This is a genomic window from Pantoea sp. AN62, from assembly GCF_050432985.1.
Taxonomy (GTDB): domain Bacteria; phylum Pseudomonadota; class Gammaproteobacteria; order Enterobacterales; family Enterobacteriaceae; genus Pantoea; species Pantoea brenneri.
Genome location: NZ_JBNPYB010000001.1, coordinates 56,270 through 113,765 on the forward strand (window position 1 = coordinate 56,270; position 57,496 = coordinate 113,765).

The following is a 57,496-nucleotide window of genomic DNA, read 5'->3' on the forward strand; positions in this document are numbered from 1 at the left end:
CAATTTGACTCATTCAGATAGTAAGGAATTCCTATGCGTGTTCTGGTAGTGGAAGACAATGCTCTGCTGCGCCATCATCTCGCCGTGCAGTTACGTGATATGGGCCATCAGGTTGATGCCGCCGAAGACGCCAAAGAAGCCGACTATTTTCTTCGCGAGCACCTGCCGGACATCGCGCTGGTCGATTTAGGCCTGCCGGATGAAGATGGCATGTCACTGATCCGCCGCTGGCGCAGTGATGCCGTGCGTCAGCCGATTCTGGTGCTGACCGCCCGTGAAGGCTGGCAGGCAAAAGTGGAAGCGCTGGAAGCCGGTGCGGATGATTACGTCACCAAGCCGTTTCATATTGAAGAGGTGGCGGCACGGCTGCAGGCGCTGATGCGGCGCAATAGCGGCCACGCATCGCAGATCATCGATATGTCGCCGTTTCAGGTTGATTTGTCCCGTCGCGAACTGACGGTGAATGAGCAGCCGGTGAAGCTGACCGCCTTTGAATATACCATCGTCGAAACCCTGATTCGCAACGCCGGTAAAGTGGTGAGCAAGGATTCGCTGATGCTGCAACTCTATCCCGACGCAGAACTGCGTGAAAGCCACACCATCGACGTGCTGATGGGGCGTCTGCGCAAAAAGATTCTGGCGTTGCATCCCGCCGACGTCATCGCCACCGTGCGTGGCCAGGGTTACCGCTTTGATCTCTGACCATGTCCTGGTTTAGTCGTTATCGCCCGATTTCGCTGCGCGCCCGTTTTCTGCTGGCCTCCGCAGCGATTGTCCTGTTCCTCTCCCTCTCCTATGGCATGGTCGCGGTTATTGGCTATGTGGTGAGCTTCGATAAAAACACCTATCGGGTGATGCGGGGCGAAAGCAACCTGTTCTTTACGCTGGCGCAGTGGCATGACAATCAGCTCACCATTGCCCAGCCGGAACGGATGACGCTTAACTTCCCGACGCTGGTGTTCATTTACGACGAGCACGGCAAGCTGCTGTGGCAGCAACGCGACGTGCCGGAGATCCGCAAGAAAATCCACCGTGACTGGCTGATCAAACCGGATTTCTACGAGATTGATACCAGCAACGGCACCAGCCTGGCGGCGATGGGGGATAACCTCAGCGCGAAACGGCGACTGCATGCCTGGGATACCGACAGTGACGATACCTTCACCCACTCCGTTGCGGTTAACCGCTATGACGCTACCACCAATCTGCCAGCGCTGACCATTGTGGTGGTCGACTCGATCCCGCAGGAGTTACAGCATTCGGATGTGGTGTGGTCATGGTTCAGCTATGTGCTGGCGGCTAACCTGATCCTGATCGTGCCGCTGCTGTGGCTGGCGGCGCACTGGAGCCTGCGTCCGATTGGCGCACTCACTCAGCAGGTGCGGGAACTGGAGACCAGCCAGCGTGAAAAACTGGATGATAATCCGCCGCAGGAATTGCGCAGCCTGGTGCGCAACCTCAACCTGCTGCTGACGAACGAACGGCAGCGCTATACCCGTTATCGCACCACTCTGTCGGACCTGACGCACAGTCTCAAAACCCCGCTGGCGGTACTGCAAAGCACCCTGCGGTCGCTACGCAGCGGCAAAGAGTTGACGGTAGAAGAGGCTGAACCGGTGATGCTGGAGCAGATCAGCCGCATCTCGCAACAGGTCGGTTATTACCTGCATCGCGCCAGTATGCAGGCCGATCACAATCCGCTGCAGCGCGACCTGCATTCGGTCTCCGGTCTGCTCGACAGCCTGTGTTCGGCGCTGAACAAGGTTTATCAGCGTAAAGGGGTGGCAATCACCCTCGATATCTCCCCGGAACTCACTTTCGTCGGCGACCAGAACGATTTTATGGAAGTGATGGGTAACGTGCTGGATAACGCCTGTAAATATTGCCTCGAGTTTATTGAAGTCAGCGCTTATCAGAGCGAAAAAGCGCTGCATCTCTACATAGACGATGACGGTCCCGGTATTCCGGAGAGCAAACGCGATCTGGTGTTTGTCCGCGGTCAGCGCGCCGACACCCTGCGCCCCGGTCAGGGACTGGGGCTGGCGGTGGTGCTGGATATACTTGAGCAATATGCGGGTAAGGTTATCGCTTCAGGCAGCGCACTGGGTGGCACCCGGATGGAAGTAGTCTTTCAGCGCCAGGAAGTCGAACATCGCCGCGAGTAGAAAACCGTCCGGGCTGTTATACTTGCTGGCATTTACAGCCCTAAGCGGAACCCTTGTATGGACTATCAGCTCGATCTCAACTGGCCCGATTTTATTCAACGCTACTGGCAAAAACGCCCGGTGGTACTGAAGCGTGGCTTCAAAAACTTTGTCGATCCCCTTTCTCCGGATGAACTGGCCGGACTGGCGATGGAAAACGAGGTAGATAGCCGCCTGGTGAGCCATCAGGATGGCAAATGGCAGGTCAGTCACGGCCCGTTTGAGAGCTACGACCATCTGGGTGAGAATAACTGGTCGCTGCTGGTGCAGGCGGTTAATCACTGGCATGAACCTTCTGCCGCCCTGATGCGCCCTTTCCGCTTTTTGCCTGACTGGCGTATCGATGACCTGATGGTGTCGTTCGCGGTGCCGGGAGGCGGTGTCGGTCCGCATTTCGATCAGTATGACGTCTTCATTATTCAGGGCAGTGGCCGTCGCCGCTGGCGCGTCGGTGAAAAAGTGCCGATGAAGCAGCATTGCCCTCATCCGGATCTGCTGCAGGTGGAACCGTTCGATGCCATTATTGATGAAGAGATGGAGCCGGGCGATATCCTCTACATTCCGCCTGGATTCCCGCATGAAGGCTATTCGCTGGAAAATGCGCTGAACTATTCGGTGGGTTTCCGTGCGCCAAGCGGACGTGAACTGATCAGCGGCTTTGCCGATTACGCGCTGGCCAACGAGCTGGGCAGCCTGCGCTTTAGCGATCCGAACGTGCCGTCGCGCGAGTGCCCTTCACAGATCCTGCCGCAGGAGATTGAAGGCGTCCGTCAGGTGATGCTGGACGTGATCAACCAACCGGAACACTTTGCTCAGTGGTTTGGCGAGTTTATTTCTCAATCCCGTCATGAGCTGGATGTCGCGCCGCCAGAGCCGCCTTATCAGCCTGATGAGATTTATGACGCGCTGCAACAGGGTGATGCGCTGAGCCGGTTAGGTGGCCTGCGGGTCCTGACAATTGGCGATGCGGTCTACGTCAACGGTGAGCGGGTTGAATGTTCACATCCTGAAGTGATGGCCGTGCTGGCGCATCATTATCGCATCACGCTGGAAGATCTCGGGGATGCGCTGGACGATCCGGCGGTGCTGGCGCAGATTGCCGGTCTGGTGAATGCCGGATACTGGTATTTTGGCGAAGAATAACTGACCTGGAGGGCAGACGCATCCGCCGCCTGCCCTCCGCAAGCCAGTCTCCTCATCAGGCTCTCCGCCATTAGCGGCAGAGAGCCTGCTTCAGTAAAACCCCGTTCGCAACTTAACCTTTCTTCTGCGCCGCCAGTTCCGACAACCGCACAATCACCTCCACTGACTTCGCCATGATATTCAGCGAGGCAAATTCATGTTTGCCGTGATAGTTGTAGCCGCCGGTAAACAGGTTCGGACACGGCAAGCCTTTCCATGACAGCGCGGATCCGTCAGTACCGCCGCGAATCGGTTTGACCACCGGCTCAATAGCGCAGTCACGCATCGCCTGTAGCGCTAACTCAATGATATGCGGGAAAGGTTCCACCTTTTCACGCATGTTGCGATAGCTGTTGGTGATCTCTACGGTGACGGAACAATCTTTATGCAGGGTTTTGGTCATCTCCGTCGCAATCTGCTGTAGCGTCTGTTTGCGCTGCTCAAAACTGTCGGTATCAAAGTCGCGAATAATGTAGTGCAGCTCAGCGTGTTCAACCGTGCCTTTCATCTGGTGCAGATGATAGAAGCCCTCATAGCCTTCGGTGTACTGCGGCTTTTCATTGGCCGGCACGGCGGCATGGAACTGATTGGCCAGATCCAGCGCGTTAACCATCACCCCTTTTGCTGAGCCAGGATGCACATTATTGCCCACGATTTTGACCGTGGCGGAGGCGGCATTAAAGTTTTCATACTCAAACTCCCCCAGGTCGCTGCCGTCAACGGTGTAGGCCCAGTCAGCGGCAAAGCCTTCGACATCAAAATGCGAGGTGCCGCGCCCAATCTCTTCGTCGGGCGTAAAGGCGACGCGGATGGCACCATGCGGAATATCGCTGTCCGCCAGCCGCGCCATCGCCGTCATAATTTCGGCAATACCGGCCTTGTCGTCCGCCCCCAGCAGGGTTTTGCCATCGGTGGTAATCAGCGTGTGGCCGATCAGCTTGTGCAGCACCGGAAACATCACCGGCGAAAGGATCTCATCGCCATTGCCCAGCGCAATGTCACCGCCGCGGTAATTCTCAATAATCTGCGGATTAACATGTTTCGCGGTAAAGTCAGGCGAGGTATCCATATGGGAGATAAAACCAATCACCGGCGTTGGCCAGTCTACATTGGCCGGCAGCGTGCCCATGACGCAACAGTGATCGCTTAACGTGACGTCAACAAAACCCAACGCCAGCAGTTCTTCCTGCAGCTGACGCGCCAGCGTCCACTGCCCTTCACTGCTTGGCACCTGACGCGCCTGCGGTTTTGCCTGGGTTTCGACTGCGACGTAACTCAAAAAACGCTCAAGTAACTGTTCCATATCCCATCCTTTAAAAGTGCCGTCCGTTATTATTCACAGACCAGCCGGCGCAACGTTGCGTCAAATCATCAGCAGACAGGTTAGCGCTGTCGATCCCATTTGGGGAAGCGATCACGCCGAAAAAAAAGCCGGATTGTGAGATTGTTGCGGCAAGTCTCGCAATGTGTTGTTAACAATCCTGATTATCGCCTGCCCGGTGGGGTCAAAACATGGCATTGCCACATTTTTCAGGTATCATCCGCCCCTTCTTGCTGGCTGGCCGCAGTAGACGGCTATGCTGTAACCTGTTCGACCTTTGACAGACTGAGACTAAAATGACGCAAACACGCGCACAGCAGGCGCTGGTTACGCTTTCTGGCATCAGTAAAGCTTTCGATGGCAAAACCATCATTGATGATTTTAATCTGACCATTCACCACGGCGAATTTATTACCCTGCTCGGTCCGTCGGGCTGCGGCAAAACCACCATTCTGCGACTGATCGCCGGTCTGGAAGAGGCGGATCGCGGTCGCATCCTGCTGGACAATCAGGATATTACTGACACCGTGGCCGAACACCGCCACGTCAATACGGTGTTTCAGAGCTACGCGCTGTTCCCGCATATGACGGTATTTGAGAACGTCGCGTTTGGTCTGCGGATGCAAAAAACGCCGGCGGCACAAATCACTACCCGGGTTAATGATGCGCTGGCAATGGTCCAGCTGGAAAGCTTTGCCGATCGGCGTCCCCATCAGCTGTCGGGCGGACAGCAACAGCGCGTCGCTATCGCCCGCGCGGTCGTTAACCGGCCAAAAGTTCTGCTGCTGGACGAGTCACTCTCTGCGCTGGACTACAAGCTGCGTAAGCAGATGCAGAATGAGCTAAAAGCGCTACAGCGCAAGCTGGGTATTACCTTTGTTTTCGTCACCCACGATCAGGAAGAGGCGCTGACCATGTCCGATCGGATTGTGGTGATGCGCGACGGGAAAATTGTGCAGGATGGCACGCCACGTGAGATCTACGAAGAACCTGATAATCTGTTTGTCGCCCGCTTTATCGGTGAGATCAACGTCTTTGATGCCGAAGTGATCGCCAGCGACAGCGCACCATTAATACGCGCCAGAGTGGAAGGTCGTGAGTGTGATATCCACTGTGCTTTCCCGGTCCGGCCAGGCGATCGGCTGCACGTGATGCTGCGCCCGGAGGATTTGCGGGTGGAGGAGATTCATGGTGATAGCGCGGCTGACGGCCTGATCGGTTATGTCCGTGAGCGTAACTACAAAGGCATGACGCTGGAATCTACCGTAGAACTGGAGAACGGCAAGCTGGTAACGGTGAGCGAGTTCTTTAATGAAGACGATCCTGACTTTGACCACTCACTGAACCAGAAAATGGCGGTGAACTGGGTGCCCAGCTGGGAGGTGGTATTGCCGTATGAAGCTGATGCGTAATGGTTTCCAGAAAAGCGTCATTGCGCTGATAGTTGGCTGGCTGGCGCTGTTTGTCTTTCTGCCCAATCTGATGATTTTTATCACCAGCTTCCTGACACGTGACGATGCACACTTTGTCAGCGCGGTATTTACCCTTAGCAACTACACGCGCCTGCTTGATCCGCTGTATGCCGAAGTGCTGCTGCATTCGCTTAATATGGCGCTGATTGCCACCCTCTGCTGCCTGCTGCTGGGCTACCCGTTCGCCTGGTGCCTGACGATGTTACCGGCGCGACTGCGTCCGCTGATGCTGTTTCTGTTGATAGTTCCGTTCTGGACCAACTCACTGATCCGCATCTATGGGCTGAAAATATTCCTCAGTACCCGCGGCTGGCTGAATGATTTTCTGCTGTCGATCGGCCTGATCGATAAGCCGTTTCGTATTATCTATACCCCGGAAGCGGTGGTGCTCGGGCTGATCTACATTCTGCTGCCGTTTATGGTGCTGCCGCTTTACTCCAGTCTGGAGAAGCTGGATAAACCGCTGCTCGAAGCGGCGCGTGATTTGGGTGCCGGAAAAATACAGACCTTTTTCCGCATCATCCTGCCGCTCACCATGCCGGGAATTATCGCCGGATGCCTGCTGGTGTTGATCCCGGCGATGGGGCTGTTCTATGTGGCGGATTTGATGGGCGGCGCGAAAAACCTGCTGATTGGCAACGTGATCAAGAGTCAGTTCCTCAATATTCGTGACTGGCCGTTTGGTGCCGCCACCAGCATTGTGATGACGCTGTTAATGGGCCTGCTGCTGCTGATTTACTGGCGCGTTGCGCGGCTGCTGAATAACAAGGTGGATTTAGGATGATGACACGCCTGTTACGCGGCAGTTTTATGACGCTCATTTATGCCTGGTTCTATATTCCGATTGTGATTTTAATCGTGAATTCGTTCAACGCTTCCCGCTTTGGCATTAACTGGCAAGGGTTCACTACCCGGTGGTATCACCTGCTGCTGAACAACGACAGCCTGCTGCAGGCGGCGCAGCATTCGCTGATCATGGGCGTGCTGTCGGCCAGCTGTGCGACGCTGATAGGCTCGCTCACTGCGGTAGCGCTCTATCGCTATCGCTTTCGCGGCAAGCCTTTTGTCAGCGGCATGCTGTTTGTGGTGATGATGTCGCCAGATATTGTGATGGCGATTTCGCTGCTGGTGCTGTTTATGCTGCTGGGGATCTCGCTGGGATTCTGGTCGCTGCTGTTCTCCCACATCACCTTCTGTCTGCCGTTTGTGGTGATCACCGTTTACTCGCGGCTGAAAGGCTTTGATGTGCGGATGCTGGAAGCGGCAAAAGATCTGGGTGCCAGCGAGACCACAATTCTGCGCAAAATTATCGTGCCGCTGGCTATGCCAGCCGTCGCGGCCGGATGGTTGCTGAGCTTTACCCTGTCAATGGATGATGTGGTGGTCTCTTCGTTTGTGACCGGCCCCACCTTTGAAATATTGCCGCTGAAAATTTACTCAATGGTAAAAGTGGGCGTTTCGCCTGAAGTGAATGCGCTCGCCACGATTCTGATGTTGCTGTCGTTGCTGCTGGTGGCGGGCAGTCAGTGGTTACTGCGTGACAGAAATAAATAACCGAGGATTGATAATGAAAAAATGGTCTCACTGGCTGGCGGCTGGCGCGCTGGCACTGGGGATGCAGTCTGCTCAGGCGGACGACGGTAAAACGCTCTACTTCTATAACTGGACCGAGTATGTCCCGCCGGGTCTGCTGGAACAGTTCACCAAAGAGACCGGCATCAAGGTGATCTACTCGACTTATGAATCCAATGAGAGCATGTACGCCAAGCTCAAAACCTGGAAAGATGGCGCTTACGATCTGGTGGTGCCCTCAACCTATTTTGTCGCCAAAATGCGTAACGAAGGCATGTTGCAGAAGATCGACAAGAGCCAGTTGAGCAACTTCAGCAATCTGGATCCGAATCTGCTGAACAAGCCGTTCGATCCCAATAACGATTACTCCATTCCCTACATCTGGGGTGCGACCGCCATTGGCGTGAACAGTGACGAGATCGATCCAAAGAGCGTCACCCGTTGGGCCGATTTGTGGAAGCCTGAATATAAGCAGAGCCTGTTGCTGACCGACGATGCGCGGGAAGTGTTTCAGATGGCGCTGCGTAAGCTGGGTTACTCCGGAAACACCCGCGATCCGGCGCAGATCAAGGCTGCCTATCAGGAGCTGAAAAAGCTGATGCCCAACGTGCTGGCGTTCAACTCCGATAATCCGGGCAACCCGTTTATGGAAGGCGAAGTGAATCTGGGGATGATCTGGAACGGATCGGCCTATGTGGCCCGGCAGGCGGGCACCCCACTAACGATCGTCTGGCCTGCAGAAGGCGGCATTTTCTGGATGGATAATCTTGCCATTCCCGCCAACGCGAAGAACAAAGCGGGCGCGCTGAAGCTGATCAACTTCCTGCTGCGCCCGGACGTGGCGGCAAAAGTGGCGGAAACCATCGGTTACCCGACGCCGAATCTGGCCGCGAAGAAGCTGTTACCGGCCTCGGTGGCAAACGATCCGTCACTCTATCCGTCTGCTGACGTCATTCAGCACGGTGAATGGCAGGATGATGTCGGCGATGCCAGCGTGCAGTACGAGACGCTGTTCCAGCAGCTGAAAGCGGGCCGCTAAGCCACAGAAGCCGGGCGGCCCGTCGTCACCCGGCTTATTTATACAGGCCACGCAGCAGCGTATGCACAAACTCCGGCACCACTTCACTGGCCAGGCCGTAATGCCGCTCGGCAAACTCATTGCCAACCTGACTCGGTTCCAGATTCAGCTCAACGGTATGCGCACCCTGCAGTTTGGCTTCATGGACAAAGCCTGCTGCCGGATAGACATGGCCAGAGGTCCCGATAGCAATAAAGTAATCGGCCTGCTCCAGTGCCTGATAGATCTGCTCCATGCCCAGCGGCATTTCACCAAACCACACCACATGCGGACGCAGCGCTGAAGGAAACTGGCAGCAGGTACAGCGGTCGTCAGGAGTAATATCCCCGGTCCACTCAATCACCTGACCGCTGTTGACGCAGCGCACTTTCAGCAGCTCACCGTGCATATGCAGTACCCGGGCATTGCCGGCACGCTCATGCAGGTTATCAATATTCTGGGTTACCAGCAGGAAGTTATCGCCTAACACCTGTTCCAGTTCGGCCAGCGCCAGATGGGCGGCATTAGGCTGAATCTCTGCCTGCTGCAGTTGCTGACGACGGGCGTTATAGAAACGTTGCACCAGCGCAGGATCGCGCTGAAAGCCTTCCGGGGTCGCAACATCTTCGACATGATGCTCTTCCCACAAACCATCAGCGGCGCGGAAGGTGCGGATACCGGACTCGGCTGAAATGCCAGCGCCGGTCAGCACCACAACGTGCGGCTGTGGATGGGCGGCCAGCTCGGCCTGACGATCACGCTCGAAAATTCGCTGGCGAAAGCGCTGATGCACCTTTCTCCGGGTCTTTTTAAGGCGGGCAAGTCGTATGCGGCGACGTGGTGTACGCATAAAATCTCCTGGAGCAGCGGCTTCGGCGAGCCGCTATAAACAAATTCTGGGCTGAATTCACCCGATAATAACGGTTGCGCATGACAGCGCCATGCAGCAGAGGCCGAAAATGTGCGCGGCGCGAAGAGTGAATTCGCGCCGCGTGTCAATTACTGTCCGCTCAGTACCCGAGCCGGGTCGATGCGGCTGGCGCGTCTGGCTGGATACCAGCTGGCCACCAGGCTCAGCACGATGGCGGTGATCAGGACCGAGAACACATCGACCCAGTGCAGCTCCGACGGCAGGAAGTCGATAAAGTAGATATCGCCGGCCAGCAGATGATGGCCGGTGAGCGACTCCAGCCCGCGCACCAGATGCGTCAGGTTCAGTGATACCAGCACGCCCACCACCACGCCGCTGACGCTGCCGAGCAAGCCCGCCAGCAGACCGTACCAGATGAAGATGGCGCGGATCAGGCGATCTTTGGCACCGAGCGTCCGGAGCACCGCAATATCGCTGCTTTTGTCTTTGACCGCCATCACCAGGGTGGAAACGATGTTGAAGCAGGCGACGCCAATTACCAGCACCATCGCCAGATACATAATGGCGCGAATCATCTGAATGTCGCGGTACATGTAGCCGTAGGTGCCGATCCAGCTTTTGATATAGACATAGGAATGGGTCGCTTCACCAGCGTCACGCACCAGCTTAACCGCCTGGAACGGATCGTTCATTTTCAACGCAATGCCGGTTACGCTGTTGCCCATATCAAGATACTGTTGCGCATCGGCCAGCGGCACCAGCGCCAGGCTGTGATCGAGCATGCCACTCAGTTGCAGGATACCACTGACCTGAAGCCGTATGCGCTTCGGTTGCAGCAGTTTGTTATCCCCATCGTTATTCGGGATCATGATGGTGATCCAGTCACCCTGTTTGACTTTGAGCGTAGTGGCAATGCCGCCGCCGAGGATGATCTGCTGCTTACCGGCGGCAAACGTCGACCAGCCGTTGTTAGCGACAAACTGCGGCAGTGCGCTCAGTCGCGGCTCCTGCGCCGGATCCACGCCTTTAACCTGCAGCGCTTCGAGTCGCGCACCGCTTTCAATCAGTCCGGTGAAATTGACATACGGGGCCGCCGCCGCAATGCCTGGCACCTTTTCAATCGGCGCAATCATTGATTGCCAGCGCTGAAACGGCTGATTGACCGCCTCAATCTCACCGTGTGGGACCACGGCCAGAATGCGGTTATTTAGCTCACGCTCAAACCCGTTCATCGCGCTCAGGCCAATGATTAATACCGCCACACCCAGCGCAATACCGATGGTTGAGATCACCGAAATCAGCGATACCATGCCGCCACGGCGGCGGCCACGGCTAAAGCGCAGGCCTAACAGCAGCGATAACGACGATCCCATTACTCTGCTCCTGCCATGCTCAGCTGTTCGCTTAACTGACCATCACGCATCTCCATCTGGCGCGACATCCGTTTCGCCAGTTGCAGATCGTGGGTCACCACCAGGAACGCGGTGCCCTGACGCACGTTGAGTTCACCCAGCAGGGCAAAAATGGCATCGGCGTTGCGCGCATCAAGGTTACCGGTGGGCTCATCCGCCATCACCAGACGAGGACGGTTGACCAGTGCCCGGGCAATCGCCACGCGCTGACGCTCGCCACCCGATAATTCTGACGGGCGGTGTGCGGCGCGATGATCCAGCCCGACGGCAGCCAGCATCTCGCGGGCGCGGTCCTGTGCTTCAGCTTTGGCGACTTTGCCAATCAGCAGCGGCATCGCCACGTTCTCCAGCGCACTAAAATCGGGCAGCAGATGGTGGAACTGATAGATAAAGCCCAGCTCGCGGTTGCGCAGATCCGCTTTAGCGGAGGAGGACATGGCGTTCAGCGACTGACCATCAAAGATCACGTCACCCGAGGTCGGGGCATCCAGACCGCCCAGCAGGTGCAACAGGGTACTTTTACCCGATCCGGAACTGCCGACAATCGCCGTCAGTTCGCGAGGCTGCAGGCTGAAAGCCACATTGCGCAGCACATCGGTCTGCACGCTGCCTTCCTGATAGCGTTTGCACAGGTCGCGACACTGCAACAAAGGAGAGTTACTCATAACGTAAAGCCTCAGCGGGTTGAACGGCGGCAGCGCGCCACGAAGGATAGAGCGTAGAAAGCAGCGCCACTACCATCGCGCTCAGGGCGATGGTCACCACTTGCCACAGATTAATGTCGACCGGCAGCGCTGCGCCATCGAGAAACAGGCCGATCACCGGCATCAGGTTATTCAGCTGGCTGGCCAGCAGTACGCCCAGCAGCGTACCGAGTAAGGTGCCGATAATGCCGGCGCTGGCGCCCTGTACCATGAACACCGCGACAATCTGCCGGCGTGTCAGCCCCTGCGTTTGCAGAATCGCTACTTCACCCTGCTTCTCCATAATCAGCAGGCCCAACGAGGTAATGATGTTAAAGGCGGCGACCGCAATGATCAGGCTCAGCAGCAGCCCCATCATGTTTTTCTCCATCCGCACCGCCTGGAACAGATCGCCCTTGCGCTCGCGCCAGTCTTTCCATACCAGCCCGGCCGGCAGAGTTTGCTGACTGAGACTATCAACCTCCAGCGGCTTATCCAGCCATAAGCGCCAGCCGGTAATATTCCCGGCCGGATAGCGCATCACGCGCGACGCATCCTGTTGATTGACCAGAATCTGGTAGCCATCGACTTCGCTGTTGGCGGCATAGGTGCCCGCCACGGTGAACAGACGCTGACTCGGGACCCGCCCCATCGGGGTAAACTGACTGACCGACGGCACCATCAGACGCAGCTGATCGCCGCGCTTCACGCCAAGTTGTGATGCCAGCTGTTCGCCGAGGATCACATTATACTGGCCGGGTTGCAGCACGCTCTGTTGGGTATTGACCAGGAAAGGCGTCAGCGGATCTTTTTCATCCGGCTGAATACCGAGCATCACGCCGACCGAGACGCTGTGCGGACTTTGCAGCACCACGTTAGCGGTGGTCAGCGGCGCAATGCGGCTGACGCCCTGCAGCGCCAGGCTGGAAGGCGGTTGTTGTTGCGGGTTGAGACTGCCTTTGTCGCTGGTAATCAGCGCCTGCGGCATCAGCCCAAGAATATTGCCTTCAAGTTCACGTTCGAAGCCGTTCATGACTGACAGAACCGTCACCATCGCCAGCACGCCAAGCGTAATGCCAATAGTAGAAAGCCAGGAGACAAAGCGACCGAAGCGATCCGATGCGCGTCCGCGCATGTAACGCAGACCGATAAATAGCGCGACAGGTTGATACATGGAATCCAGTAAGCCGTTGCCTGAAAATAGGTAGTGGGATGATAAAGGAGCCGCTGCCTTTATGAAACCTCTAACCCTCTGAGTCGGCAGCAAAGTTGCATCAGAATAGGTCACGGCGAGCCACAAAGCGCAGGTATAGCGCCTAAAGCAGTCGGTTATTGGCGGATTATCCGCCACTCATCGCGCTAGACTACAATCAGTAAGACGATAAAGCGTGACGTTATCGCACAGCGGTAGAGGTAGCGACCATGTTTAAATTTCCCAAAGGCAGTATTGTAAAACATAAATCCGGGGAGATCAGAGGCGAAGTTATCAACGTCTTTGCGCAGGGAGATGCGCCAGCCGGCTACTACATAAAATGGGATGATGGCAATCATAGCTATCATTCTGAGCAGGAATTAACCTGGGCGAACATTGACCGCCCGCGCATGTATTACACACAGCAATCTATAAAATAAAATCCCCCCTGTCCGGGTCTTAACCCTCGTCGCCAGCGCGCGACGGGGGTTTTCCCGTTCCCTCTTCTCTGCAGGCCATTACCGCTGACCGTCGGGCAGCAGGAAAATTGTGCCGCAGAGGTGATCGCCATGACGTAATATGGAATGATTACGTCATGGTAAAAATGGAGCAACCCCGAGATCCCATGTCCGAACAGACTCGCTATACCCTGCCCGTTAAATCCGGCGATCACCGTCAGCTCGGCCAGCTCATTGGCGCTGCGCACGCGGTGGAGTGTGCCAGCATTACCGAGCGACATGCCGGTCCGGTGTTAATGATTACGCCCGATACCCAAACCGCCCTGCGTCTGCTGGACGAAATCCGCCAGTTTACCGATCTGCCGGTGGCGCATCTCGCCGACTGGGAGACGCTGCCCTACGACAGCTTTTCACCGCATCAGGATATTATCTCTGCCCGTCTGTCGACGCTTTATCAGCTGCCGGTGATGCAGCGCGGCATGCTGATTATGCCGGTCAATACCCTGATGCAGCGCGTCTGCCCGCACAGCTTCCTGCACGGCCATGCGCTGGTGATGAAGCAGGGACAGAAACTGTCGCGCGATCGCCTGCGCGATCAGCTGGAGCAGGCGGGTTACCGCCATGTCGATCAGGTGATGGAGCACGGTGAATACGCCACGCGCGGCGCGCTGCTCGACCTGTTCCCGATGGGCAGCGACCAGCCCTATCGCATCGACTTTTTTGATGACGAGATCGACAGCCTGCGCCTGTTCGATGTCGACAGCCAGCGTACGCTGGAAGCGGTCGCGGAAATCAACCTGCTGCCCGCGCATGAGTTCCCCAGCGACAAAGCGGCAATTGAACTGTTCCGCAGCCGCTGGCGCGAAATTTTTGATGTGCGCCGCGAGTCGGAGCATGTCTATCAGCAGGTCAGCAAAGGCACCCTGCCCGCCGGTATCGAATACTGGCAGCCGCTGTTTTTTGAGCAGCCGTTACCCAGCCTGTTCAGCTATCTGCCTGACAATACACTGATTGTTAACTGTGGCGATCTGGAAGGCAGCGCGACCCGCTTCTGGCAGGACGCTGAAGCTCGCTATGAGAACCGTCGGGTTGATCCGATGCGTCCGCTGCTGGAACCCACCAACCTGTGGTTACGCCCTGATGCGTTAATGGGTGAGCTGAAAAGCTGGCCGCGAATCCAGATGACCAATGAGCAGTTGCCCGCTAAAGCCGCCAACACCAACCTGGGTTATCAGCCGCTGCCCGACCTGACGGTGCAGGCGCAGGCTAAAGCGCCGCTGGATCATCTGCGTCAGTTCATCGAAACCTTCAGCGGTGCGGTGGTCTTCTCGGTCGAAAGTGAAGGTCGCCGTGAAAGCCTGCAGGAGCTGCTGGCACGGATTAAACTTCGTCCTCAACCGGTAAAACGCTTCGATCAGACCGGCGAAGAGCGTTTCAGCCTGATGATCGGCGCCAGCGAGCGCGGTTTTATCGATACCCAGGGTAACCGGGCGCTGATTTGTGAGAGCGATCTGCTGGGCGAACGCGTCAGTCGTCGTCGCCAGGATACCCGCCGCACCATCAACCCGGATATTCTGATTCGTAACCTGGCCGAGCTGCATCCTGGCCAGCCGGTGGTCCATCTTGAGCACGGTGTGGGTCGCTATATTGGCCTGACCACGCTGGAAGCAGGCGGCATCCAGGCTGAATACCTGATGCTCTCCTACGCTAACGACGCCAAACTGTATGTGCCGGTCTCCTCGCTGCACCTGATCAGCCGTTACGCCGGCGGTGCCGACGATAATGCTCCGCTGCATAAGCTTGGCAGCGATGCCTGGTCACGCGCCCGGCAGAAAGCGGCCGAAAAAGTTCGTGACGTGGCGGCAGAACTGCTGGATATCTACGCCCAGCGAGCCGCTAAAACCGGCTTCGCCTTTAAGCACAACCGTGAGCAGTATCAGTTGTTCTGCGAAAGCTTCCCGTTTGAAACCACGCCCGATCAGGCGCAGGCGATCAATGCGGTGCTCAGTGATATGTGTGAACCGCTGGCGATGGATCGTCTGGTGTGCGGTGACGTGGGCTTTGGTAAAACCGAAGTGGCCATGCGCGCCGCGTTTCTGGCGGTGGAAAACAACAAGCAGGTGGCGGTGCTGGTGCCGACCACCCTGCTGGCGCAGCAGCACTACGATAATTTCCGCGATCGCTTCGCTAACTGGCCGGTGCGGATTGAAATGCTGTCACGCTTCCGCACGGCAAAAGAGCAGGCGCAGGTGCTGGAGCAGGCCAGCGAGGGCAAGATCGATATCCTGATCGGCACCCACAAGCTGCTGATGAGCGATCTCAAATGGCGCGATCTCGGCCTGCTGATCGTCGATGAGGAGCACCGCTTCGGCGTGCGTCACAAAGAGCGGATTAAAGCGATGCGGGCCGATGTGGATATCCTCACCCTGACCGCTACGCCGATTCCGCGCACCCTGAATATGGCGATGAGCGGCATGCGCGATCTGTCGATCATTGCCACCCCGCCTGCTCGTCGCCTGGCGGTAAAAACCTTTGTGCGTGAATTTGACGATCTGGTGATCCGGGAAGCGATTCTGCGTGAGATTTTACGCGGTGGTCAGGTCTACTACCTCTACAACGACGTGGAGAATATCGAGAAAGCGGCTCAGCGTTTAACCGACCTGGTGCCGGAGGCGCGCGTCGCCATCGGCCATGGACAGATGCGTGAACGCGACCTGGAGCGGGTGATGAACGATTTCCATCATCAGCGGTTTAACGTGCTGGTCTGTACCACCATCATTGAAACCGGTATCGATATTCCGACCGCGAACACCATCATTATTGAACGTGCGGACCACTTTGGTCTGGCGCAGCTGCATCAGTTGCGTGGCCGCGTCGGCCGCTCGCATCATCAGGCTTACGCCTGGCTGCTGACCCCGCATCCTAAAGCGATGACCGCCGATGCGCAAAAGCGCCTCGAAGCGATCGCCTCGCTGGAAGATCTGGGCGCCGGTTTTGCCCTGGCTACTCACGATCTGGAGATCCGCGGTGCCGGTGAACTGTTGGGTGAAGAACAGAGCGGCCAGATGGAGACGCTTGGCTTCTCGCTCTATATGGAGCTGCTGGAAAATGCGGTGGATGCGCTGAAAGAGGGTCGTGAGCCGTCGCTGGAAGATCTCACCAGCAACCAGACCGAAGTGGAGCTGCGGATGCCAGCTCTGTTGCCGGAAGAGTTTATTCCGGATGTCAGTACCCGTCTGTCACTGTATAAACGCATCGCCAGCGCAGAAAGCGAGGAAGAGTTGCAGGAGCTGAAGGTAGAGATGATCGACCGCTTTGGCCTGTTGCCCGATCCGGCGCGTAACCTGCTGGACGTGGCAATTTTGCGGCTTAAAGCCCGCGCCGTGGGTGTCCGGAAGATTGAAGCCAGTGACAAAGGCGGCTATTTCGACTTTGCCCCCAACAACAGCGTTGATCCAGCCTGGTTAATCGGTCTGCTGCAGAAAGATCCTAAGCAGTGGAAGCTGGAAGGTCCGACGCGTCTGCGCTTTAACCGTGAACTGTCGGAAAGAAAAATCCGCATGGAGTGGGTACAGGGATTCGTCTCCCAGCTGGCGGAAAACCGCGCGTAATCCCCTTACCTGCCGCCATCAGTTGAAGACGAAGCGGAACGCAACAACAAAAAGGCGCATCCTGAGATGCGCCTTTTTCTTACGTCGGTGCTGTGTGGCCGCTAACGCGGCAAAAGACTTTGCCCAATTACGCCTGGTCGCTGTTAAGAATCAGCTGACCATTGCGATCCAGTGGAATACGTGTGCCAGGGTCACTTTCCATGCGGATTTTGCCCTGCTGGTCGCCTATTTTATAGGTCACGTCATATCCCAGCATTTTCTCTTGTTTGTCATAGACCGTTTTGCAGCGCTGTTCAGTCGTGGTGTAGGTATCACGGTTTTGCATGCCTGCCTGGACCTGATTACCGGCATAACCGCCTGCTACTACGCCCGCCACGGTCGCCACGTCTTTACCGCGACCGCCACCAAACTGGTGACCTAACACTCCACCCGCCACTGCGCCTAATACTGAGCCAGCAATACGGTTTTCATCCTGGACCGCACGACGGTGCGTCAGTGTCACATTACGACATTCCTGACGTGGCTGTTTGATGCTCTCTTTAATCGGCGTTGCAGCCAGCACCTGAGCGTATTGTGGACCGCGATCAAACACATTCATGCCTGCCACGGCGGCAACACCTAACGCAGCTGCCACACCAATACCGATACCCGCTAACATTGATTTATTCACAGGAAGTTCCTCCTGAAAAGTGTTACCGCGCATTCCTGCCGCTGAAGCATCCTCTTCAACTGAGGCAGATCGGCGTGCGCGACTCGCCGTGTTTGTTGGGATGAAGTTTTACAGATGGACCGAAATTGCAACATCAGATAAATGGAGGAAAACGGTCACTTACGCAACAGGACCAGTTTTTAGGAGAGTTCTGAGGCGGAAAAAGCAGCAGCGAAATTACCCGATGTGGCGGGATGGAAAGCGCAGGATCAGCAGGATTGGCGCTGTTACAGCGGGTCTGACAGCGCGCGGTTTATCCGAATTACCAGCTCCCTCATCGTGTCAACGACGTTCAGCGTCTGAATACAGAGACCCCGTGCCACAAAGGTGGCACCACATCCTGCGTCTGGTGTGTCATACCGCGGTTGACTATCTTGTTTTTTTTACCGTTCAGGCGTTGCCGTTCACAGCCAACCCCTCAAAAGATCTCTTAGCGAGTGTTGACCGCGAACTGTCCGCCAGTGCTGAGTTATCCTGCTGCTACGTATCACAATGCCCGGCACTGTACCGAATGAGTGTCAGCCCACGGCAAAAAAAAAAGCCCCTGATGTGGGGGCTTGATAGAAGGCAACAGACAGCGATTTGAATCACCGGCGTCCGGAGATCAGTGCAGTTTTAACCGCGGGCGGATCACCCGGTTGATACTGCCAACCAGCATCATCAGGCCGGTCTTAAAATAACCGTGCAGGGCAATCTGGTGCATACGATACAGCGAGATGTAAACAAAACGCGCAATACGTCCTTCGACCATCATCGATCCGCGCATCAGGTTCCCCATCAGGCTGCCTACGGTACTGAAGCGTGACAGCGAGACCAGCGATCCGTGATCTTTATAGACGTAGGCTTTCAGCGGCTTGCCCTGACGTTGCGCCAGAATGTTTTCCATGGCGCGTGACGCCATCTGGTGCGCAGACTGGGCTCGCGGTGGCACGAACCCGCCGCCTGGCAAGGCGCAGGAGGCGCAGTCACCAATCGCATAGATGTCATCATCCAGCGTGGTTTGCAGCGTCTCTTTGACCACCAGCTGATTGATGCGGTTGGTTTCCAGCCCGCCAATCTCCTTCAGGAAGTCTGGTGCCTTGATGCCGGCGGCCCAGACCATTAAATCGGCCTCAATAAACTCACCGCTTTTGGTATTCAGGCCGTGACGTTCAGCGCTGGTGACCATGGTCTGCGTCAACACCCGCACGCCCAGCTTGGTCAGTTCCTGATGTGCGGCAGCCGAAATGCGTGGCGGCAGTGCAGGCAGAATGCGCTCACCCGCCTCGACCAGCGTGACGTTCAGCGCTTCACGGCCCAGGCCCTTGAAGCCATAGCTGTGCAGCTGTTTTACCGCATTGTGCAGTTCCGCCGATAGCTCAACGCCGGTCGCGCCACCGCCGACAATCGCGATGTTAACCTTCTCGACCTTGCCTTCGCTGGCCGAGAATTTCAGAAACAGGTTAAGCATCTCATTGTGGAAACGACGGGCCTGATGTGGGTTGTCGAGGAAAATACAGTGATCTTTGACGCCCGGCGTACCGAAGTCATTGGAGGTACTGCCCAGCGCCATCACCAGCTGGTCGTAGGCCACTTCACGTTGTGGCACCAGCACGTCACCGTTCGCATCCAGCACTTCTGCCAGCTGGATCACTTTGCGCGTGCGGTCAATATCGGTCAGCGATCCCAGCTGAAACTCAAACCCGTGATTACGCGCATGCGCCAGGTAGCTTAACGCGTCAATGCCTTCATCCATTGAGCCAGTCGCCACTTCATGCAGCAACGGTTTCCACAGGTGGCTGTGGTTACGGTCGACCAGAATGATTTCGGCTTTCTTTTTACGGCCGAGTTTATGACCCAGCTGCGTCGCCATTTCCAGGCCGCCAGCGCCCCCTCCAACGATAACAATTTTCTTAACAGATGTAGTCAACAAAGACCCCCTCAAATTGTGAACCAAAAGTTAATCAATGGTTAAAATAAACCTTAATAAACATAGGGTTGGCGAAGTTAAAATCGCAATCTGATGGCAGAATAACATGACGGGAAGAGGAGAACATAAGAAAATTGATATACATCAAAGCAGGCAGATGAAACTCAGATAATTACGCAGTGAAAACAGGCACCTTGCGGTGCCTTATCGCTTAACTCAATGTTTTAAAAGCTTTTATCCGCTGAAGATGTGGGGATATATTTTTGAATTTATGCCCTTCGTCCTCATCCCAGACAATTTCATAGTAGGGACGCAGTTGATCGGCGATACGCTGACTGTCGAGCGCCTCATCCTGCCGGGAGAGAAAGGTCAGGCAGCGCTCGCGGTTACGTTCGCGAAAATCACTGACGCACTTAGTGGCGATATCCTGATACTCCTCAGGACGATCGATCTTCCCTTCCATATTTTCATACGGATAGAGATTAGGATTAAAAATCGCCTGGCGGATACCACACAGAAAACCGATGCGCTCTGACCAGTAGCCACCCAGACCGACACCGCAAATCAGCGGCCGGTCGTCGTCGCACAGGCTCAGCATTTTATCGGTCTCTTTCAGCAGAAACTGCATGTCATGTTTAGGATGACGGGTGCTGTAACTGATTAACCTGACATCAGGATCGATGAACTGCAGCTGCAGCACCTTTTCGTGATTGCCCGGACTCGTGGAATCAAAACCGTGCAGATAGATGATCATGATAATCCTCAAGGTAAAGATGGCGCCGGGCAGTCACTGCTTACCGCGACGCTTTATAAGCCAGCCAGCGTTCCTGAAGCGCACTCAGTTGCTGTGCATTGCTTTTCCAGCGACTGCTTGCCTGCAGGCTGTCGCGGGTAAAAGTGCCCCGATGATACAACTGTGTCACCCGCTCTGCCCCGATCAAGGTCAGGTTATCTAACACACTGATCGCACCCTGACGATGATTGCAGACCAGAATCATGTCACATCCGGCGGAAAGCGATTGCTGCGCCCGCTCCGGATAGCTTCCCATCACCGCCGCGCCCTCCATTGACAGATCGTCGGAGAAGATCACCCCATCAAAGCCCAGCTGCTGACGTAACACCGTTTTGAGCCAGTAAGGCGACCCGCTGGCGGGCAACGGGTCGATCTCGCTGTAGATCACGTGCGCCGGCATAATCGCATCCAGCACCTGCTCACTAATCAATGTGCTGAAGATCGACATGTCATGCTCACGCAGCGTCGCTTCATCACGCGGATCGCGTGGCGTCTCTTTATGCGAATCGGCACTTACTGCACCGTGACCGGGAAAATGTTTACCGGTGGTTTTCATGCCGGCTTCCTGCATTCCGGCGATAAAGCGACGGGCAACCGCCAGCGCAATTGCCGGATCGGCATGAAACGCCCGATCGCCGATCGCCGCGCTGATGTGGCCAATGTCGAGTACCGGCGCGAAGCTGATGTCGATATCCATGGCGATCATCTCGGCCGCCATCTGCCACCCCGCCTGCTGTGCCAGTTCCCCGGCGCTGGTGAGATCGTGTAACGCGGCAAAAGATTGCATCGCGGGTAACTGGGTAAAGCCGTCACGGAAACGCTGTACCCGTCCGCCTTCCTGATCGACCGCCACCACCAGCCGGGTGTGCGATACCGCGCGGATTTGCCGCACTAACTCCGCCAACTGCGCCGGATCGTGATAATTACGGGCAAACAGAATTAATCCGCCCACCAGCGGATGCTGCAAAATCTCGCGTTCTTCGCCGTCCAGCTCGTAGCCTTCAACGTCGAGCATCAATGGGCCGGGTAAATGTGATGTCATAACCTGAATCCTGTAGCTTTGCGTCACAGCGCAAAACGATTAAATCTGTTCCCAGCTCTGTCGAGCCATCTGTTGCAAAGTTTCATCGCCACTTTGCTCGGCGCGCAGTTGATACCAGCTGGCCATCAATAGCCGCAGCCACGGCTGCCAGCGTGCCACCTGCCGCTGTAGCGTACTTAACGGCAGCCGTGCTGCCTCGGCATACTCACTCAGCCAGTCAGCCTGATGATGCGGATCGGCCGCGCACACCGCCGCCAGTTCCAGCGCCACATCGCCATCTGCCGCATACTCCCAGTCGATTAAACGCAGCCCCTGCTCACCATCAATCAGGTTGCCAGCGTGGACATCCATATGTAGCGGTGCCAGCCTCAGCGGCTGGGGTTCGCCGTGGCGGGTTAATGCCTGCAGCGCACGCAGCCAGCGGGAATGGCGCTGCTGACACTGCTGCCAGTAGTGCCACAACAGCGGTTGCAGTAACAGGCGATAACCGGTCAGCGGCTGCTGATGTAACTGCAGTAGCAGCGCGATAATTGCCGGACGCTGCTGGCTGAACGCCGCGCTATCCAGCGCCTCGCCGGTCGACCACGCCAGCAGCACGCCATGACGATCGCCCGCGATCGGTCGCACCGCCCCACCAGCCGGCTGCAGTTTGCTTAACAGACGAAACTCACGCTGCCGATCGACAAACGGAATGGCCGGCTGTGGCGCAGGCCGCGCGATAAAGATGCCGCGCGGCGTGACAATTTTCTGGCTCTGACCGGTCAGGCCAGCCAGCGGTGTGACCGACAGAGAATCGGTCTCACCCATCACCTGCTGAATAATCCGCTGGAAGGCCGGATTAATTCTGTGCAACGCCGTTGCCGGACCAGATGATCTCGCCAGTCTGTACCAGCATCAGCTGCATCTGCAGCGTTGGCGTTTTCACATCGCCCTGCGCATTGCTGTAAAGCACATACTGCGCGTTAACGTTGCGCGCCAGGCCGATCGCTTTACTGCGCGAATTGAGACTGTCATCGGGCGATAAGCCCAGCGTCTGCTTGGCCTGATTCAGTTGATCAGTCGACACCAGCGTGAACTTACCATTGTTGTTGAGCGCATTCTGGATCGCATCCGTGGCTTTTTCACTTTGCAGTGCGCCGTTGGTGCTGTTTTTGATGCGATCCACCAGCAGTACGCTGCCCGGCTCGGCGCTGGCGGCACGCAGCATTTGCGCCACTAAAGGCTGCACGCTGGCATCCCAGTTAATGGTTTTCAGCTTCGGCGGCTGCGGGATAGGCTGCGGCTGCGGCACCGGTTCAGGTTGCGGGACCGGCTGTACCGGCGGCTCAGTCGGCTGCGTCGGTTCGACCGGCGCAGGTTGCTGCTGTTTCACCACACAACCGCTCAGAATGAGCGCCATCAGTAGCGCTCCAGTACGATTAACACTGCGTATCACGTAAACAATCCTTAAAGATAGAGATAAAGGCGAACCTTGCTGGCAGTCAGGTTACCCAGTTGCGACATCACGACAATGCTGCCCTGCGCCGGAACACTGACGGTTTGTGCCGGTTCCTGCGGGGTAATTTCCAGCCCTTTGTCGTCGTACCAGTAGTAACGATAGTGCACAATCACCGGCGTTTCGCGCTGATTATAGAGCACGCTGGCGGCACGCATCTGGCCATCCTTCTCATCCAGCGTCGGTTCATCGGTAATAATGCCCGCCGATAAGACGGATGACTCCATCACCAGTGACTGCGAGGTATTGATCATCGGTTTATCGCTGCTGCAGCCGGTCAGGCTGAGCAGGAACGGCAGGCCAATCAGCCAGGATCGCATAGCACGTTTCCGTTAGAGGTTCAGTTTGACAGCATCGGGCCCAGCGGTTCGCCGCCCAGCAGATGCATATGAATGTGGTAAACCTCCTGACCGCCGTGTTTGTTGCAGTTGACAATCAAACGGTAGCCATCCTGATCGATGCCTTCCTGACGGGCAATTTTGGCGGCGATGGTGAACATGCGGCCCAGCGCATGTTCATGTGCAGCCTCCACCTCATTGACCGTCGGGATCAGCACATTCGGTACGATCAAAATGTGGGTCGGCGCTTTCGGCGAGATATCGCGAAAGGCGGTGACCAGTTCATCCTGATAAACCACATCAGCGGGGATTTCGCGACGGATAATTTTACTAAAAATGGTTTCTTCAGCCATGGTGCAATTCCTTTAGCCAGGGTCGTAATCAATCAGTATGCGGGAGAAATTTGTTTTCTTTCAACCTCAGGTCCACTTTTCTTGCATTGTTCGTCTCTCTTTACAGCAACCTCTGCTGCCTGCGCTTCCGCTCACCTTTACAGGTCGATATTGATGCGCGCCACCGCACAAAAATGAAACGCCGTTTTATAAATTAGATTTTAGCCGCCCTTTTCTTTGTATCATTGCCACATCATCCCGGACCCTTGCCAGATTACGAAGGTTAACCCGGCGTCGCAGTTCTACTTTGCTATTCAGTCCGGCTGAGATGCCCGGCGTCGTCATGAGGGATTTACCGACATTCACCATCAAGGAGCACGCACCATGCGCTCACGTAAGATTGGTCTTGGCCATTATCTGGCCTACGGGTCCGGGGATTTTCTTGGAGCAGGCACCACGGCGCTGACTGCCGCCTGGCTGCTCTATTTCTATACCACTTTTTGTGGGTTGACCCCGATTGAGGCGACCCTGATTTTTGCTGCCGCCCGGGTACTGGATGCGGTCGTCAGTCCGCTGATGGGCTTCCTGACCGATAACTTTGGTTCGACCTGGCTGGGTAAACGCTTTGGCCGCCGCCGCTTTTTTATCCTGCTGGGCATCCCCTGTGTCTTTAGTTACAGCCTGATGTGGATCAGCGACATGAGTTTCTGGTGGTATCTCTGCACCTATCTGCTGTTCGATATTATCTACACCATGATTCTGGTGCCTTATGAAACGCTGGTCCCTGAGATGACCGACGATTTCCGGCAGAAAACCCGCTTCTCTGGCGCACGCATCGGCCTGGCTCAGCTTTCGGCGATCCTGGCGGCTTTTTTACCCGGCATCCTGCTGGGGGCGCTTGGCAAAGACAACCCGCACTCCTTCTTTTATGCCAGCCTGGTGTTCTCGATCATCTGCGCCCTGGTGCTGACGCTGGTGTGGTTCTTTACCTGGGAACGTCATCCGGATGATTTCTCCGCCGAGTCACGCCGGGCAGAACAGGAAAAACAGCAGCTGACGCTGCTGCAAAATCTTAAACGGCTCTATGTTGAGCTCTCCTCGACCTTACGCGTTCGTATCTTCCGTCAGCATCTGGGCATGTATCTCGGCGGCTATATCGCTCAGGACGTGTTTAACGCGGTCTTCACCTGGTACGTGGTGTTTGTCCTGATGCAGAGCGCCCAGATTGCCTCAAACCTGATGGGCACCATGGCGGTTCTACAGTTTATCGCGGTGATGGGGATGATTCCGCTTTGTATCCGCATGGGACCGGCTCCCGCCTATCGCCTGGTGGCGGTGCTGTTCGGGCTGGCGGCGCTCTCGTATGCCGGGCTGTGGTATGCCGGGATGAACGATAACCTCGCGCTGCTGTTACTGATCTCCGCAGTAGCGGGTCTGGGCCGTGGCGGCATCAACTACGTCCCCTGGAACACCTATACCTATATCGCCGATGTCGATGAGGTGATCACCGGTCAGCGTCGTGAAGGCATTTTTGCTGGCATCATGACCTTAACCCGCAAAGCTTCGCAGGCCGGTGCGGTAATGCTGGTAGGTATTGTGCTGCAGCTCTCTGGTTTCGTCTCAGGTCAGGCGACCCAGGTACCGGGCGTCAGTCATACCATTCTGGCAATCCTCAGCCTTGGCACCGTGGCGGTACTCACCTGCGGTTTCCTGGTTTCACTGCGCTTCAAGCTGAATCTGCAGACGCATACCGTGCTGCGTGAAGAGACCCTGAAGATGCGCGAAGCGGGACGCATTGTGCCGGAAAAAATCACGCCTGAAGCGCGACAGATCGTCGAAACGCTGGCCGGCATGCCCTATGAAAACCTGTGGGGCAACAATAACATTGGCTTCCTCAATCGCATGAAGCCCGCCGCGCCACCGTTACCCACGCATCGCCCTTTACTCTCATCTATCAACCCGACCTTAAAATGACAGGAATAAACCATGACTGTATTTCCCGTTAAACACAGCGCGCTATTGTGCCAACCTGAACATCTGCTGCCACGCAGCGAACTGGTCCAGCTGATCCACAAGCTGACACAAAATCTGGTCAACATCACCGACGAAACCGGCGAATTTTTGCTGCGGCTGGACGATGGCCGGGTGATCGATACTAAAGGCTGGGCGGGTTGGGAATGGACACACGGCATCGGCCTGTATGGCATGCTGCACTACTATCAGCAGACCGGTGATCGGCAGACGCTGGCGATCATTGATGACTGGTTCGCCCAGCGTCTGGCGGAGGGAACGCCCACCAAAAACGTGAATACCGTTTGCCCTTTTCTGACGCTGGCTTACCGCTATGAGGAGACCGGCAATGCCGCATGGCTGCCGGTGCTGGAGCGCTGGGCAGAATGGGTGATGTATGAAATGCCGCGCACGGAACAGGGCGGGCTGCAACACATTGTCTATAACAATGAAAACACCCAGCAGCTTTGGGACGACACCCTGATGATGAGCGTGATGGCGCTGGCGAAAATTGGTCAGTTACTGAAGCGTGACGAGTGGGTTGAGGAAGCGAGCTACCAGTTCCTGCTGCATACCCAGTATCTGATGGATCGTGAAACCGGGCTGTGGTTCCACGGCTGGAACTTTGACGGTCGGCATAATTTCGCCAATGCTCGCTGGGCACGCGGCAACAGCTGGCTGACCATCGTTATTCCCGATTTTCTGGAGATGATGAACTGGCCTGAGCATCATGCTACCCGCCGCTTTCTGCAGCAGGTGCTGGCGTCGCAGGTGAAGGCGTTGCAGGCGTGCCAGCACAGCAGCGGACTGTGGCATACCCTGCTCGATGACCCGCAGAGCTATCCGGAAGCCTCGGCTACCGCAGGATTCGCCTATGGCATTCTGAAAGCGGTGCGCAAGCGTTACCTGCCGGCGGAATATCGTGAGATGGCGGAAAAGGCGCTGCGCGGCGTGATTGCCAACATCGATGCCGACGGTGAGCTGAAGCAGGTATCGTTTGGCACGGCGATGGGCAGCGATCTGGACTATTACCGCACCATTCCACTGACCTCAATGCCGTACGGCCAGGCGATGGCGCTGCTGTGCCTGACCGAGTATCTGCGCGTCTATCTGTAAATCACGCGCATAAAAAAAGCCCCGCTGGGCGGGGCTTTTTATCATTCCGCTGGCATTACATGCTGCGGATATAATCATCCATATCGGTTTTCAGGTTATCGGATTTGGTACCGAAAATCGCCTGAACACCTGAACCTGCCACTACCACGCCACGTGCGCCGAGGTTTTTCAGTTCAGTCTGATCCACCTTCGCGACGTCAGCCACGCTGACACGTAAACGGGTGATACAGGCATCAAGGTTGGTGATGTTCTCTTTACCACCAAACGCCGCCACCAGTTTGCCCGCCATTTCAGTGCCGGTCGCAGTGGACTGCTCGCTGCTGGTCTCTTCACGGCCTGGTGTTTTCAGGTCCAGTTTAGCGATCAGCACGCGGAAGATGGTGTAGTAAACCAGACCGTAGATGATACCGATAATCGGGAACAGCCAGATTTTACTGCTGTTACCGCTCAGCACGATAAAGTCGATCAGACCGTGCGAGAAGCTGGTACCGTCACGCATTCCGAGCAGAATACAGATTGGGAAAGCCAGACCGGCCAGCAGCGCATGGATTACGTACAGGATCGGCGCAACGAACATGAATGAGAATTCAATCGGTTCGGTGATACCGGTCAGGAACGCAGTCAGCGCAGCGGAGATCATGATACCGCCCACTTTGGCGCGATTTTCAGGCTTCGCTGAATGCCAGATAGCAATCGCTGCCGCTGGCAGACCGTACATTTTGAACAGGAAGCCACCGGAGAGTTTGCCCGCGGTCGGGTCACCCGCCATATAACGCGGGATATCACCATGGAACACCTGACCTGCCGCATTGGTGTATTCACCGATCTGCATCTGGAAAGGAACGTTCCAGATGTGATGCAGGCCAAACGGCACCAGCGAACGTTCTACCACACCGTAGATACCAAAGGCGACAACCGGGTTCTGATAGGCGGCCCACTGTGAGAACTCCTGAATCGCGGAACCTATCGGTGGCCAGATAAAGGAGAGCAGTACGCCGAGAATGATGGCTGCCAGACCGGAGATAATCGGTACGAAACGCTTACCGGCAAAGAAGCCGAGATATTCCGGCAGCTTGATGCGGTAAAAGCGATTGAACATATACGCGGCAATCGAGCCGGCGATAATACCGCCCAGTACCCCGGTATCCGCCAGGTGTTTCGCCTCAATTTCTGCCGCTGGCAGATGCAGCACCAGCGGAGCCACCACCGCCATGGTTTTCACCATGATGCCGTAAGCGACTACCGCGGCCAGTGCTGATACACCGTCGTTATTGGTAAAGCCCAACGCCACACCGATGGCAAAAATCAGCGGCATATTGGCGAACACCGATCCGCCCGCTTCTGCCATCACATGCGAAACCACTGCAGGCAACCAGCTGAAATTGGCCGAACCGACACCTAACAAAATCCCGGCAATCGGCAGAACCGATACCGGTAGCATGAGCGATTTACCGACCTTTTGCAGGTTGGCAAAAGCATTTTTGAACATAGCGTGAAGCTCCTGAGTATGAGTGCATTTTTTCGCGCATTGCGCGTGGCAAAGAGGGAGGATTCTTTACCGGGTTGGCGGTGACCGCCTTTTGATTTATTACGAAGGGTAAAATAAATCGTTATTTGTTACTTTGACGGTTATCACGTTTCGACAATCGCAAGCGTGCACTTTACGAAATTTCTTACTGACCCGCACGAATAATCAGCAATAAAAAGCTGGCCTTGTTGGAAAAACAAGGCCATATGTGCAGATTACAGATTAATTACAGAGTATGAAATAAACGAGCGACTCAGGCACCCAGCCGGCTCATTGGGATGTGGAACAGCGCCGAGAAATTGCGGGTCGTGGTGGCGGCTAGCGTGTCAATATCCACGCCTTTCAGCACCGCCAGATAATCGGCGACATCGCGGGTGTAGGCGGGCTGATTCTCTTTGCCGCGATAAGGAACCGGGGCCAGATAAGGTGAATCGGTTTCAACCAGCATCCGATCCAGCGGAACGTAACGCGCCGCTTCACGCAGCTGCTCCGCATTACGGAAGGTGACGATGCCGGAGAACGAAATATAGAATCCCATATCCAGCAGTTTAGCCGCGGTAGGCTGATCCTCGGTGAAGCAGTGCAGCACGCCGCCGCAGCGCTCAACCTGTTCCTCACGTAAAATTGCCAGCGTGTCTTCCCGCGCATCACGGGTATGCACAATGATCGGTTTGTTCAGGGCGATGCCGGTACGGATGTGCTCACGGAAGGAAGCCTGCTGCTGCGCTTTGGTCTCCTGCTGATAGTAATAATCGAGCCCGGTTTCCCCCAGCGCCACCACCTGTGGATCGGCAGCCAGACGGCGAAACTCCTCTACGTCATACGCCTCCTCCTGATTCAGCGGATGAACACCGCAGGAGAGCGCGATTTCGGGGCGGTTACCAACCAGCGCTTTCAGGGTATGAAAACCGGGCAGCGTGGTGGCAATGGCCAGCATAAATTTCACATCACGCGCGGCCGCTTTGGCGATCACATCATCCAGGTCGCGATGGTTTTTCTCATAGTCCAGGCCATCAAGGTGGCAATGGGAATCAACAATAAACATAGTTACTCTCAGAAGGTTTAGCCGATCAGCGCAGGCTTCATATTATCAGCCCAGCTCAGGAGCTGATCGGTCAGCAATAATTCGCGGTTAACCGCCGCCACGTGCAGCAACTGCTCGCGACAGCGCATCCAGCCCTGCGCACTGCTGTTCAGCGCAGTCGGGGTAAAGTGTTCTGCCAGCAGCGTCACCACGTCCTGACGATCGACGTTACTCAACCACTGTCCTGCATTCTGCTGCCATTTCATCGCATCCAGCAGCAGCGAGAGCAGCCAGCCAATGCGCACCGCCGCGTCGTCGCCATTGAGCACCGGCAGCAGTTGCAGAATGTCCTGCTGCAGTGCCGCGGGCAGCGCATCGCACAATTTCTGTCGCGCCTGCCACGGGCCTGCCGCCAGCAGATTGAGCGCCGCTTCCGGCGCGCCAGCGCTGAGTCGCAACGCGGCGACCAGCATCGCTTCATCCTGCGACGTCTGTTTCTTCAGCCAGTTCAGGCTGAGTCCTTCCTCCGGCGGTGAAAGATGCAGCGTCATGCATCGGCTGCGCAAGGTCGCCAGCAGGCGCGACGGGTCACGGCTACTGAGGAAAAACCAGCTATTGGCCGGCGGTTCTTCCAGCGTTTTCAGCAGGGCGTTGGCCGCAGCTTCAGAGAGCTGAGCCGCATCAGGCAGCCAGACAATTTTGGCACCGCCCTGCTGACCGAAATGATACATTTTCTCGGTCACCTGACGAACCGCATCAATGCCGAGGGTATTTTTACCTTTCTCTGCTTCCAGCCGGTACCAGTCCGGATGGGTATTGGCCTGCATCAGCTGGCAACCGTGGCATTGCCCGCAGCTTTTCAGGCCATCGGGCTGCTGGCACATCAGCCAGCGGCTGATTCCCCACACCAGCGCATCATCGCCCATTCCGGCCATCGCCTGAATCAGCAGCGCGTGATGACTCCGGCCCTGCTGATGCTGCGTGATCAGCTGGCGATAGGGCTGGTTGAGCCACGGGAACCAGTTCATCACGCCCGCTCCGCCAGCCAGCCCTTCAGGGTGGACTGAAGTGACGCCGTCACTTGTTGCAGCGACTGGGTGGCATCAATTGTCAGAATAGTGGGATCGTCTGCCGCCAGCGCCAGATATCGGTCGCGGGTGCGCTCAAAAAAGCGCAGCGACTCCAGCTCAATGCGATCCAGCGCGCCACGGGCACGGGCGCGTTGCAGGCCGATGTCTGGCGTTACGTCGAGATAGAGCGTCAAATCGGGGCGAAAATCGTCCAGTACTGCATCGCGCAGGGTACGCATTAGTTCACTGTCGAGTCCGCGTCCGCCGCCCTGATAAGCCTGTGAAGAGAGATCGTGCCGATCGCCAATCACCCAGGCCCCGCGAGCCAGCGCCGGTTTGATCACCGTTTCGACCAGCTGCACGCGCGCCGCGTAGAGCATCAGCAGTTCCGCTTTATCGGTCACCTGTTCACCTTCAATGCCCTGCTTGATCAGCAGCCGCAACTGCTCCGCCAGCGGCGTTCCACCAGGCTCGCGGGTGAAGACGATATCTTCAATCCCGCGTTCGCGCAGCGTGGCGACAATCGCATCGCGCGCCGTGGTTTTACCGGCGCCTTCCAGGCCCTCAATGACGATAAACTTACTGTTCATTTTTTTCCTTCAGCGTTTGCCGGTAAACCTGCACCGCCCGGTTATGGCTGGCAAGATTGGTGGTAAAGGTGTGTCCGCCCTTTCCATCCGCCACAAAATAGAGATAGTTGCTCTTTTCCGGATGAGCCGCCGCCTGCAGCGACGCTTTGCCCGGCATGGCAATCGGGCCTGGCGGCAGACCATTAATGATATAGGTATTGTAATCGGTTGCCGTCTCCAGATCTTTACGCGTCAGGGTACCGTTATAAGCCGGGCCCATGCCGTAAATCACCGTCGGGTCGGTTTGCAGTCGCATGCCGGTTCGCAGTCGATTAATAAACACCGAGGCGACACGGGCGCGCTCTTCACTGACGGCAGTCTCTTTTTCAATGATCGAGGCCATGGTCACCAGATCCTGCGGCGTTCTATACGGCAGATTATCCGCCCTTTCCTGCCAGACCTGATCGATGGTTTTCTTCATCCGCTCATGGGCGCGCTGCAGGATCGCCAGATCGCTGGTATTAGCGGTATAGAGATAGGTATCCGGGAAGAAGTTGCCTTCCAGCTGCTGCGGATCAACCTTCAGCTCGCTGGCCAGCGTCGCAAACTGGTCATCTTTCAGCGTATGCCGGATATAGGGCGCTTTGCGCAGCTCGCTCAGCCACTCCGTCAGGCGCTGACCTTCGACCAGGCGCAACGGAAACTGTGCCTCTTTGCCGCTGGCCAGCAGCTGCAGCAGCGAACGCACCGTCATGGTCGGTTCGAGGCGGTAGGTCCCGGCTTTGAAAGTCGCCAGTTCGGGTTCTACCTTCAGTAACGCGCCAAACCAGATGCTGTGCGGAATGATGTTCTGACTTTCTAACTGCGCTTCAAGCGCCACCCGGCCAGTACCGGCGGGCAGCGTGTAGATCGTTTCCTGGTGCAGGGTTAACGGGGTGGACGCGAACTGTTTTATCTGCCAGTAACTTAAGGCAGCCGCGACACCCACTATCGCCACAATGCTGGCGAGAATTTTTTTACTTCGGCTCATGATGCATCCATTATCTTTTTACAGCTTGCGTGCAACTGATTAAACAGCGTGCGTTGAGTAAAGTTCACCGCCTCCAGCTGTCGTACCGGTAAAACCGGCATCAGGGCGTTACATATCACGATTTCATCGGCAGCCAGCAACGCGTCAGGTTCACACTGAACAACCCGGCAAGCCTGCCCTGCAGCGGCGAGCTGTGCCATCAGACTGCGTCGCATAATGCCATCGACGCCCGCCCAGCGCAGGTCAGGGGTAAAAATCTCCGAGCCCCGGCGCCAGAATAAATTGGCCGCACAGCATTCCACCACCCAACCTTCAGTGTCAAGCACCAGCGCTTCGTCGGCGTCTGTCTGGTCAAGATGAGCCCGGATCATCACCTGTTCCAGCCGGTTGAGATGCTTCAGACCGGCAAACTGCGGATTGCGCGCCAGCCGAATCGGGCTGAGAGCCAGCGACGCGCCGCGCTGCTGTAAGTCAGCATAATGTTGCGGCCACGCTGCCAGCGAGACGATACGCGTCGGCTCACCTCCCCCTTTCCGGCTGTAACCGCGTCCGCCGCTGCCGGCGCTGAGTATTACTTTCAGCACAGCCTGCCTCTGATCCCGGGCTGCCTGACGCATTTCATTTTCCAGCTGCAGCCAGTCGATGCCGTTGATTAACAGCCGCTCACAGCCCTCTCTGAGACGCTGAATGTGGCGTTCCAGTAACAGGATCTTGCCCTGCTGCACCGCCGCGGTGGTAAAGCAGCCATCCCCGAACTGCAGTCCGCGATCGCTGGCCGCCAGAGTTGATTGTTCGATGCCGTTAATCCACATGGTTATCTCCGGTTGGGCAGCGATCGGCTGCGCCGATGCTGACTGTTTTGAATTATCAGGATAAAAAAAGGCCCGCATCGCGGGCCTTTTTAGCAATCAACTGCGATTACACTTTACGGAAAATCAATGATCCGTTGGTGCCACCGAAGCCGAAGGAGTTACACAAGGTGTACTCCAGTCCGGAAACCTGACGCGCGGTATGCGGCACGAAATCGAGATCGCAGCCTTCATCCGGGTTGTCGAGGTTAATGGTCGGCGGTACCGCCTGGTCACGCAGAGCCAGAATCGAGTAGATCGATTCAACGGCACCCGCAGCACCCAGCAAATGCCCGGTCATCGATTTGGTTGAGCTCACCATTACCGTACTGGCTGCTGCCCCGAATACCGATTTCACTGCACGTGTTTCCGCTTTGTCACCGGCTGGCGTCGAGGTGCCGTGCGCGTTGACATAGCCGATTTGCTCTGGCGTAAGCTGAGCATCACGCAGCGCATTGATCATCGCTGCTGCTGCGCCCGAGCCATCTTCCGGCGGAGAGGTCATGTGGTAAGCATCGCTGCTCATACCAAAGCCGACAATTTCCGCATAGATTTTCGCGCCGCGCTGCTTAGCATGTTCGTACTCTTCGAGTACTACAATACCGGCACCGTCACCCAGCACAAAACCGTCACGATCTTTATCCCATGGGCGGCTTGCTGCCTGTGGGTTGTCGTTACGGGTGGAGAGTGCACGTGCTGCGCCAAATCCGCCAACGCCTAATGGCGTACTGGCTTTTTCAGCACCGCCTGCCAGCATCACGTCAGCATCGTTATAGGCGATGATACGTGCGGCGTGGCCGATATTGTGCACGCCAGAGGTACAGGCAGTCGCAATAGAGATGCTCGGACCTTTCAGGCCGTACATGATAGTGAGATGACCCGCCACCATGTTTACGATAGTCGAAGGCACAAAGAACGGGCTGATTTTACGCGGGCCACCGTTTACCAATGAAGTATGATTGTCTTCAATCAGACCTAAACCACCGATGCCGGAACCAATCGCTGCGCCCATACGACCTGCATTTTCTTCGGTCACAACCAGACCGCTATCCTGCATAGCCTGCATGCCGGCAACAATGCCGTATTGGATGAAGTCATCCATCTTGCGCTGATCTTTGCGCGAGATGTAGTCATCACAATTAAAACCTCTTACCAGACCTGCAAAACGGGTTGCATAGGCACTGGTATCAAAATGGTCGATCAGGTTAATGCCGCTCTGACCGGCAAGGAGAGCACTCCAGGTAGACTCTACGGTATTGCCGACAGGAGACAACATGCCAAGACCGGTCACAACTACACGACGCTTAGACACGTTCGTCCTCCAGGGAGGGGAAATAGGGAACTATGTGGGACAAACATAAAAATCAGGCGGTCGAGCGACCGCCTGAAGATATTCATTAGCCTTTGTGGCTATTGATGTAGTCGATCGCTGCCTGAACGGTAGTGATTTTCTCAGCTTCTTCGTCTGGAATTTCAGTATCAAACTCTTCTTCCAGAGCCATTACCAGCTCAACGGTATCAAGAGAATCGGCACCCAGGTCTTCTACGAAAGATGCAGAGTTGGTCACTTCTTCCTCTTTCACACCCAGCTGCTCACTGATGATTTTCTTAACGCGTTGTTCGATATCGCTCATACTATTTAATTTCCTATCAAAACTCGCTTACGCGATGGTTTTCGTAGTGTATAAAATGGTGAAAAAGATGCAACAAAATCCCGGCTGGTCGAACCACGATTTTACGCTATTTTGCGGTTTTAGCCGCAAATAATGCAAATGTTTTCGTGATTTATCAGACCATGTACATGCCGCCATTGACGTGCAGCGTTTCACCTGTGATGTAGGCTGCTTCGTCAGAGGCTAAGAATGCCACAGCATTGGCGATTTCTTGCGCTTCGCCTAAGCGACCCGCAGGTACTTCCGCCAAAATACCAGAACGTTGATCTTCGTTCAGTGCCCGCGTCATGTCTGTCTCAATAAAACCTGGAGCCACGACGTTGACGGTAATGCCACGTGACGCGATTTCGCGCGCCAGTGATTTGCTAAAGCCAATTAAACCCGCTTTTGCTGCCGCGTAGTTTGCCTGGCCCGCGTTACCCATGGTTCCAACAACGGAACCGATGGTGATGATACGGCCCACGCGCTTTTTCATCATGGCACGCAATACCGCCTTAGAAAGGCGGAAGACAGAAGTGAGGTTGGTATCGAGGATATCCTGCCACTCATCGTCCTTCATGCGCATGAGGAGATTATCACGCGTAATGCCTGCATTATTGACTAAAATATCCACTTCGCCAAATTCTGCGCGAATATTCTCTAAAACACTGTCGATCGATGCAGCGTCAGTCACGTTCAGTAACAGGCCTTTACCCTTGTCGCCAAGGTAAGCACTGATGGCGTCAGCGCCATTCTGGCTGGTCGCGGTACCTACAACTTTAGCGCCTTTTGCCGCCAGCGTCTCCGCAATCGCACGACCAATGCCGCGACTCGCGCCGGTTACCAGCGCAACTTTACCTTCAAAGCTCATGATTTTCCTCTTATTCCTTTCCGAGTGCAGCCGTCAGTGATGCACTATCGTTGACGGCAGCCGCTGTCAGGCTATCCACAATGCGTTTGGTCAGACCGGTCAGCACTTTGCCTGGACCGATCTCCAGCAGTTGGGTCACACCCTGTGCCGCCATCGCTTCCACGCTTTCGGTCCAGCGAACCGGACTGTAGAGCTGGCGCACCAGCGCATGGCGAATCGCGCCAGCGTCAGTTTCGGCTTTGACATCGACGTTATTGATCACCGGCACCGCAGGCGTATTGAAGGTGATGGACTCCAGCGCCACGGCCAGTTTGTCCGCCGCTGGCTTCATCAGCGCGCAGTGAGACGGCACGCTGACCGGTAACGGCAGCGCACGCTTAGCTCCGGCAGCCTTACAGGCTGCGCCGGCACGCTCTACCGCTTCTTTGTTACCCGCGATGACCACCTGGCCTGGCGAGTTAAAGTTAACCGGCGAGACGACCTGACCTTGCGCACTCTCTTCACAGGCTTTGCGGATTGATGCGTCATCCAGGCCAATAATCGCCTGCATTGCGCCAGTACCTTCCGGCACGGCTTCCTGCATCAGTTTGCCACGCAGCTCAACCAGCTTGATCGCATCGGCAAAATCCAGCACGCCAGCACATACCAGCGCGGAATATTCACCCAGGCTATGACCGGCCATCATTGACGGCTGCTCACCGCCCTGCTGCCGCCAGACACGGTAAATAGCGACCGAGGCGGCTAACAGCGCTGGCTGGGTCTGCCACGTTTTGTTCAACTCTTCAGCCGGCCCCTGGCTGACTAACTGCCATAAGTCATATCCCAGTACCGCAGAGGCTTCACGGAAAGTCTCTTCCACCTGCGGATAGGTAGCGGCTAAATCAGCCAGCATACCGACCGTCTGTGAACCCTGGCCTGGGAAAACAAAAGCAAATTGCGTCATCTTACGTTCCTGTCAATCAAAAGCGAACCAGTGCAGAACCCCAGGTGAATCCACCACCAAAGGCTTCCAGCAAAATAAGGTGTCCGGGTTTGATGCGGCCATCACGGACCGCTTCATCCAGTGCGCTTGGCACCGATGCGGCAGAGGTATTGCCGTGGCGATCAAGGGTAACCACTACTTTATCCATGGTCATACCCAGTTTCTTCGCCGTCGCGCTGATAATGCGCAGGTTGGCCTGATGCGGTACCAGCCAGTCCAGCATTTCGCGGTCGAGATTATTGGCCTGCAGCGTCTCATCAACGATGTGCGCCAGCTCGGTGACCGCAACTTTGAAGACTTCGTTGCCAGCCATGGTGACGTAGGCGGGTTGGTCCTGATGCGCGCGATCCTGATAAGGCAGGGTCAGCAACTGGGCGTAGCGGCCATCGGCGTGCAGGTGGGTCGAAATAATCCCCTGCTCTTCACTCTGGCCAAGTACTACCGCGCCGGCGCCATCGCCGAACAGAATAATGGTGCCACGATCTTCCGGGTCCAGCGCACGTGCCAGCACGTCAGCACCAATCACCAGCGCATGCTTAACCGCGCCATTTTTGATGTACTGATCGGCCACGCTCAGGGCGTAAGTAAAGCCCGCACAGGCGGCAGCAAGGTCAAACGCCGCGCAGTCTTTGATCTCCAGCATTTGCTGGATCATGCAGGCGGAGCTGGGGAAGGCATGGCTGGAAGAGGTTGTGGCGACAATAATCAGCCCAACATCGTTCGCCTCAATGCCGGCCATTTCGAGGGCGCGTTGAGCCGCGCTGAATCCCATGGTGGCGACCGTTTCATCAGGCGCAGCAATACGGCGCTCACGGATGCCGGTGCGGGTGACAATCCACTCGTCCGACGTCTCCACCATTTTTTCCAGATCGGCATTGGTGCGAACCTGGCTAGGCAAATAACTGCCCGTACCGATAATTTTGGTATACATCTAGGCTTTGTCACTCCTGGCTAATACAGCATCAAGGCGCGCAGCAATTCGTTCGGGAACCTGCTGCCGCACCGCCTGCTCTGCCTGTTCTATCGCCACGGTGAAAGCATGTTGACTTGCTGCACCGTGACTTTTGATCACTGTCCCGCGCAATCCTAACAGACAAGCGCCATTGTACTGGTCAGGGTTGAGATGCCCGAAACGCTTCGCCAGTCGTTTCTGGATCCAGCGTCCCAGCAATCTCAGCCACCATGACCGTTTTTTGCCTTCCCCCGACGACTTCAGCAGGGAAAGGAACATTCTTACCACGCCTTCCATGGTCTTCAGCGTGACATTACCGACAAACCCGTCACAGACCATCACATCCGTTTTACCGGTGAGTAGCTCATTACCTTCAAGGTAACCAATATAGTTGATCTGCGGTGATTCTCGCAGGATTACCGCTGCGTCGCGAATGGTTTCCAGCCCTTTGGTCTCTTCATGACCAATATTGAGCAGCGCGACACGCGGCCGGGCAATGCCGAGCACATGTTCCGCCATCACCGATCCCATCACCGCAAATTGCACCAGCATCGCACTGTCTGAGCCGACGTTAGCCCCCAGATCCAGCACCACGGTTTTACCCTGCTGCTGATGCGGTAAAACGGACATTAACGCCGGACGTTTAATGCCATCCAGCGGCTTTAATATCAGCGTGGCCAGTCCCATCAGGGCACCGGTATTGCCTGCGCTTACGCAGGCCTGCGCACGTCCCTCTTTGACCATCTCCAGCGCCACACGCATTGAGCTGCCGCGACTGTTTCGAATAGCCTGAGCGGGTCGCGCATCACTTGCAATAACCGATTCGGCAGGAATGACCTGCAAACGCCCCAGTAAGGAGGAATCCGCTTTGGCAAGCAATGGCGTGAGAATGTCGGGATTTCCGACCAGAAGAAGGAATAGCTGCGAATGAGAGGCCAGTGCCTGCAATGCTGCAGGCACTGTCACGCAAGGACCGAAGTCCCCGCCCATGGCATCAATAGCCAGGGTCAAACGTGTCAAGGTATCGCCTTGCTAAGCAAGAAACTTACTTAACGATAACCTTGCGACCGCGGTAGTAACCATCCGCAGTAATGTGGTGACGCAGATGAGTTTCGCCAGAAACTTTATCTACTGACAGAGCAGCAGTGGTCAGCGCATCGTGCGAACGACGCATACCACGCTTAGAACGGGTGGGTTTATTCTGTTGTACGGCCATGGACCTTACTCCTATTACTTACGCTTTAAACTGGCTAATACGGCAAATGGATTTGGTTTCTCCGCCTCTGCAGGCAGTTTGCCAAAGACCATGTCCGCCTCGGACACTTCACAGTGTTCAGAATCATGTACCGGAACGACCGGCAGCGCGAGAATGATTTCGTCCTCGACGACTGCCAGCAGATCGATCTCACCAAACTCGTTGACATCGATCGGCTCGTACGCTTCCGGCAATGCCTCGGCCTGCTCTTCAGAAGAGACAGGACTGAAGCAATAACTTACGTGTACGTGATGAGGAAAGGTCTGGTTGCAGCGCTGACAACGCAACGTCACTTGTACTTCAGCTGTACCCGTCAGTACCGCCAGACGTTGACTGTCAACCGCAAACGACATGGCACAATCCACATCACTGTCCACACTAACCACTGACTCGGCCACGCGCTCCACCTGTGCAGATGTGTAGACACCTTGATAATCAAGGCGTTTTTGAGCGGTGCGGACGGGGTCCAGTGTTAGGGGTAATTTTACCTTTTGCATAGGGCGCGCATATTAACTTTGTAATGTCATAGAGTCAAAGAAAAAGGCCGTTAAACAGCATCTTTCAACCACTATTCGCATCCAGTGCGGCGCACAGTTTAAAATGACTGTCACCAATTCGCTATCACTATTGAAAAAAAATGACCACATCGATTCTTTTAGCCTCAACCTCGCCCTTTCGCCAGGCATTATTGCAAAAGCTGGGCCTGCCCTTTATCACCGCCGCGCCCGAGGTGGATGAAGCCCCGTTGCCCGGCGAAACCGCGTCAGCGCTGGTGACACGCCTTGCGATAGCAAAAGCGCAGGCGCTGGCGCAGGCCTTTCCCGATCACTGGATCATCGGTTCCGATCAGGTCTGCGTGCTGGATGGGGTAATTACCGGTAAACCGCACAGCGTGGAGAACGCCCGGGCGCAGTTACGCGCCGCCAGCGGTAACCGCATCACCTTTTACACCGGCCTGGCGCTCTATCATCCTGCCAGTCAGCAACTGATGCACTGCTGCGAACCGTTTGTGGTGCATTTCCGTGAAATAACCGACGCGGAGATTGCGGCTTATATAGAGAAGGAACAGCCGCTGAACTGCGCCGGCAGTTTCAAAAGTGAGGGACTGGGGATTTGTCTGTTTGAGCGGCTGGAAGGACGGGATCCCAACACGCTGGTGGGACTGCCGCTGATCGCGCTGAACGGCATGTTACGGCAAGCCGGCATCAATCCGCTGTCGGACTGATGCCGGGATAATTATGCTTTCAGCTGGCGTAGCCTGATCAGACACTGCTTCAGGCCGTCATCCAGCGGCGCTTCCACCCGCATCACTTCGCCGGTGCCAGGATGGGTAAAGGTCAGCGCCGCGGCGTGCAGGAACAGCCGCTTTAAGCCGGTTGAGGCTAACTGGCTATCAAACTCACGTTCGCCGTAGCGATCGTCGAAGGCGATTGGATGACCCGCATGCAGGGTATGAACGCGAATCTGATGAGTACGACCGGTTACCGGGCTGGCTTTCACCAGCGTAGCAAAGGCAAAACGCTCCTCAACCTTAAAGCGGGTTTCAGAAGGCTTACCTTCACTACTGACGCGCACAATACGTTCGCCGCTCTGCAGAATATTCTTCAGTAACGGCGCCTGCACCACTTTCAGATGTGAAGGCCAGTTACCGCGCACCAGCGCCAGGTAATCTTTCTGCATCCCTTTTTCGCGCAGCTGTTCGTGCAGGGAACGCAGCGCTGAGCGCTTCTTCGCCACCAGTAAAATGCCGGAGGTATCACGATCCAGTCGATGCACCAGCTCCAGGAAGCGGGCTTCGGGCCGCAACGCACGTAATCCTTCGATCACCCCGAAGCTCAGCCCGCTGCCGCCGTGTACCGCGGTGCCTGACGGCTTATTCATCACCAGCAGGGATTCATCTTCATACAGGATGGCGTCAGCCAGCGAGGCGACTTTGGCCAGCTTAGGCGACACCGCATCTTCATCACGCTCCGCCACCCGCACCGGCGGAATACGGACCTCATCGCCCGCCTCCAGCTTATACTCCGGCTTGACGCGTTTTTTATTCACCCGCACCTCGCCTTTACGTACGATGCGATAAATCATGCTTTTTGGCACACCTTTCAGTTGGGTGCGCAAAAAGTTATCAATTCGTTGTCCGGCATTTTCAGCCGTGATGGCGACAAGTTGTACGCCCGGATTCTCTGTTTTCATGGCGGCGATTCTAAATAGTGTCCCCTGATAGCGCCACCCCTTTTTCTGTGCTTAACTCTGGGGTTAGTGTCGCGATAAGCGCTTCGGCTGCTGGCTTTTTCAGCAACCGGATGTTTTCCCCGACACCGTATAGCGTTAAATGTAAAGAAACTTCACAAGCTGGCTAAAGTCGCCTTGCTATATGAAGGTTAGCAATGGAATAATGCTTAAGTTTCTTACCTGAAGGGTTTCAGGGCAGAAAAAGAGCGAAATTGTCATTTTGCCGGATCGAGCAGACACGCAGCAATGGCGTAAGACGTAATGCGAAATCAGGCACTTAGCGGGCTGCGGGTTGCGGCCTGGACAGCAGTATGGAGTGCACGGGTTTTTTATTTGTCTCAGGCATTTCCACTATCTGGTGCTGTTTTCCCTTATGAAAAACAGGCCACCGACGTTATTTGCGCCCCTCGCGCGGTCGACAGCCGTGAGGTTGACGACATTGCACTAAGTCACGGGGCCATCGGTTGATACTCGTCCAGGGTAACTATGCCCGCAGCTGTAATCACTCATGAAAGAATAACGAGTAAGTCACGATGAAAAGAATGTTAATAAACGCAACTCAGCAGGAGGAGTTGCGCGTTGCCCTGGTTGACGGTCAGCGTCTGTACGATCTGGATATCGAAAGCCCAGGACACGAACAGAAAAAAGCCAACATCTACAAAGGTAAAATCACCCGTATTGAACCCAGCCTTGAAGCTGCGTTTGTCGATTATGGCGCAGAGCGTCACGGTTTCCTCCCCTTAAAAGAAATCTCCCGCGAATATTTCCCCTCCAGCTACAACGCACACGGTCGTCCAAATATCAAAGACGTCCTGCGTGAAGGTCAGGAAGTCATTGTTCAGATTGATAAAGAAGAACGCGGCAATAAAGGCGCTGCGCTGACAACCTTTATCTCTCTGGCGGGCAGCTATCTGGTGCTGATGCCGAACAACCCACGTGCCGGAGGGATCTCCCGCCGCATTGAGGGTGACGATCGTACCGAACTGAAAGAAGCCCTGTCTGCGCTGGAACTGCCGGAAGGCATGGGATTGATCGTGCGTACCGCCGGCGTCGGCAAATCAGCCGAATCGCTGCAGTGGGATTTAAGCTTCCGTCTTAAGCACTGGGAAGCGATTAAAAAAGCCGCTGAAAACCGCCCTGCTCCGTTCCTGATCCATCAGGAAAGTAACGTGATCGTGCGTGCATTCCGCGACTACCTGCGTCAGGACATCGGTGAGATCCTGATTGATAATCCAAAAGTGCTTGAGCTGGCGCGTCAGCATATCGCGGCGCTGGGCCGTCCGGATTTCAGCAGCAAAATTAAGCTCTACACCGGTGAAATTCCGCTGTTCAGCCATTATCAAATCGAATCGCAAATCGAATCCGCTTTCCAGCGTGAAGTGCGCCTGCCTTCCGGCGGCTCGATTGTGATTGATAGCACCGAAGCGTTAACCGCGATCGATATCAACTCAGCACGCGCTACGCGCGGCGGCGATATCGAAGAAACCGCCTTTAACACCAACCTTGAAGCGGCAGACGAGATTGCCCGTCAGCTGCGTCTGCGTGACCTCGGCGGACTGATCGTTATCGACTTTATCGATATGACGCCGGTACGCCATCAGCGCGCAGTAGAAAATCGTCTGCGTGAAGCGGTCCGTCAGGATCGTGCGCGTATCCAGATTAGCCATATTTCCCGCTTCGGCCTGCTCGAGATGTCACGTCAGCGTCTGAGCCCGTCGTTAGGCGAATCCAGCCATCACGTCTGCCCACGCTGTAGCGGCACCGGCACCATCCGTGATAACGAATCGCTGGCGCTCTCTATTCTGCGTCTGATTGAAGAAGAAGCGCTGAAAGACAACACCAAAGAAGTCCACGCGATCGTTCCGGTTCAGGTGGCCTCTTACCTGCTGAATGAAAAACGTGAAGCCGTGAACGCTATTGAAAAGCGTCAGGGTGGCGTGAAGGCGATCATCGTACCTGATGACAAGATGCAAACCCCGCACTATTCGGTGCTGCGCGTGCGCAAAGGTGAAGAGACTCAGACCCTGAGCTACCACCTGCCGAAGCTGCATGAAGCAGAAATGGCGCTGCCATCTGAAGAAGAGCATGGCGAACGTCGTCGTCCTGAACAGCCGGCACTGGCGGCATTCGTGATGCCAGATGCCCCACCAGCTCCGGTAGAAGTCGCACCTGAAGCGCCACGCGCCGAAGCGCAACCGGCAGCGAAAGCGGCCCCTGCCGTCGCAGCGCCGGCCACGGTCAGCACCGGCTTCTTTGGCCGCCTGTTTGGTGGTCTGAAGAAAATGTTCGGTGGCGAAGAAACCCCTGCAGTGACGCCAGCCGCCACTGAAGCAGCGGAACCACAGAAAGCGCCGGAAAGCGAAGAAGAGAACGCCAGTCAGCGTGGCGAACGTCGTAACAACAACCGCCGCAATAATAACCGTCGTGAGCGTACGCCGCGTAACGGTGAGAACGGTCAGGCGCGTGAAAGCCGTGAACCACGTGAGCCACGTGAAAGCCGTGAACCGCGCGAAAGTCGCGAACCACGTGAAAATCGTGAGCCGCGTGAAGGCAATGATAACCGTCGCAACAAACGTCAGTCTCAGCCTAATGAAGCGCGTGAAGAGCGTCCGGCACTGAGCGAAGAAGCCCGTCAGCAGCGCGACGAGCAGCAGCAACAGCGTCGTGAGCAGCGTGCTGAGCGTCAGCGTCGTCGTCAGGAAGAGAAACGCGCCCAGCAGGAAGCGGCCAAAGCCGCCGAGCAGCCGGTTGTGGCTGAAGCAGTTGTGGAAGCACCCGAAGCGCAGGATGACGATCGCGTGCAGGTTATGCCGCGTCGTAAGCCGCGTCAGCTGAGCCAGAAAGTCCGCGTTGATGATAACCGTCAGCCACTGCCAGCAGAAGCCACTGACATTGCCGTGCCGACCGAAGCGCGTGCAGTACAGCAGCCAGCGGCTGAAGTGCTGCCGACGGAAGCGCCGCAGATCGAAGAGCAGGATGATAACGATAGCCGTGACAACGCCAATATGCCGCGTCGTTCACGTCGTTCGCCACGTCATCTGCGCGTCAGCGGTCAGCGTCGCCGCCGTTATCGTGATGAGCGTTATCCGACTCAGTCCGCTATGCCACTGGCTGCGGCAGCCGCGTCGCCAGAGATGGCATCCGGTAAAGTGTGGGTACGTTATCCGGTGAGCCAGGCCAGCGAAGAGCAGGTTGTGCAGGATGCGGTTCAGGAAACGCCAGATTACACCCGCGAAGAGACAGCAGGCGCCATTGCGCTGCCGGTTGCTGCTGCGGTTGAATCAGCAGCGTCACAGGACGCGCCAGTACAGCAGGCTGAACCACAGGCAGAAACGCCGGTAACCGTGGTTAACACTGACGATACCAGCGCTATCGACGCGCCGGTTGATCATCAGCCTTCGGTGATCCCGGCTGCGGCTGAAGCGACCGCTGAAACTGTTGCTGCTCAGGCACAGCCTGCTGAGCCGGTCAGTGAGACGCCAGCGACCGCTTCTGTTGATGACAGCGCACAGCCGACAGAGATTGCGCAGCAAGCGCCAGTTGAAGTCAGCCGCGAAACGGAAGCACAGGTAGAAGAAGTGCTGAACGCCCCGGTCGCTGCCGCAGCAGAAACGGCACCGATCAGTGAACCGCATGCACCTGTCGCTGCCCGTGATATCGAGCCGGCCGCGGTAGCGCAACCGGCCGCCACGCCAGCACCTGCTGCTGAGCCAATGGCCGCCGCGGACGTCACGCGCTGGAAGCACTTCGCTTCTGCCCCGATGACCAAAGCGCCGGCGCCGGTCTGGCAGCCAGAACCTGCACGTCACAGCGATTGGGTACGTTCGGCGTACGAGTTCGACGGTCGTGGATCTGCTGGCGGTCACGCGGCAACCCATCAGGCCACTGCGCCAGCAACCAAGCCATAACGCTGACCCTGACCTGAACCTGACCCCGGCCTGCAAGTCGGGGTTTTTTTATGCCTGTGGTGCGGGATTCAGCCCGAATTCAGGCAAAAAAAATCCCACCCTCTTTTATCAGGAGGGTGGGAGAAACTAAGCGCACCCGGTTAAAGTACGCTCAAATTTTCAGGTCAGATTATGAATTCAGCTGGAACAGTGACATCTTGGACATATCGGTAAAGGTCTTGTACGACGCCTGCAGCGCCGTCTGCTGCATGGTGTAGCTGGAGACCGCAGCGGTATAATCGACATCCACCAGATCGCTCATCTGCGAACTGTAAATCACATTACGATCGTCGCCCTGCGCATCCAGCGTATCGAGTTCCGACAGCTGGGTACCAATCTCGGAGCGTACGGTTAACACGTTATTCAGCGAGTTGCCCAGACCACGGTTGGTTTTATCCATCGCAGCCTGGAAAGTCTGTTTAGTGGCAGCATCAGCGTCATCCTGCGGCACTTTCAGCGCTGCAATTGCGCTGTCGAGCATGGCGAACAGGTTGGTTTCGCTGACGCTGCCGTCCGGCTCTTTAGTGGCATTGCCGGTGATCGCCATGAAGATGTCGTCACCGGTATGACCAACGGTCATGGTGCGGCTACTGTCCACCTTCTGGGTGATCGCATCGGTTCCGCCCGCATAGCTGACGCCGGTGCCGGTGCCGGTGCCATCGACAAACGGCGCGCTGTCCGTTTTGTAACCCGCAAAGATATAGCGACCGTTCGCATCCTGGCTGTTGGCCTGGTTAAGTAACTGGGCGCGGATGCCTTCAAGCTGGGTTGCAATCGAGCCACGGTCATCGTCACTCAGCGTACCGGTTGAACCGTTAACGATCAGGGTTTGCGCATCCTGAATACTGCTGGTCACGCCTTTCAGCGCATTCTCTTCCAGCGATAATCCCTGGTTAGCAAAGGTACGTGCCAGCGCATACTGGCTGCTTTGCGCCTGAGTCTGTGACAGCACCACTGCGCGTGACGCGGCAATCGGATCGTCAGATGGATTGGTGACGCGGCGGCCGCTGGAGAGTTGCTCGCCCACTTTCAGCCAGGAGGCTTGCGAGTCGGTAATCCCGCGCACCTGCTGGTTAAACATCATATTTGTACTGATTCGCATGCTTTACCCTACCCTTAGCGAATATTGATCAATGCATCAAAAATGGTGCTGGCAGTCTGCAGCACCTGCGCATTTGCCATGTAATATTGCTGATATTTTGTCAGGTTAGCGTACTCCTCATCGAGGTTGACGCCAGAAACTGACTGCTGGCGATCGGTCAGCTGACCGACCACGCTTTTCTGCGTGGTGCTGGTAGTTTCCAGCGAGCTGGTTTTGTTGCCGACGGTACTGACGATGCTGGCATAAGCCTGCGCCAGCGTGGCGTTGCCGCCTACCAGTTTGGCATCCTGCAGGTCCAGCAGCTTTTGCGCATTACGGTTATCACTTTCGCCACCGGTCGCACCGGCAGCGGCAATCTGTGATTCACTGGTGATCGCCACCGACATATCGTTAATGGCGTTCTGTACCGGTTTCACCAGAAAACTGTCTTTCGCAGCCGGCGCAGGCGTCGCGGCGACGGTCAGCTTCATGCCATCAAAACTCAGCGTGGTATTGCCGTTCGCATCGGTGCCTGGGGTAATCGGGACGGAGATGCTGTCAGACGCGCGGGTCGCGGTCCAGTTGCTGCCGTCATAGCTCAGGGTATAGTTTGACGCTTTCAGCGCGCTGGTATCGGTCCACTCGGCGGTAACCGAAGCCGCAGTGCTGTTTTTACTGTTGCTGACCACGGTCGGGGTGCCGATATTAAAGAAATCGACGCCCTGATCGCCGTTGCTGTCAAAGCCCTGCTTATGCACGGCGTTGAAGCTGCTGGTGAAGGTGGCGGCCAGCTGGCCGAGCTGATTCTGCGCCAGATCGAGATCCTGAGAACGGAACGCCAGCAGACCACCCAGTGAACCGGTGGTAATCAGCTTCTCCGGGATCTCAACGTTACCCGCCTGTTTATCAACATAGCCGATGGTGGTCCGGGTTGGATCGCTGCTGGAGGTCATCGCCACCAGCTGGTTTGATTTGGTGCCATTGACCAGCGTCAGGCCGTTAGCCATCGAGACGCTGTAGCTACCATCCTGCTCTGAGACGGTCACGCCGACCACGTTGTTGAGGTCGCTGACCAGCTGATCGCGCTTATCCAGCAGATCGTTTGGTGCGGTGCCGGTACCGGTAGTCAGCCTGGCGATCTGCTTGTTGAGATCGGCAATCTGAGTGGTATAGGTATTGACCTGATTGACGCTGGAACCGATGTCGCTGTTTACGCTGTTCTGCATGCTGGTCAGATACTGCGAGGTGGTCTGGAACTGGCTGACCAGTCCCTGGGCGTTACTCAACATCGACTGGCGCGCCGACGGATCGTTGGCGTTGCTCACCACGTTCTGCAGGTTGGTAAAGAATTTCTGGATGGAGGTTGCCAGGCTGGTGGTCGAGGTTGACAGCAGATCGTCGATATTGGAAATCTGGCTGTACTGGGTGTTCACCGCGCTGTAGTTTGCGCTGGAGCCACGCAGCTGGGCGGCGATAAAAGCATCATATTCGCGCTGTACGCCGGTCACATTAACCCCGTTGCCGTAGTAGCTATTGCCCTGCAGAGTACTGTTCGCCTGGGCAAGGATGGTGGTCTGGCGTGTATAGCCCGCCACGGTGTAGTTAGTAATGTTATTACTGGTGGTACTCAGGGCGGCCTGCGCGGCACTCAATCCGCTCATCGCGGAGTTAATTATGCTGGACATCTCGGTTCCTTACATTCCCCGTCAACCGGGCTGGCAGTCATCAAAGTGGGCGCCAGCAGGCGAAAACGCATCTGGCTTATGATGGTGTTATCGGCGTGCTTAAGTGAAACTTGAGGCTGAATTATCAGAACAGGTCGCCTAAATCCTGACTGTAGGCTTTTACGACTTTGTCGCCCATGCTCTTGAATTGCTGAATCATTCCCACCAGCTTTTGCGCATATTTAGGATCGGTGGCATAGCCTGCCGCCTGTAGCGCCTGTGCGCCCTGCTCGGCACTCGACGCGTTAGCGACCGCCGCGTAGCGTGGGTTATTGCTGATCAGTTTGACGTAATCGGTCAGAGCCTCGAAATAGGAGTTGTAGACCCGGAAGCTGGCACGCACTTTCTTCGCTTCGCCCTGCTCATATTCGGTGGTCATGATGTCGGTGGTGTCGCCTTTCCAGTCGCCGCTGGCCTTGATACCGAACACGTTATAGCTCGGTTTACCGTCGCGGGTCAGGATCTGGCGCTGGCCCCAGCCCGACTCCAGCGCCGCCTGCGCCAGAATCAGATGGTGAGGAATGCCGCTCTGCTGACTGGCCGCCTGGGCTGGCTGGGTCAGCTGGGCGATAAACTCACGGCTGTCGGACGGCAGGCCGGTCGGTGACGAGACCGGCAGGCGCGGCATGGCTTTACGCACCAGCTGCTCCAGCTGCTGCGCCGGCTGTTGTACCGCGCCGACGGTGCTGAGAATAAAGCTGTTATCCAGCTTCATCGGCACCGTGCCGGCTTTTTCATCCGGGGCGGTGGCGGGCTGCATCTGCTTAACGATGGTTTCCGCCAGCCCGAGTCCACGTTTACCCATCTCCTGCGCAATCTGCTGATCGTACATTGAGGTGAAAAGTTTGGTTTGCTCGTTGCTCATCATGCCGTCCTGCGGCAACGCCTCACGCATGCTTTTCAACATCATCTGTACAAACATCCCTTCGACCTGGCGTGCCACCTGCAGCGCTTTGCCTTTCGGATCGCTGCTGGCCTGGTGTTTCAGTTCGTTCAGTGAGCGGCTGTCGTAAGCCGCACTCATCAGAGATTGCGTATCAGTCATCAGATAATTTCCAGTTTGGCGCGCAGACAGCCGGCGCTCTGCATTGATTGCAGGATCGACATCAGCTCGATTGGCGATGCACCCAGCGCATTTAGCGCGCGCACTACATTGTTCAGGTTGGCGCTGGCATTCACACGTTGCAGTGCCCCGCCGCTCTGACGCAGATCGATCTGGGTCTGGGTGGTGGCTACCGTCTGCCCACCGGCCAGTGGCGTATCAGGCTGGCTGACGTTCTGCTGCTGATTCACCGTCACCGACAGGTTGCCCTGCGCCACGGCACATTGATTCAGCGTTACCTCGCGGTTCATCACTACCGAACCGGTACGGGAGTTGATGATCACTTTCGCATCTTCGACCGGAATCGAGACGTTGATGTTCTGGATATCCGCCAGCAGGCGTACCTGAGCCCCGTTATTCGGCGATACGCGGATCTGAACGGTACGCGCATCCAGCGGCTGGGCGGCACCGTAACCGCCACGCGCGTTAATCGCATCGGCAATGCGCTGCGCCATCGAGAAATCTTCATTGTTGAGCTGCAGATTAATGGTGTTCTGCGAACCAAAGTTACTTTGCAGTTCACGTTCTACCGTCGCGCCGCCGGTAATCCGGCCACCGTTCAGCTGGTTAACCTGTACGCTGCTGCCGCCTGCCGACGCACCGGCACCGCCGACCAGGATGTTCCCCTGAGCCAGCGCATAGACCTGGTTATCCACCCCTTTCATCGGAGTCATCAGCAGCGTTCCGCCGCGCAGGCTTTTAGCGTTACCCAGTGACGACACCACCACGTCAAGCGTCTGTCCCTGACGGGCAAATGCTGGCAGTTTTGCCGTCACCATCACCGCCGCCACGTTTTTCAGCTGCATGTTGGTGCCGGTCGGCACGGTAATCCCGAGCTGTGACAGCATGTTGCTCACCGTCTGGGTGGTAAACGGCGTCTGAGTGGTCTGGTCACCGGTACCGTCCAGTCCCACCACCAGTCCGTAACCGAGCAACTGGTTTTCCCGCACGCCCTGTACGGTGGTTAAATCACGGATCAGATCGGCTTTTGCCAGCAGGCTGACGCCCAGCAGCAGCGCCAGTCCGACGCGTAACAGCGTTAACTTTTTCATTGAAACCTCTTACATCGGCGAGATGTTCAGGAAGAAACGCTGTAACCAGCCCATGGTCTGCGCCTCATTGATATAACCGTTTCCGACGTACTCAATACGTGCATCGGCGACGGCAGTAGATAACACGGCGTTGCTGGCGCTGATGGTGCGAGGGTTAACCACGCCCGAGAAGCGAATGAACTCCGTGCCCTGATTAATGGCGATCTGTTTCTCGCCCACCACGTGCAGGTTGCCGTTCGACAACACCTGATCCACGGTGACGGTAATGGTGCCGGTAAAGGTGTTGTTAGCGGATGCGCCACCTTTACCTGCGAAATCGTTTTTGCCTTCGGCGCCAAAGTTGGCTTTTTCACCACCGGCCCCAACCAGCCCTGCCAGCCCGGTCGGAACCGCGCTTAAGCCGAAGCTGTTGCTGCCATCACGACTGGCATTCGCCGAGGAGCTTTTGCTGGCGCTGACGTTTTCCTGCAGCGTAATCGTCAGGGTGTCGCCAATGTTACGTGGGCGACGATCTTCAAACAGCGGCTGATAGCCGTAGTTGAGTGGCGCGACGCCCTGGAAAATCGAACCGTTAACCACCGGTGGCGCGGACGGCATCGGCTGCGCCGTCGTCGCCCCTTCTACCAGCGGTGTACGCGGTACCAGTGCACAACCGTTAAGGGTTAGCAGCAGCGAGGCGACTAACCAATGTCCAGGCTTGAGAATCTGTTGCTTCGCCACGGAGTCACGACCTTATCTGTGTCTGTTCTTCAGGCCAGCCGGAACTGGCCCTGTTGGGGATTAAAGCTGAGTCAGTTTCGCCAGCATCTGATCGGAAGTACTGATCGCTTTGCTGTTGATTTCGTAAGCGCGCTGAGTCTGGATCATCGTTACCAGCTCTTCTGCCACGTTGACGTTCGAGGTTTCGGTATAGCCCTGATAAAGCAGACCGGCGCCGTTCTGGCCTGGCGTGCTGTCAGTTGGCGCACCCGAAGCCTGCGTTTCCTGATAGAGGTTTTCACCCACGCTATCGAGACCGGCATCGTTCATAAAGGTGCTCAGGGTCAGCTGGCCGACCTGGGTCGCCTGCGCCTGGCCCTGCTGCGTTACGCTCACCACTCCGTCACGCGCCACGGTAATGCTGGTGGCGTTGGCCGGAATCGTGATGCCGGGCTGCACCGGGAAGCCAGAGTTGGTCACCAGCTGACCGTTCTGATCGACCTGGAACGCGCCGTCACGGGTATAGGCAGAAGTGCCATCCGGCATCTGAATCTGGAAATAACCCTGACCATTAATGGCGATATCTTTTGAGTTGCTGGTCTGCGACAGGTTGCCCTGCGTATGCAGACGCTCAGTGGTGACCGGACGAACACCGGTACCAATCTGCAGGCCGGACGGCAGCGTGGTCTGTTCAGACGACTGGGTGCCGGGCTGACGCATGGTCTGATACATCAGATCTTCAAACACCGCACGGGAACGCTTAAAGCCGTTGGTGCTGACGTTTGCCAGGTTGTTGGCAATCACGTCCATGTTCATCTGCTGCGCATCAAGACCGGTTTTAGCGATCCATAAAGAACGAATCATGTTGTTATCCTCGCGCCTTAGCTGCTCATGTTCAGCAGCTGGTTGGCTTTTTGTTCGTTTTCATCAACGTTTGTGATGACTTTCATCTGCATCTCAAAACGTCGGGCGTTGGCGATCATGTCGACCATGGTTTCAACCGGCTTAACGTTGCTGCCTTCCAGCACACCCGGCATCACCTGCATGGTAGCGTCAGCCTGCAACGCCGCGCCGCGGGTGTTCTGGGTGGCTGCCGTCGGGCGGAACATGCCGTCATCGCTGCGCTGCAACTCCTGACCGGTAGCCCGCACCAGCTTGAGCTTACCCAGCTGGACCGTGGCATTCGGTGCATCGCCGGCATTCAGGCCGGTGATTGAACCGTCAGCGGCAATGGTGATTTCCGATCCCTGTGGGATCACAATCGGACCGCCATCGCCCATTACAGGATTGCCCTGAATCGTCAGCGTCCCGTTCGGGCTGATTTGCATGTTGCCGTTGCGGGTATAAGCTTCGCTGCCGTCAGCAGTACGCACCGCCAGCCAGCCATCCTGCTGTACCGCGACGTCGAGTGGGCGCTCGGTGTAATCCATCGAGCCCTGACTCATATCGGCGCCCGGCGTGGACGCGGTCACCAGCGTGCGGGTTGGCAGTGACCAGCCATTGACCGGCACTGCGCGCAACGCATTAAGCTGCGCACGAAAGCCTGGCGTTGAGGCGTTGGCGAGGTTGCTGGCGGTGACCGCCTGCTGATCCAGCGTCTGGCTGGCCGCGCCCATCGCGGTATATATCGCGTGATCCATAAAGCAATCCTGTTAGCGAATTAACGTAAGTTAACCAGCGTGTTAAGAATCTGGTCCTGAGTTTTGATGGTCTGCGCATTCGCCTGATAGTTACGCTGCGCCACAATCATGTTCACCAGCTCTTTACTCATGTCGACGTTAGAAGCTTCCAGCGCGCCAGCGGTCAGAGAACCGAAGGTGCCGGTGTTCGCCAGACCAATTGCTGCCTGGCCGGAGGCATTCGACGCCGACCAGACGTTGTCGCCCTGTGACTGCAGGCCTTCCGGGTTAGAGAAGCTCGCCAGCACGATCTGACCCAGCAGCTGGGTTTTCTGGTTGGAGTAGGTGCCGGTGATGGTGCCGTCATCGTTAATGGCGTAGCTGGTCAGATCGCCAGGCGCATAACCGTCCTGGGTCGGGCTGCCGAAAGTGGTGGTACCGGTGTTCTGCTGCAGGCTGCCCAGCATGCTCAGGGTGATCGGCTGGTTAGCCACCGCACCGTTGGCTGCGGTAGTCTGGCCGGCTGCCGGCACGTTCAGGGTTAACCCGACGGTGCCATCAGTACTGCTGCTGACAACAGCGCCGTTCGCATCCAGCTTGTCCATGCGGGTCAGCTTGCCGCTGGTGTCGAACGCCATTTTGAAGTCACCCGCAGATGAACCGGTGTTGGCATCAATCGCGTGCACAGTCCAGCTGTTGCTGGCAGTGTCTTTGACAAAGTACATGTCGAGCGCGTGATCGTTACCCTGCGAGTCATAGACGGTCGCCGTGGTCTTCTTGTTGTAGCTGTCGGCGTTAGCAGTAGAGAACGTCGTCACTGTCGGTGCGGTGTCGGTTGAGTTCAGGTTCGCGACCAGGCCAGTGGTGGTGGTTGCGCGAGCCGGCATCTGCTCGGTCGGAATGCTGATCGGCACCGGGTTAGCACCCGCCTGGATAGTCGCTGGCGAGCCGCTGGCCGGATAACCGGTCACGTTCAGACCCTGGGTGTTGATCAGGTTACGGTTAGCATCCAGCGTGAACTGGCCATTACGTGAGTAATAAACCGCGCCGCTGGTGTCGGTCATACGGAAGAAACCGTTGCCGCTCAGGGCGACGTCGAGGCCGCGGCTGGTGGTGGTGGTCGAACCGTCGTTAAAGTTCTGGATCACTGCCGCCACTTTGGTACCGAGGCCGACGTTAGAACCGGCGAACATATCAGCAAAGGCGATGGTGCTCGATTTAAAACCCGCTGTCGCGGAGTTGGCGATGTTGTTGCCGATGACATCAAGGTTACTTGAGGCAGCGCCAAGGCCGCTGACCGCTTGGGAAAATGACATGTGTGTGTCTCCTGTCTACAGGTTAATCAGAGAATCTGACGTACTTCGTCAAGGGAAGCGGAGCCCATGGTGCCGAGATCCAGTTTTGTGGTGTCGTTCGCGGTACTCACCCCATTGACGTAGGCGTAGTTAAGCGGTTGTGCCACCAGTTGTGTGCTGCCATTGCTTGCGGCAATCGCAACGCTGTATTTACCGTCTGGCGCGGTTGAACCGTCGCTCAGTTTGCCGTCCCACGAGAAGGTATGAACACCCGCGCTCAGTGCGCCGAGGTCAACGGTATCGATCACCGTGCCATTCGCATCTTTAATCGTGGCGGCGGTAGCGGTGGACGCCGAGGTCAGTTCAACCCCAAACGGCGTGGTCGTGCCGCTGCCAACCAGTACCTGCGAGCCGTTAACCATCACGCCGTGCCCAATCAGGGTCGAGCTTTGCAGCGACTGGCTGGTGCTGATCTGGCCGGAAATCGATCCCAGCGTGGTATTGAGTTTCTCAATCCCGCTCAGGGTGTTGATCTGTGCCAGCTGGGTGGTGAGCTGGCTGTTGTCCATCGGATTGGTGGGATCCTGGTTCTGTAACTGGGTCACCAGCATGGTCAGGAACTGATTCTGCAGATCCTGCGCGCTGTTGCCGGTGCCACTGGTGCTGGAGGAGCTGAGGACCGTGGGGTCCAGCTTCTCATTAACGCCTACCGCGATAGCCATAATTGTTCTCCGTTATTGCCCGATCGTCAGGGTTTTCATCATCATCGACTTCACGGTGTTGAGGACTTCAACGTTCGCCTGGTAACTGCGTGACGCTGACATGGTGTTGACGGTCTCAGAGACCACATCCACGTTGGGCATTTTGACGTAGCCTTTGGCATCGGCCATCGGGTTACCCGGGTCATACACCAGTTTGGCGGGGGTCGGATCGTCCACCACCTTCGCCACTTTCACGCCGCCGGTGGCTGCGCCAGGCGCGGCATCGGTCTGGAATACCACCTGTTTGGCGACGTAAGGTTGCCCATCCGGGCCGGTTACGCTGTCGGCGTTGGCCAGGTTACTGGCACTGACGTTTAATCGCTGTGATTGCGCGGTCATCGCTGAGCCGGCAATGTCAAAAATGTTCAGCAAGGCCATAATTATTGCCCTTGTAACACGCTCATCATGCCTTTGATCTGGCTACTGATAAGGGTGAGATCGGTTTGATATTTCAGGCTGTTATCCGCGAACTGAGTACGTTCACGGTCCATATCTACAGTGTTGCCGTCGGCGGCTGGCTGATCGGGAATGCGATAGAGCATGTCCATCGACGGTGCCGAGTTGGTCTGCGCTTCAATGTGGCGAGCTGACGTGACTTTTAACGCCATGCTGCTGCCTTCCGCACGACCATTGGCCATCACCCGACTCAGCTCGCTGGCAAAGTCGATATCCCGGGCCTGATAACCAGGGGTATCGGCGTTGGCAATGTTTGACGCCAGGATCTCCTGACGTTGAGCACGCAGGTTGAGGGCTTCCGTACCAAATTTCAGCGCCGCATCCAGTTTGTCGAGCATGGTTCCTCCGCGAATGAGAATTTCGAGCTGGCAGCTTAATTTGGAAAAGCAAGAGGTGATCGTCTGAATAAGGCCAAAAACCCACGCTATTTTGGCTCTTGAATATTTTTTGCTGCGCGTACACTCGTTGCCATCATCAGTGAGGAAAAGCACCATGCGTGGATATCAAACCCTGCTGGCCAGTCTGCTGGTCCTGATCGCCCTGCCGGTTACGGCCGGCGATCTCAGTGCACAACTGAACCAATTTTTTAAAGCGCGTGACCCCCAGCATGCCGACGGCATGACCGTGGTGGTCCGCACGCCGCAGGCCCAGTGGCCCGATTGCGACGCGCCGAAATTTACCCTGCCGGGCAACAGCCGCCTGTGGGGCAACATGAGCGTAGCCGCCAACTGCGGTGAGAATCGCCGCTACATTCAGGTGCAGGTGCAGGTCACCGGACCTTACCTGGTCGCAAACCGGCTGTTAACGCGCGGCAGCAGCGTCAGTGCGGCTGATTTCAGCCTGCAGACGGGCCGGCTCGATACCCTGCCGGCGCGTGCGCTGCTGAACGATGAGGCGGTAGCGGATGCCGTGGTGCTGCGTGACATCCAGCCGGGACAGCCGATTAATCCGTCGATGCTGCGTCAGCCGTGGCGGGTGAAGGCGGGTCAGAGCGTGATGGTGATTGCCAGTGGTGACGGTTTTGACGCCAGCGGCGAGGGTAAGGCACTGAACAATGCCACCCAGTCTCAGTGGGTGCGGGTGCGGATGGGAAATGGGCAGGTTGTCAGCGGTCGGGTGCGGGATGATGGGAATATTCTTATAACACTATAAAGCGTTAAAGAAGCCAGTTGTTCTGCCGATAGAAGAATCAACTAAGCAATTACGCTATTCTGATTCAGGTGGCAGACTCCCCTGACCGTACAGGAGCCCGAATATGAGCATCGACAGAACGCAACCGCTGAAACCCGCCAGCACCGTACAGAGCCGCGACACCAGCGAGCCCGCCAGCACCAAAGTGCGTCAAAGCACCACGCCGGCGGCCAGCACGCCAGCCGCCGCCCAGGTTAGCCTGAGCAGCGCGCAGTCACAGCTGATGCAGCCAGGCAGCCAGGACATCAACGTCCAGCGGGTTGAACAACTGAAAACCGCCATTCGTAATGGCGAACTTAAAATGGATACCGGCAAGATCGCCGACGCGCTGATTGCCGACACTAAGGCGTATTTAGAGGGTAACTAGTCCCCATGAGTAACTTGCTGACCACATTAGATAAGATGCAGGATGTGCTGGCATCGCTGTCAACCTTGCTGGAAGAAGAGCAGCAGCAGTTGGCAGCCGGAAACATTAACAGCAACCTGTTGCAGCGTATCACTGAAGATAAAGGTGCGCTGCTCAGTACGCTTAACTATCTGGATGAGATGCGCCGTACCGCCGAGCAAAGCCTGGCAACGTCGGCACCTTATCGTGGTCAGAGCGACATGGCGAGCCGCTGGCAACGTATTCAGCAGCACACCCGTCGCCTGCAGGATGCCAACGTGCATAATGGCCTGCTGCTGCAACATCAGATTCGTTACACCCAGGATGCGCTGGAGGTGCTGAAGCCGCACCAGACCCAGGCGTTTTATGGTCCCGATGGGATGGGTAAAGGCCAGGCGACACTCAGCCGCAAAGCCTGACGACTGACTGAGCAAAAAAAATCCCGCCAGCTTGCGGGATTTTTTGCATGCCTGTTTTTTATCAGACTGTTGTGCGTCGCGCATAATCGCGCAGCCGGAAGCCGAGCAGCCCGAGCGTCACGAAGTAAGCGCCGCCCCCGACCGCACACACCGCCGCCAGTCGCAGCAGCCGCCACAGCATCGAACCCTGTTCCCAGGCTGGCATCCACTGCAGCATCGCAAACAGCGCCGCCGCCATCGCCAGCACCGCAATCAGCAGACGAACCAGAAACCCTGTCCAGCCGGGCTGGGGCATAAAGATCTGCTTTTTACGCAGTTGCCAGTAGAGCAGCGCCGCATTGAGACAGGCCGCGAGACCAATCGACAGCGACAAACCGGCATGCTTCAGCGGACCAATAAACGCCAGGTTCATCAGCTGAGTCATAATCAGGGTAACAATCGCGATCTTAACCGGCGTTTTGATGTCCTGCCGCGAGTAAAAGCCCGGTGCCAGCACTTTGACCACAATTAAGCCCATCAGCCCGACGGAATAAGCGATCAGCGCCCGCTGGGTCATCGCCGCATCAAAGGCGGTAAACTTACCGTACTGGAACAGCGCTACGGTCAGCGGGCCAGAGAGCATCCCCAGCGCCACCGCACTCGGCAGCGCCAGCAAAAAGCAGAGGCGTAAGCCCCAGTCCATCAGCCGGGAATATTCATCGTGATTACCGCTGGCAAAACTTTTGGCCAGCGAAGGCAGCAGGATGGTGCCCAGCGCCACGCCGAGCACGCCGGACGGAAATTCCATCAGCCGGTCAGCGTAATACATCCACGAGACCGATCCTGATACCAGAAAGGAGGCGAAAATGGTATTGATGATCAACGAGATCTGGCTGACCGAGACACCGAGAATCGCCGGTCCCATCTGACGCATGACCCGCCAGACGCCAGCATCACGCAGGTTCAGGCGCGGCAGCACCAGCATACCGAGCTT

56 protein-coding genes (1 of these 56 only partly in view) are annotated in these 57,496 nt (G+C 56.5%); 16 read left to right on the top strand and 40 right to left on the bottom strand.

Going from position 1 to position 57,496, the window contains the following annotated elements; all coding sequences use genetic code 11:
- Positions 1–33 precede the first annotated feature (33 nt).
- The 3 genes from phoP to FHW04_RS00310 are packed head-to-tail and all read left to right on the top strand — an operon-like array spanning position 34 to position 3,347.
- A complete protein-coding gene (phoP, locus tag FHW04_RS00300; RefSeq protein ID WP_031374483.1) occupies positions 34–702 on the top strand; it encodes a two-component system response regulator PhoP in 669 nt (222 codons plus the stop codon).
- Between the two features lie 2 nt (positions 703–704).
- Entirely contained in the window at positions 705–2,165 is a 1,461-nt protein-coding gene (gene phoQ, locus FHW04_RS00305) for a two-component system sensor histidine kinase PhoQ (RefSeq protein WP_031374482.1), read from the top strand.
- 57 nt (positions 2,166–2,222) lie between these two features.
- The gene (locus tag FHW04_RS00310) at positions 2,223–3,347 is read left to right on the top strand and encodes a cupin domain-containing protein (RefSeq protein WP_089561037.1); all 1,125 of its coding nucleotides are present in this window, start codon (positions 2,223–2,225) and stop codon (positions 3,345–3,347) included.
- Between the two features lie 112 nt (positions 3,348–3,459).
- Here FHW04_RS00310 and pepT read toward each other — a convergent pair whose 3' ends face one another.
- Positions 3,460–4,689: a peptidase T gene (gene pepT / locus FHW04_RS00315; RefSeq protein WP_031374480.1), complete on the bottom strand. Its 1,230-nt coding sequence runs from the start codon at positions 4,687–4,689 to the stop codon at positions 3,460–3,462.
- Between the two features lie 314 nt (positions 4,690–5,003).
- Here pepT and potA point away from each other — a divergent pair, with 314 nt between their 5' ends.
- The 4 genes from potA to potD are packed head-to-tail and all read left to right on the top strand — an operon-like array spanning position 5,004 to position 8,790.
- Positions 5,004–6,119 carry a spermidine/putrescine ABC transporter ATP-binding protein PotA gene (gene potA / locus FHW04_RS00320; RefSeq protein WP_046288386.1) on the top strand — a complete coding sequence of 372 codons (1,116 nt, stop codon included), beginning with the start codon at positions 5,004–5,006 and terminating at the stop codon, positions 6,117–6,119.
- The gene (gene potB, locus FHW04_RS00325; RefSeq protein ID WP_089561182.1) at positions 6,112–6,963 is read left to right on the top strand and encodes a spermidine/putrescine ABC transporter permease PotB; all 852 of its coding nucleotides are present in this window, start codon (positions 6,112–6,114) and stop codon (positions 6,961–6,963) included. Before potA ends, potB begins: the two co-directional genes overlap by 8 nt.
- A complete protein-coding gene (gene potC / locus FHW04_RS00330; RefSeq protein ID WP_089561038.1) occupies positions 6,960–7,733 on the top strand; it encodes a spermidine/putrescine ABC transporter permease PotC in 774 nt (257 codons plus the stop codon). The genes potB and potC overlap by 4 nt, the downstream gene beginning before the upstream one ends.
- A gap of 13 nt (positions 7,734–7,746) precedes the next feature.
- Positions 7,747–8,790, top strand: coding sequence for a spermidine/putrescine ABC transporter substrate-binding protein PotD (gene potD, locus FHW04_RS00335; protein WP_069729173.1), 1,044 nt, complete (start codon positions 7,747–7,749; stop codon positions 8,788–8,790).
- Between the two features lie 34 nt (positions 8,791–8,824).
- Here potD and cobB read toward each other — a convergent pair whose 3' ends face one another.
- The 4 genes from cobB to lolC all read right to left on the bottom strand — a co-directional run bounded on the left by cobB (position 8,825) and on the right by lolC (position 12,948).
- The gene (cobB, locus tag FHW04_RS00340; protein ID WP_031374476.1) at positions 8,825–9,658 is read right to left on the bottom strand and encodes a Sir2 family NAD+-dependent deacetylase; all 834 of its coding nucleotides are present in this window, start codon (positions 9,656–9,658) and stop codon (positions 8,825–8,827) included.
- A 149-nt stretch (positions 9,659–9,807) separates the two neighbouring features.
- The gene (gene lolE, locus FHW04_RS00345; RefSeq protein ID WP_031374475.1) at positions 9,808–11,052 is read right to left on the bottom strand and encodes a lipoprotein-releasing ABC transporter permease subunit LolE; all 1,245 of its coding nucleotides are present in this window, start codon (positions 11,050–11,052) and stop codon (positions 9,808–9,810) included.
- Complete coding sequence (lolD, locus tag FHW04_RS00350) at positions 11,052–11,756, bottom strand: lipoprotein-releasing ABC transporter ATP-binding protein LolD (protein WP_089561039.1); 705 nt, start codon at positions 11,754–11,756, stop codon at positions 11,052–11,054. Before lolD ends, lolE begins: the two co-directional genes overlap by 1 nt.
- Complete coding sequence (lolC, locus tag FHW04_RS00355; RefSeq protein WP_031374473.1) at positions 11,749–12,948, bottom strand: lipoprotein-releasing ABC transporter permease subunit LolC; 1,200 nt, start codon at positions 12,946–12,948, stop codon at positions 11,749–11,751. The genes lolD and lolC overlap by 8 nt, the downstream gene beginning before the upstream one ends.
- Before the next feature lie 248 nt (positions 12,949–13,196).
- On the opposite strand from lolC, the gene FHW04_RS00360 reads away from it, so the two are divergent.
- On the top strand, positions 13,197–13,406 hold the full coding sequence (locus FHW04_RS00360; RefSeq protein ID WP_031374472.1) for a hypothetical protein: 210 nt from the start codon (positions 13,197–13,199) through the stop codon (positions 13,404–13,406).
- Between the two features lie 185 nt (positions 13,407–13,591).
- Positions 13,592–17,035 carry a transcription-repair coupling factor gene (mfd, locus tag FHW04_RS00365; protein ID WP_046288387.1) on the top strand — a complete coding sequence of 1,148 codons (3,444 nt, stop codon included), beginning with the start codon at positions 13,592–13,594 and terminating at the stop codon, positions 17,033–17,035.
- 127 nt (positions 17,036–17,162) lie between these two features.
- Here mfd and FHW04_RS00370 read toward each other — a convergent pair whose 3' ends face one another.
- The 8 genes from FHW04_RS00370 to hinT form a co-directional block, all read right to left on the bottom strand.
- Positions 17,163–17,705, bottom strand: a complete 543-nt coding sequence (locus tag FHW04_RS00370) for a glycine zipper 2TM domain-containing protein (protein ID WP_031374471.1) — start codon at positions 17,703–17,705, stop codon at positions 17,163–17,165.
- A gap of 643 nt (positions 17,706–18,348) precedes the next feature.
- A complete protein-coding gene (locus FHW04_RS00375; RefSeq protein ID WP_084227771.1) occupies positions 18,349–19,653 on the bottom strand; it encodes an NAD(P)/FAD-dependent oxidoreductase in 1,305 nt (434 codons plus the stop codon).
- A gap of 211 nt (positions 19,654–19,864) precedes the next feature.
- Entirely contained in the window at positions 19,865–20,407 is a 543-nt protein-coding gene (gene ycfP / locus FHW04_RS00380) for an alpha/beta hydrolase YcfP (RefSeq protein WP_069728172.1), read from the bottom strand.
- A gap of 40 nt (positions 20,408–20,447) precedes the next feature.
- The gene (gene nagZ / locus FHW04_RS00385; RefSeq protein ID WP_089561040.1) at positions 20,448–21,488 is read right to left on the bottom strand and encodes a beta-N-acetylhexosaminidase; all 1,041 of its coding nucleotides are present in this window, start codon (positions 21,486–21,488) and stop codon (positions 20,448–20,450) included.
- Positions 21,489–21,527: 39 nt separating this feature from the next.
- Entirely contained in the window at positions 21,528–22,310 is a 783-nt protein-coding gene (gene thiK, locus FHW04_RS00390) for a thiamine kinase (protein ID WP_371600410.1), read from the bottom strand.
- Between the two features lie 16 nt (positions 22,311–22,326).
- Complete coding sequence (gene lpoB / locus FHW04_RS00395) at positions 22,327–22,923, bottom strand: penicillin-binding protein activator LpoB (protein ID WP_046288392.1); 597 nt, start codon at positions 22,921–22,923, stop codon at positions 22,327–22,329.
- Positions 22,924–22,934: 11 nt separating this feature from the next.
- A complete protein-coding gene (locus tag FHW04_RS00400) occupies positions 22,935–23,303 on the bottom strand; it encodes a YcfL family protein (protein WP_031377254.1) in 369 nt (122 codons plus the stop codon).
- 20 nt (positions 23,304–23,323) lie between these two features.
- Positions 23,324–23,674, bottom strand: a complete 351-nt coding sequence (gene hinT, locus FHW04_RS00405) for a purine nucleoside phosphoramidase (RefSeq protein WP_031377253.1) — start codon at positions 23,672–23,674, stop codon at positions 23,324–23,326.
- Between the two features lie 363 nt (positions 23,675–24,037).
- Between hinT and FHW04_RS00410 the strand changes: the two genes are divergently transcribed.
- Positions 24,038–25,627 (top strand): MFS transporter, encoded by a 1,590-nt coding sequence (locus FHW04_RS00410; RefSeq protein WP_031377252.1) that lies wholly within the window; start codon positions 24,038–24,040, stop codon positions 25,625–25,627.
- Positions 25,628–25,639: 12 nt separating this feature from the next.
- On the top strand, positions 25,640–26,779 hold the full coding sequence (locus tag FHW04_RS00415) for a glycoside hydrolase family 88/105 protein (protein WP_069728169.1): 1,140 nt from the start codon (positions 25,640–25,642) through the stop codon (positions 26,777–26,779).
- Between the two features lie 55 nt (positions 26,780–26,834).
- On the opposite strand, the gene ptsG is transcribed toward FHW04_RS00415, so the two are convergent.
- The 14 genes from ptsG to yceD form a co-directional block, all read right to left on the bottom strand.
- Positions 26,835–28,268, bottom strand: a complete 1,434-nt coding sequence (ptsG, locus tag FHW04_RS00420) for a PTS glucose transporter subunit IIBC (protein ID WP_031377250.1) — start codon at positions 28,266–28,268, stop codon at positions 26,835–26,837.
- A 292-nt stretch (positions 28,269–28,560) separates the two neighbouring features.
- Positions 28,561–29,352 (bottom strand): metal-dependent hydrolase, encoded by a 792-nt coding sequence (locus FHW04_RS00425; RefSeq protein ID WP_031377249.1) that lies wholly within the window; start codon positions 29,350–29,352, stop codon positions 28,561–28,563.
- 17 nt (positions 29,353–29,369) lie between these two features.
- Complete coding sequence (holB, locus tag FHW04_RS00430; RefSeq protein WP_046288393.1) at positions 29,370–30,359, bottom strand: DNA polymerase III subunit delta'; 990 nt, start codon at positions 30,357–30,359, stop codon at positions 29,370–29,372.
- Positions 30,359–30,991 (bottom strand): dTMP kinase, encoded by a 633-nt coding sequence (tmk, locus tag FHW04_RS00435; protein ID WP_089561041.1) that lies wholly within the window; start codon positions 30,989–30,991, stop codon positions 30,359–30,361. The genes holB and tmk overlap by 1 nt, the downstream gene beginning before the upstream one ends.
- Positions 30,981–32,000, bottom strand: a complete 1,020-nt coding sequence (gene mltG / locus FHW04_RS00440; RefSeq protein WP_089561042.1) for an endolytic transglycosylase MltG — start codon at positions 31,998–32,000, stop codon at positions 30,981–30,983. Before mltG ends, tmk begins: the two co-directional genes overlap by 11 nt.
- Positions 31,997–32,812 carry an aminodeoxychorismate lyase gene (gene pabC / locus FHW04_RS00445; RefSeq protein ID WP_069728189.1) on the bottom strand — a complete coding sequence of 272 codons (816 nt, stop codon included), beginning with the start codon at positions 32,810–32,812 and terminating at the stop codon, positions 31,997–31,999. Before pabC ends, mltG begins: the two co-directional genes overlap by 4 nt.
- 106 nt (positions 32,813–32,918) lie before the next feature.
- A complete protein-coding gene (gene fabF, locus FHW04_RS00450) occupies positions 32,919–34,160 on the bottom strand; it encodes a beta-ketoacyl-ACP synthase II (RefSeq protein ID WP_031376572.1) in 1,242 nt (413 codons plus the stop codon).
- Positions 34,161–34,245: 85 nt separating this feature from the next.
- Complete coding sequence (gene acpP, locus FHW04_RS00455) at positions 34,246–34,482, bottom strand: acyl carrier protein (protein ID WP_003849865.1); 237 nt, start codon at positions 34,480–34,482, stop codon at positions 34,246–34,248.
- Between the two features lie 154 nt (positions 34,483–34,636).
- Positions 34,637–35,371 carry a 3-oxoacyl-ACP reductase FabG gene (gene fabG / locus FHW04_RS00460; RefSeq protein ID WP_031376571.1) on the bottom strand — a complete coding sequence of 245 codons (735 nt, stop codon included), beginning with the start codon at positions 35,369–35,371 and terminating at the stop codon, positions 34,637–34,639.
- Positions 35,372–35,381: 10 nt separating this feature from the next.
- Complete coding sequence (gene fabD, locus FHW04_RS00465) at positions 35,382–36,314, bottom strand: ACP S-malonyltransferase (RefSeq protein ID WP_089561043.1); 933 nt, start codon at positions 36,312–36,314, stop codon at positions 35,382–35,384.
- A 16-nt stretch (positions 36,315–36,330) separates the two neighbouring features.
- Positions 36,331–37,284, bottom strand: a complete 954-nt coding sequence (locus tag FHW04_RS00470; RefSeq protein ID WP_031376570.1) for a beta-ketoacyl-ACP synthase III — start codon at positions 37,282–37,284, stop codon at positions 36,331–36,333.
- Positions 37,285–38,325: a phosphate acyltransferase PlsX gene (gene plsX / locus FHW04_RS00475; RefSeq protein ID WP_069728168.1), complete on the bottom strand. Its 1,041-nt coding sequence runs from the start codon at positions 38,323–38,325 to the stop codon at positions 37,285–37,287. It lies immediately after the preceding gene.
- A gap of 25 nt (positions 38,326–38,350) precedes the next feature.
- The gene (rpmF, locus tag FHW04_RS00480) at positions 38,351–38,521 is read right to left on the bottom strand and encodes a 50S ribosomal protein L32 (protein ID WP_003849870.1); all 171 of its coding nucleotides are present in this window, start codon (positions 38,519–38,521) and stop codon (positions 38,351–38,353) included.
- Between the two features lie 14 nt (positions 38,522–38,535).
- The gene (gene yceD / locus FHW04_RS00485; RefSeq protein WP_069728167.1) at positions 38,536–39,057 is read right to left on the bottom strand and encodes a 23S rRNA accumulation protein YceD; all 522 of its coding nucleotides are present in this window, start codon (positions 39,055–39,057) and stop codon (positions 38,536–38,538) included.
- Positions 39,058–39,197: 140 nt separating this feature from the next.
- Here yceD and FHW04_RS00490 point away from each other — a divergent pair, with 140 nt between their 5' ends.
- Positions 39,198–39,785: a Maf family protein gene (locus tag FHW04_RS00490; protein WP_089561044.1), complete on the top strand. Its 588-nt coding sequence runs from the start codon at positions 39,198–39,200 to the stop codon at positions 39,783–39,785.
- Positions 39,786–39,796: 11 nt separating this feature from the next.
- On the opposite strand, the gene rluC is transcribed toward FHW04_RS00490, so the two are convergent.
- Positions 39,797–40,753: a 23S rRNA pseudouridine(955/2504/2580) synthase RluC gene (rluC, locus tag FHW04_RS00495; RefSeq protein WP_089561045.1), complete on the bottom strand. Its 957-nt coding sequence runs from the start codon at positions 40,751–40,753 to the stop codon at positions 39,797–39,799.
- A 572-nt stretch (positions 40,754–41,325) separates the two neighbouring features.
- On the opposite strand from rluC, the gene rne reads away from it, so the two are divergent.
- Positions 41,326–44,700 carry a ribonuclease E gene (rne, locus tag FHW04_RS00500; RefSeq protein WP_089561046.1) on the top strand — a complete coding sequence of 1,125 codons (3,375 nt, stop codon included), beginning with the start codon at positions 41,326–41,328 and terminating at the stop codon, positions 44,698–44,700.
- A 169-nt stretch (positions 44,701–44,869) separates the two neighbouring features.
- On the opposite strand, the gene flgL is transcribed toward rne, so the two are convergent.
- From flgL to flgB, 11 genes are all read right to left on the bottom strand, one after another.
- Positions 44,870–45,841, bottom strand: coding sequence for a flagellar hook-associated protein FlgL (flgL, locus tag FHW04_RS00505; protein WP_089561047.1), 972 nt, complete (start codon positions 45,839–45,841; stop codon positions 44,870–44,872).
- Between the two features lie 14 nt (positions 45,842–45,855).
- A complete protein-coding gene (gene flgK / locus FHW04_RS00510) occupies positions 45,856–47,505 on the bottom strand; it encodes a flagellar hook-associated protein FlgK (protein ID WP_031376564.1) in 1,650 nt (549 codons plus the stop codon).
- Between the two features lie 124 nt (positions 47,506–47,629).
- On the bottom strand, positions 47,630–48,589 hold the full coding sequence (gene flgJ / locus FHW04_RS00515; RefSeq protein ID WP_031376563.1) for a flagellar assembly peptidoglycan hydrolase FlgJ: 960 nt from the start codon (positions 48,587–48,589) through the stop codon (positions 47,630–47,632).
- Complete coding sequence (locus FHW04_RS00520; protein ID WP_069728161.1) at positions 48,589–49,698, bottom strand: flagellar basal body P-ring protein FlgI; 1,110 nt, start codon at positions 49,696–49,698, stop codon at positions 48,589–48,591. Before FHW04_RS00520 ends, flgJ begins: the two co-directional genes overlap by 1 nt.
- A 9-nt stretch (positions 49,699–49,707) precedes the next feature.
- Positions 49,708–50,418 (bottom strand): flagellar basal body L-ring protein FlgH, encoded by a 711-nt coding sequence (locus FHW04_RS00525; protein ID WP_031376561.1) that lies wholly within the window; start codon positions 50,416–50,418, stop codon positions 49,708–49,710.
- A gap of 60 nt (positions 50,419–50,478) precedes the next feature.
- Positions 50,479–51,261 (bottom strand): flagellar basal-body rod protein FlgG, encoded by a 783-nt coding sequence (gene flgG / locus FHW04_RS00530; protein WP_046288395.1) that lies wholly within the window; start codon positions 51,259–51,261, stop codon positions 50,479–50,481.
- Between the two features lie 17 nt (positions 51,262–51,278).
- The gene (locus tag FHW04_RS00535; RefSeq protein ID WP_046288396.1) at positions 51,279–52,037 is read right to left on the bottom strand and encodes a flagellar basal body rod protein FlgF; all 759 of its coding nucleotides are present in this window, start codon (positions 52,035–52,037) and stop codon (positions 51,279–51,281) included.
- Between the two features lie 20 nt (positions 52,038–52,057).
- On the bottom strand, positions 52,058–53,332 hold the full coding sequence (gene flgE / locus FHW04_RS00540; RefSeq protein WP_089561048.1) for a flagellar hook protein FlgE: 1,275 nt from the start codon (positions 53,330–53,332) through the stop codon (positions 52,058–52,060).
- A gap of 26 nt (positions 53,333–53,358) precedes the next feature.
- Entirely contained in the window at positions 53,359–54,033 is a 675-nt protein-coding gene (gene flgD / locus FHW04_RS00545; protein ID WP_031376558.1) for a flagellar hook assembly protein FlgD, read from the bottom strand.
- Between the two features lie 12 nt (positions 54,034–54,045).
- Positions 54,046–54,450 (bottom strand): flagellar basal body rod protein FlgC, encoded by a 405-nt coding sequence (flgC, locus tag FHW04_RS00550; protein ID WP_031376557.1) that lies wholly within the window; start codon positions 54,448–54,450, stop codon positions 54,046–54,048.
- Between the two features lie 2 nt (positions 54,451–54,452).
- Positions 54,453–54,866, bottom strand: coding sequence for a flagellar basal body rod protein FlgB (gene flgB, locus FHW04_RS00555; RefSeq protein WP_031376556.1), 414 nt, complete (start codon positions 54,864–54,866; stop codon positions 54,453–54,455).
- 154 nt (positions 54,867–55,020) lie between these two features.
- Here flgB and flgA point away from each other — a divergent pair, with 154 nt between their 5' ends.
- The 3 genes from flgA (at position 55,021) to flgN (ending at position 56,523) form a co-directional block, all read left to right on the top strand.
- Positions 55,021–55,680, top strand: coding sequence for a flagellar basal body P-ring formation chaperone FlgA (flgA, locus tag FHW04_RS00560; protein WP_069728160.1), 660 nt, complete (start codon positions 55,021–55,023; stop codon positions 55,678–55,680).
- A gap of 103 nt (positions 55,681–55,783) precedes the next feature.
- On the top strand, positions 55,784–56,086 hold the full coding sequence (gene flgM, locus FHW04_RS00565) for a flagellar biosynthesis anti-sigma factor FlgM (protein WP_031376554.1): 303 nt from the start codon (positions 55,784–55,786) through the stop codon (positions 56,084–56,086).
- A 5-nt stretch (positions 56,087–56,091) separates the two neighbouring features.
- The gene (gene flgN / locus FHW04_RS00570; RefSeq protein WP_031376553.1) at positions 56,092–56,523 is read left to right on the top strand and encodes a flagellar export chaperone FlgN; all 432 of its coding nucleotides are present in this window, start codon (positions 56,092–56,094) and stop codon (positions 56,521–56,523) included.
- A gap of 61 nt (positions 56,524–56,584) precedes the next feature.
- On the opposite strand, the gene murJ is transcribed toward flgN, so the two are convergent.
- Positions 56,585–57,496: the 3' portion of a murein biosynthesis integral membrane protein MurJ gene (murJ, locus tag FHW04_RS00575; protein ID WP_031376552.1), read on the bottom strand. The gene runs 627 nt beyond the window's last position; 912 of the gene's 1,539 nt are visible here — the last part of the coding sequence; its start codon lies off the right edge, out of view; it ends in the stop codon at positions 56,585–56,587.

Bases quoted from the DNA above. Each gene is read 5' to 3' on its own strand.
- phoQ (WP_031374482.1), top strand. From the start codon at position 705: ATGTCCTGGTTTAGTCGTTATCGCCCGATTTCGCTGCGCGCCCGTTTT.
- flgG (WP_046288395.1), bottom strand. From the start codon at position 51,261: ATGATTCGTTCTTTATGGATCGCTAAAACCGGTCTTGATGCGCAGCAG.
- fabD (WP_089561043.1), bottom strand. From the start codon at position 36,314: ATGACGCAATTTGCTTTTGTTTTCCCAGGCCAGGGTTCACAGACGGTC.
- hinT (WP_031377253.1), bottom strand. From the start codon at position 23,674: ATGGCTGAAGAAACCATTTTTAGTAAAATTATCCGTCGCGAAATCCCC.
- pabC (WP_069728189.1), bottom strand. From the start codon at position 32,812: ATGTGGATTAACGGCATCGAACAATCAACTCTGGCGGCCAGCGATCGC.
- flgM (WP_031376554.1), top strand. From the start codon at position 55,784: ATGAGCATCGACAGAACGCAACCGCTGAAACCCGCCAGCACCGTACAG.
- rne (WP_089561046.1), top strand. From the start codon at position 41,326: ATGAAAAGAATGTTAATAAACGCAACTCAGCAGGAGGAGTTGCGCGTT.
- FHW04_RS00360 (WP_031374472.1), top strand. From the start codon at position 13,197: ATGTTTAAATTTCCCAAAGGCAGTATTGTAAAACATAAATCCGGGGAG.
- FHW04_RS00470 (WP_031376570.1), bottom strand. From the start codon at position 37,284: ATGTATACCAAAATTATCGGTACGGGCAGTTATTTGCCTAGCCAGGTT.
- potA (WP_046288386.1), top strand. From the start codon at position 5,004: ATGACGCAAACACGCGCACAGCAGGCGCTGGTTACGCTTTCTGGCATC.
- flgD (WP_031376558.1), bottom strand. From the start codon at position 54,033: ATGGCTATCGCGGTAGGCGTTAATGAGAAGCTGGACCCCACGGTCCTC.
- ptsG (WP_031377250.1), bottom strand. From the start codon at position 28,268: ATGTTCAAAAATGCTTTTGCCAACCTGCAAAAGGTCGGTAAATCGCTC.
- flgB (WP_031376556.1), bottom strand. From the start codon at position 54,866: ATGCTCGACAAACTGGATGCGGCGCTGAAATTTGGTACGGAAGCCCTC.
- flgK (WP_031376564.1), bottom strand. From the start codon at position 47,505: ATGTCCAGCATAATTAACTCCGCGATGAGCGGATTGAGTGCCGCGCAG.
- ycfP (WP_069728172.1), bottom strand. From the start codon at position 20,407: ATGATCATCTATCTGCACGGTTTTGATTCCACGAGTCCGGGCAATCAC.
- FHW04_RS00535 (WP_046288396.1), bottom strand. From the start codon at position 52,037: ATGGATCACGCGATATATACCGCGATGGGCGCGGCCAGCCAGACGCTG.
- flgL (WP_089561047.1), bottom strand. From the start codon at position 45,841: ATGCGAATCAGTACAAATATGATGTTTAACCAGCAGGTGCGCGGGATT.
- flgJ (WP_031376563.1), bottom strand. From the start codon at position 48,589: ATGACTGATACGCAATCTCTGATGAGTGCGGCTTACGACAGCCGCTCA.
- lolC (WP_031374473.1), bottom strand. From the start codon at position 12,948: ATGTATCAACCTGTCGCGCTATTTATCGGTCTGCGTTACATGCGCGGA.
- phoP (WP_031374483.1), top strand. From the start codon at position 34: ATGCGTGTTCTGGTAGTGGAAGACAATGCTCTGCTGCGCCATCATCTC.
- flgE (WP_089561048.1), bottom strand. From the start codon at position 53,332: ATGTCATTTTCCCAAGCGGTCAGCGGCCTTGGCGCTGCCTCAAGTAAC.
- mfd (WP_046288387.1), top strand. From the start codon at position 13,592: ATGTCCGAACAGACTCGCTATACCCTGCCCGTTAAATCCGGCGATCAC.
- mltG (WP_089561042.1), bottom strand. From the start codon at position 32,000: ATGAGCCGAAGTAAAAAAATTCTCGCCAGCATTGTGGCGATAGTGGGT.
- FHW04_RS00310 (WP_089561037.1), top strand. From the start codon at position 2,223: ATGGACTATCAGCTCGATCTCAACTGGCCCGATTTTATTCAACGCTAC.
- acpP (WP_003849865.1), bottom strand. From the start codon at position 34,482: ATGAGCGATATCGAACAACGCGTTAAGAAAATCATCAGTGAGCAGCTG.
- FHW04_RS00415 (WP_069728169.1), top strand. From the start codon at position 25,640: ATGACTGTATTTCCCGTTAAACACAGCGCGCTATTGTGCCAACCTGAA.
- FHW04_RS00490 (WP_089561044.1), top strand. From the start codon at position 39,198: ATGACCACATCGATTCTTTTAGCCTCAACCTCGCCCTTTCGCCAGGCA.
- FHW04_RS00410 (WP_031377252.1), top strand. From the start codon at position 24,038: ATGCGCTCACGTAAGATTGGTCTTGGCCATTATCTGGCCTACGGGTCC.
- flgA (WP_069728160.1), top strand. From the start codon at position 55,021: ATGCGTGGATATCAAACCCTGCTGGCCAGTCTGCTGGTCCTGATCGCC.
- FHW04_RS00520 (WP_069728161.1), bottom strand. From the start codon at position 49,698: ATGAAAAAGTTAACGCTGTTACGCGTCGGACTGGCGCTGCTGCTGGGC.
- tmk (WP_089561041.1), bottom strand. From the start codon at position 30,991: ATGAACAGTAAGTTTATCGTCATTGAGGGCCTGGAAGGCGCCGGTAAA.
- holB (WP_046288393.1), bottom strand. From the start codon at position 30,359: ATGAACTGGTTCCCGTGGCTCAACCAGCCCTATCGCCAGCTGATCACG.
- cobB (WP_031374476.1), bottom strand. From the start codon at position 9,658: ATGCGTACACCACGTCGCCGCATACGACTTGCCCGCCTTAAAAAGACC.
- FHW04_RS00425 (WP_031377249.1), bottom strand. From the start codon at position 29,352: ATGTTTATTGTTGATTCCCATTGCCACCTTGATGGCCTGGACTATGAG.
- pepT (WP_031374480.1), bottom strand. From the start codon at position 4,689: ATGGAACAGTTACTTGAGCGTTTTTTGAGTTACGTCGCAGTCGAAACC.
- FHW04_RS00400 (WP_031377254.1), bottom strand. From the start codon at position 23,303: ATGCGATCCTGGCTGATTGGCCTGCCGTTCCTGCTCAGCCTGACCGGC.
- potD (WP_069729173.1), top strand. From the start codon at position 7,747: ATGAAAAAATGGTCTCACTGGCTGGCGGCTGGCGCGCTGGCACTGGGG.
- rluC (WP_089561045.1), bottom strand. From the start codon at position 40,753: ATGAAAACAGAGAATCCGGGCGTACAACTTGTCGCCATCACGGCTGAA.
- lolD (WP_089561039.1), bottom strand. From the start codon at position 11,756: ATGAGTAACTCTCCTTTGTTGCAGTGTCGCGACCTGTGCAAACGCTAT.
- potC (WP_089561038.1), top strand. From the start codon at position 6,960: ATGATGACACGCCTGTTACGCGGCAGTTTTATGACGCTCATTTATGCC.
- lolE (WP_031374475.1), bottom strand. From the start codon at position 11,052: ATGGGATCGTCGTTATCGCTGCTGTTAGGCCTGCGCTTTAGCCGTGGC.
- flgC (WP_031376557.1), bottom strand. From the start codon at position 54,450: ATGGCCTTGCTGAACATTTTTGACATTGCCGGCTCAGCGATGACCGCG.
- yceD (WP_069728167.1), bottom strand. From the start codon at position 39,057: ATGCAAAAGGTAAAATTACCCCTAACACTGGACCCCGTCCGCACCGCT.
- potB (WP_089561182.1), top strand. From the start codon at position 6,112: ATGCGTAATGGTTTCCAGAAAAGCGTCATTGCGCTGATAGTTGGCTGG.
- rpmF (WP_003849870.1), bottom strand. From the start codon at position 38,521: ATGGCCGTACAACAGAATAAACCCACCCGTTCTAAGCGTGGTATGCGT.
- nagZ (WP_089561040.1), bottom strand. From the start codon at position 21,488: ATGACATCACATTTACCCGGCCCATTGATGCTCGACGTTGAAGGCTAC.
- fabG (WP_031376571.1), bottom strand. From the start codon at position 35,371: ATGAGCTTTGAAGGTAAAGTTGCGCTGGTAACCGGCGCGAGTCGCGGC.
- flgN (WP_031376553.1), top strand. From the start codon at position 56,092: ATGAGTAACTTGCTGACCACATTAGATAAGATGCAGGATGTGCTGGCA.